This is a genomic window from Mesorhizobium sp. WSM4989 (assembly GCF_029625795.1).
Taxonomy (GTDB): domain Bacteria; phylum Pseudomonadota; class Alphaproteobacteria; order Rhizobiales; family Rhizobiaceae; genus Mesorhizobium.
Window position 1 is genome coordinate 452,021 of record NZ_JARTVN010000001.1, and the last position, 57,671, is coordinate 509,691.

Genomic DNA, 57,671 nt, shown 5'->3' on the forward strand with positions numbered 1-57,671 from the left:
GTCGAGCCGGTTGCGCCCGTTGCTCCGGTATCGCCGGTGGCGCCAGTCGCACCCGTGGCTCCGGTCGCACCTGTGGCGCCGGTTGCTCCGGTTGCGCCCGTTGCTCCGGTATCGCCCGTGGCGCCGGTCGCACCTGTGGCGCCGGTTGCTCCGGTCGAGCCGGTTGCGCCCGTTGCTCCGGTATCGCCGGTGGCGCCAGTCGCACCCGTGGCTCCGGTCGCACCTGTGGCACCGGTTGCTCCGGTCGCGCCGGTCGAGCCGGTGGCGCCTGTAGCTCCGGTCGCGCCCGTCGAGCCCGTTGCTCCGGTATCGCCCGTTGCGCCTGTTGCTCCAGTCGAGCCTGTATCACCCGTGGCGCCGGTCGCACCAGTAGCGCCGGTCGCACCTGTGGCGCCGGTTGCTCCAGTCGAGCCCGTTGCTCCGGTATCACCCGTGGCGCCAGTCGCGCCTGTCGCGCCGGTTGCTCCGGTTGCGCCAGTCGAGCCCGTTGCTCCGGTATCACCCGTGGCGCCAGTCGCGCCTGTCGCGCCGGTTGCTCCGGTCGCGCCTGTCGAGCCCGTTGCTCCGGTATCGCCCGTTGCGCCGGTTGCTCCGGTCGCGCCAGTCGCACCGGTCGAACCCGTTGCTCCGGTATCACCCGTTGCTCCAGTCGAGCCGGTCGCGCCAGTGGCGCCGGTTGCTCCAGTATCGCCGGTCGCGCCGGTCGCACCTGTGGCGCCGGTTGCTCCGGTCGCGCCCGTCGCGCCGGTGGCGCCCGTCGCGCCGGTGGCGCCCGTTGCTCCGGTATCGCCGGTGGCGCCGGTCGCACCTGTGGCACCTGTGGCACCGGTTGCTCCGGTCGCACCCGTCGAGCCGGTTGCTCCGGTATCACCCGTGGCGCCAGTCGCACCTGTGGCGCCGGTTGCTCCGGTCGCACCTGTCGAGCCGGTCGCGCCTGTTGCTCCGGTATCGCCGGTAGCGCCTGTCGCTCCAGTTGCACCTGTCGAGCCGGTGGCGCCCGTTGCTCCGGTATCACCCGTGGCGCCAGTCGCGCCTGTGGCGCCTGTAGCTCCGGTCGCGCCGGTCGCGCCCGTCGAGCCCGTTGCTCCGGTATCGCCGGTGGCGCCGGTCGCACCTGTGGCGCCGGTTGCTCCGGTATCGCCGGTGGCGCCCGTAGCGCCAGTCGCACCCGTACCGCCTGTAGCGCCAGTGGCGCCGGTATCACCGGTGGCGCCAGTCGCGCCTGTGGCGCCGGTTGCACCTGTATCGCCGGTGGAGCCGGTAGCGCCTGTTGCTCCGGTCGCGCCAGTCGAGCCCGTGGCTCCAGTATCACCCGTAGCGCCAGTCGCACCTGTAGCACCGGTCGCGCCAGTTGCTCCGGTGGCGCCCGTTCCACCCGTGGCGCCCGTCGCACCCGCGCCGGTTGCGCCCGTGGCGCCCGTTGCTCCGGTGGCGCCCGTCGCGCCTGTTGCACCCGCGCCGGTTGCGCCCGTGGCGCCTGTTGCTCCGGTGGCGCCGGTCGCGCCCGTTGCACCCGCGCCCGTGGCGCCGGTCGCACCCGTGGGGCCGGTCGCGCCAGCCGGGCCGGTCGGGCCTACTTGACTCGTGACGGCGAGACTGCCCCCATTGAATGTATCGCCATTGTCACCATTGTTACCAGCGTCGGTCGCAAAATTGTAAGTATTACCGGCGGCAGGCGTTAGCGTACCGTATAGCTCGAAGCCGCTGGTGTAAATTTGATAAGTATGGGTTGTATCAGGTACTGTAATAGTTATTGCAAAATTGAACGCCACTCCATTGTTCGACTGAGGAAGAACGAAACTTCCAACAATGGTATCTGGATTGGCAGTAGTATCAATAAGATAAAACGTATTTATGCTTTTACTGTTGCCATCGGCTACAGTGCCGGTAAGCGTCAGATTACCCGCCACCAGGAGCCCGATGTAACTTGCTACGCCAACTGGGGTCAGCGGCGGCAGGGGCGCCGACGCGCCCGCACGTGCGGGTAGTTCCCACGCACCGCCCAGGACTGCCGCACCGACAAGCGAACTGGACGCGCAGACATCCACGCCGACGGCCGCTTCCAAAGCGTCGACGAACGCATCGCCCGCCTTTCCCAGCGCCGTCTCGCAGCTCCATAGCCGCAGTTCACCGTCCGCAGCGAGCGCCCTGCCGATTGCGGCGAATTCCTCAGCCGCCCCCTTCAACGTCCCGACCGACCATTCTCCTGAAGCGAAAACAACCCGACCAGGTGCGCCGTGCGCGATGATGTGGACCGCGCGGAGCTCTTCGTGCCCTCTCAGCGCCGCAGCCATCTGCGCCGCCGGCGCTTGACGGCCATCGAGCAGGATAGCCTGGACCCCCGGCCGGACGTTGCTCAGAACAGTCTCGAGATCGGAGATCGAAGGATCCACAAAGAGAATTTCAGAGGCACGGGCCATGACTGGCTCCTGTTCGCTTCCAATTCATTTCAAAAGGGAAACCGCCCACCGGCTTAGTCGGCGAGCGGCGCGGAAACGGCGCTTGGCCGCGGTCATCTTCCGGACGGCCCGACGGCGCCGCTTGGGCGGCCAACGAGGGGGGCCTCCACGCGGAGGAAACCGGAGGCTTGGAAATTCCCGCCATCGTCAAATGTCCCGATCGCGAGAGAGCCGGCGGTGCTCGGAACCTTCACGGTTATTGCGACAGCGTGGCTTCGCTTGACGGCGGCGGGAAGAATGACCTGGCCGACGATCGCGTTCTTGGCGGCATCCAGAATGAAATAGGTTATATGCTCGGTCGCGTCGCCGATGGGCAAAACGCCCCTAACGGTCACGTCCATTGCAGTAGACGAAGTTGCGTAGGTCATCATGCACTCCCCGATTAGCGGCGGCTGATGCCGCGGCTTCTCCTGCTTGACACTTGATTTTCAATCACCGCAGTGCTGCCCCCGACCCGACGGGCTTGGCCGCAAGGCCGCACGAAAGCTCGCGCGCGAAGACGTGATGGGCTGCAGCCTTTGCTCCAGACGACTCCTGGTCCGATCGGCCGGCAACAAGTCGCAGACGGCGCCGTTCGCCGACGGCACTCGGTTTGAACAGCTCTGTTGAGATTTGGTTTGGATGCGGGGCACGGGAGCCAATCCGCCGCACCTTGCAGCAACAAATTTCCCGCCGGCGCATAGATGGGCACGGGCTGCGCCGCTCAGTTGCGGATAGGTTTGAAGTTTGTCGAAGCGGCGGGCTTCAAACTCCCTGGGAAACGCACGTGACATCACGTGATACACGATCCACTCCCGTCACAGCCGACGCCGATCTCTTGGCGAAAACTCGCGAGAGAGCTCCGGAGTGGAAAAACCCGTTCGACCCGAACAAAAAAGACAAACGCTCACTCGGCCGCGCGCTCACCAACGCACGTGCCTTAGTCGTCCGCGACTTTGGCCTTGCTACTCCGGAACCCTCTGGCTTGACTCCCCTACGACTTCCGCAGAATGCCAGCTACCCACGACCTGTGGGCCCCCCCTCACAGCAGCAAATTAGTAAATTTGAAAATTAGCGATCTGTAAACTATGGAAGCGACTAAACCGGCCTACCTCTAAAGTATTAGGTCGGGAAATATTACAAACCGCAACTCTAGAAAATATTTTTGAAATCCATACCTTAACCCTCACCCGGGAACTTGCGTCAAACCCAGAAACGTGATCGGGATCGAGCTCCCGCTATCCCATTTCGGGGTGGCGATGGGGTCGACGCCAAGCACCGCTTCGTCGATCTTGACGTCGCTCGGCAAATGGCGGTGAAGTGAGCGGAGATCGTCTGAGGACCTTGGCCGCTCCGGTGGCGGGACAAGTAGACAATAGGAGCTTCGAGACGGCTCCGCGAATTCATCCGCGGCACGCAGAGAATGGCATTGCTTGAACGTCGCGCAACGTCAGAGCGAGAGATGGCAATTTCACGGATGACCACTGGCAAGCGACTTTGCCTGAACATGATCGTCAAGAACGAGATGGCGAACCTGCAGCGCTGTCTGGGGGCGGTTGTCGACCACATCGACTGCTGGGTCATCGGCGACACCGGGTCGACCGACGGGACCCAGGATTACATCAGGGCTTTCTTCGCCGATCGCGACCTGCCCGGCGAGTTGCATCAGTTCCCTTTCGAAAATTTCGAGCAGGCCCGCAACGCCGCGCTCGATCATGCGTATGCTTCGCCGCTCGTCTATGATTATCTGCTTTTTGACGACGCCGACATGGAGTTGGTCGTCGAGGACGCGGGCTTCCGAGCGCAGCTCGACTGTCCCGGCTATCGGCTGCTCCAGCGATCCGGTTCCGACCTCGCCTATTGGAACACCCGCATCGTCAGGCGCGATGCCGGCGCCCGCTACCGTGGCGTGACGCATGAATATCTCGACGTTCCCGGCGACGTGAAGGAACTGCAGGGCGTTTGGTACAAGGACCACGCCACCGGATCGAACCGCGTCGACAAGTTCGAGCGCGACATCAAGCTCCTGCTGGAGGCGCTGGAGAAAGACCCGGAGAACCACCGATACTGGTTTTACCTGGCGCAGTCCTACCGCGACGCCGGACGCACGGCCGAGGCGGCGGTGGCCTACGCCAAACGCGCGGCGATGGGCGGCTGGGACGAGGAAGCATGGAACGCCCGGCTGCAGGAGGCGCGCTGCCTAAGAAAGCTCGGGGACGACGCAGGCTTCATTCGCCAGGCGCTTGCTGCCTTCAATCAGCGCCCGCAACGTACCGAACCCCTCTACGACCTCGCGCGGTTCCATCGCGAGAAGGGGATGAATGACGCCAGCGTGCTGTTTTCGGAAGCCGGTCTGGCGATCAGGAAACCGGAGCAAGACATCCTGTTTCTCGAGGATTTCATCTACACGACGGGCCTTCGCGAGGAATACGCGATCGCGGCAAACTACGCCAGCGATCCATTGCGCAAGGACCGCGGGTTCGCAGTGTGCAATTGGCTGGCGCTGAGCCGCAGCATCGCCGACGGTTCCCGCGATCTGGCGCGCTCCAACCTGTTCTTCTACATCGAGCCCGCCAAGACGATGATGCCATCGTTCACTGCTCAACCGGTCGGCTTCGTGCCGCCCGACGGCTATCGGCTCTCAAACCCCTCCGTGGCTCGCTGGGACAACCAGATCGTAGTGCTGCAGGGGGCCATCACCTTGGCGGAGGCGGAAGAGAACCTCCGGGCTCGAGCGCCGGATCGAGCGGCGGTGCACACACGCAATTTCTTGCTGCGCATCGACAGCGAATTCGGGATCGCGTCGGCCGACGAGATTTCACAGCCGACCGACTTGCCGCGACCTGCTTACGGCTGCGGCCTCGAGGCCATGCGTCCGTTTGCCTGGGAGGGGCAATTGTGGAGCAGCGCCTATATGCGCGCGTCGGCCGCAGAAGGCGAACCAGTCATCGCGCGCATCGACCATGGCGGGCCTGCACCATACCGGATGACCGACTGGCGCGTGCTCCGGCCGATCGGTGCGAAGGTGAACGGCAACAACTGGCTCCCCCTCGTCAAGCCGGCTGGCATCGGCACCGACCGGGAGCGGCTGCAGTTCGTTTCTGTGGGTGATTCCATCCGCATTGTCGGCGATCAAGGGCAGACGATATCGGAAAAGCCGTCTTCCGTCGCTGCCGACCAGCTCAAGGGAGGCACCCAGGCGATTGCCTTCGAAGGCGGATGGCTGACACTCGCGCACGAGACGCGGGCAAGGCCGGACGGGGCTCAGCCATACTGCCAGCACCGCTTCGTCTGGTTGGACGAAACAGGCTGCTTGGCAAAGATCAGCCGGCCGTTCTTCTTCAATGAAAAGGGGGTTGAATTTGCCGCCGGCCTAGCCTGGCACCCAAAAGACGAGCGCCTGCTGATTTCGTACGGCGTCGCCGAGAGCGAAGCGTGGATCGCCGCGGTCGATGCCTCGGAGGTAAGCGCGCAGCTGGAAAGGACCGACTCTTTGTCTGCAAGCGAGGCATTCTGGAGCTCACTTGCGGCGTCGCCGGACGGTGCGACCATACAAATTGCGGCGGCTCAGCAGCGCAAAGAACCCGGCGACCTCCATCAACAAACCCGGCCTGACAGCGGACTCCCGAAGGAGGCGAGCAGGATTGTCCTCTCCGGCAATGCGAAAGGCACAGAGGAGGTCCTGCTCGAGCTGGCGCCGTTCCTTCGCTTCGCAGACTCGCCGCATGAGCGTCGCGATCAATCCTGGGCGTTCGATAGCCGGATAGCCCCCTTCCTGGACAGGGGAGATGCCGCGCTGCCTCAGATCCACTGCTTTTACGAGGTGCTTTCCGACACTGCGAAGCATCTGACCTTGATTGCCGCCACCACGTCGATGCGCGCGGCAGGCCATCCCGTGAGGGTCTGGAGCTACTCGCCGAACAAGCTTGAATTCCTCGTGCCGCTCGGCGTCGAGGTCCGCGCCGCGGATGACGTGATGCCGCGCAGCTTGTTCGAGCGAATGGTCGCCGGCTCCGAGATCCGCTATTTCAGCGACGCCTTTCGCTACGCCGTGCTTTACGAACATGGCGGGTTGTGGATGGATTGCGACGTGGTCATGCTGCGACCGTTTCCGTTCCGCGGCGATTACTTTTTCAATCTGCAATGGCGCGGCGGGCACCAAGGCCACTTCGTCTGCGGCAACGTCATCTATGCCGAAGCCTTCAGCCCCCATTTGAGAGCGCTCTACGAGATGTCAATCGAGCGCTTCTTCGGTGCAAGCGGCAAGGGGTTCGGCGAGATCGGCCCGAAACTGCTCTCCGACTACATCGCTTCGGATCAAGGCGCCGAGCTGCGCGATTGGGTCTTCGGGCCAATGTTCTTTAACGCGATCGATTGGACCGAGATAGGCGAGTTCGAAAAGCCGCTCGCCGATGTGGCTGTCTACCTGAATGATGAGCGTGTCTTCGGAACACACCTGTGGACGGCACGAAATGAGGCTCGCTCGGGCGGGGAAGGAGCGCCGCTCATCTCCTTGCTGGTCGAGCCGCTGCGGAGCTTTCCCACACTCATCGATCTTGCTGATCGCTTCAACACCGACAAGAACCGCCATACCGGCAACCGGCATGCTTACGCACGCGTCTACGAGCGGCTGCTGTCGAGCCGGAGACTTTCCATGCGGAGGCTATTAGAGATCGGCCTCTGTCGCATCGCGGCGGAAGGCGACCAGTCCGAGACGCCCTCGGTCGCGCTCTGGCAGTCCTATTTTCCTTACGCCGAGGTGATCGGTGTCGACCTGACGGATTTTTCTCAGTTCAACAATGAGAGGTTCAAGTCTTTCGTTTGCGATCAATCCAAGCTGGAGGATCTGCGCTCCGTCGCGGCGAAGCTGGAACCGGGCTCGCTTGACGTGATTATCGACGACGGCAGCCACGCCTCGTTCGACGAGCAACTGACGCTGCGCGAATTCTTCCCGCTGCTCGCAGAGGGTGGATGGTATTTCATCGAAGACCTCGACTGGCAGCCAACAGGCGAAAATCCCGGTGAAATCACACTCACCAAGCATCTCTTGCGAGAAATCCAACAGCACGGCACGGCCCGATCAATCGACCCGGTCGGTATCAGCGACCTTGCCGATCAGTTTGCCGAAATCCGGTTCTTCGACAGCCACTTCGAGCTTAGCCAGGCAAAATTGCTCGGAGGGCTAGTGGCGATCCGCAAGCGCGGAGGCGTCGGCCTTGTTCGATGAGCGTCACAGGGCGGTGCGGTCGGGTTCGGGCGAGTCCAGCCGTTCAGCGGGAGGTCGCTTAGCGACTGCGTCCAATCGCGGACCCCTTCCTTGAAGATCGCGGTCTACACCATCGCGTTGAACGAAGCCGCACATGTCGAGAGGTGGGCAAATTCGGCCGTCGGCGCCGACTATCGGATAGTCGCCGACACCGGCAGCACCGACGACACGGTATCCCGACTGATCAACGCCGGCGTTACCGTGCACCGGATCGCGGTCCGCCCATGGCGCTTCGATGACGCCCGAAATGCCGCCCTGGCACTCATCCCCGCCGACGTCGACGTGTGCTGCACGATGGACATGGACCGTTTCCTCGAGCCCGGCTGGCGCCCCAAGCTGGAGGCGGCCTGGAGACCCGAAACGACAGCCCTCTATTGCCAGACGATCTATAGAGCGAGTGTCGACGACCCCAGACCGTTGCGGCAATGGGCCACCAAGAATTTTCACCATCGCTGGGGATATCGCTTCAAGCGCCCCGTCCATGAGGCCCTCGTCTTCACCGGAGAAAGGGAGGTGGTCACGACCAGCAACGACCTGGTCATGTTCGAGGTGCAGGACCTGGCCAAGCCAACCAGGAGCAGCTACCTGCCTCTGATGGAGGTTGCCTACAAGGAAGATCCCGACGACGCACAGATGTGTTTCTGGCTCGGGCGGGACCTGATGTGGGCCAACCGGCCCGACGAGGCCGTTCAATTGCTTGAGCGCTACCTTGGCTTGCCGACAAGCACCTGGGGCGAGGAACGGTCAGAAGCGATGCGCTACATCGCACGCATGATGCCGGACCAGAGATTGGTGTGGTTGGACAAAGCGCGAATGGAAGCGCCGCATCGGCGCGAGATCTGGGCCGACCTTGCGGAGGAACTCCACGGCAGGGCCGACTGGTTGAATCTGTTCTGGGCGTGCAGCAACGGAATCGAAAACACCCGTCGCACCGGAAGCTATCTCGATGACCCGAACTGCTGGGGCTTTCGGCTGTTTGATCTGGGCGCCATCGCCTCATGGCACCTGAATGCGATGGACCGTGCTGTGGAATGGGGGCAGATGGCGCTCGAGCTTGACCCGGGCAATGAGCGTCTCAGGAACAACCTCGATTTCTTCATTCGGCGCCGGCACGAAGATCGAGCAGCGCCGCTCGGCGAAGAAGGTGTTCGGTGAAGGCTATCGGTTGCCTGATGGGACGGACTGGCCGACTGCGGTCAACGCCAGCCTGTCGCTCACGTATTGATCCGTACCGATTCCTCCGGCCGTTCGTCACTGATGACAAGCGGTGGCAAGCACACATAGGCTTTGAGCGAGGGCATCACGCCCGCCATGATGCAATCGATGCCTGCATTGTTCAGCCTTAGGCCGAAGCCTGCAAAATCCACGATCATCGGCCGTATCGGAAGGCACCACTCCAACAGCGCGCGCGCGCCACGTGGCGAGACGGAGTAACAAACCGTGCCGAGCAGATAGCGCGCTCGAAGCAGAGCAGGTTCGATTTCCGCCTCCTGGAAGTCAGCAATATGCGTCATGACTTCGCCCGGAAAGAACTCCAGCCTGGCACCGGTTCCGCCAGGAAGGGCATCTAGCCAGGCATAGCATCGCAGACTTGCACTCCACAGGATGAAATCCCAATCGGCCGGGATGTTCGCCAAGAGCGCGTTCGTATGTCGTTCGAACTCGCGAGAGAAGATCGCATCATCTTCGGCAACCGTTATCACCTTGTGCCGACCGACGGCCTCTCTCCAAAGCGTCACGTGCGAGATGGCGCAGCCCAGACTCCCAGGCGCATACTCCAAATCCGAACTGATAACCCTACGCTCTATCAGCTTGTCGCGGTCGATGGATTTTCCGTCAAATCCGGAGAACCTCCGGACTTCCGGCAGGTGCGAGTTCAACTTGCGAAATTTATCCAGCCGCCCGACACTTCGATCGAGATTGATTACATAAATCTCCGACATGACGCTTTTAGCCCCATTTTGGCGATGGTTCGTCCATTCACTCACTTTGCATCGAGCGAACCAGCTTGCGCCCCGGCCTCCACTTGAGAGAACTTCAAGTCTAGCCGGATCGGTGGTAGCTGGCGAGACGGCTTGGACCAGGCATTCGAACTTTTGGAGGATTTGCGTCCGCCAACTGGAGAGGCTATGAGGCGCCGAGATTTGGCGGTTGGCATCATCGTTGCGGCAGCATCGGCTACCGCAATGGCAAAGTTTTCGGCCATCCTGGACCCGGGCTATGCAGCTATGCCATCCCCCCGGAATAAGACACCCGCGACGCTTCTATCCGCCCCACTCGAACTCGCGGGCAATTGGGGCCGCATGCTCCCGCAAGCGGCAGAACAGGTCGTTGAAAAGGCGCGGCGCGCCTGCCTAGACGGCATCCGACTGCTGTCTGATCGCCAGCCGGCAAGGCTCCGCGTCGACCGCCATGGCACCGGACAGCCGGCGATCTGGCTGCATCCCGACGGCAGCAGTATGGCCTGGATCATTGTCGACATCGGCGAACGGGACTGGTCGAAGCTTGCCTACCAGTTCGGCCATGAACTCGGCCATGTGCTTGCCAACAGCTGGCAGGCCGATGCGAAGCCGGCACCGCCTTGCCAATGGCTGGAGGAAGCCATGGTGGAGGCCTTCTCGCTGCGAGGCCTGGGACGCCTAGCGAAAGACTGGAAACAGGACCCGCCTTTCGCAGGTGACAACGCTTTCGGCGATGCCATTGCCGAATATCGCGAGAACGTCATCAAACGCTATACCGCGCTCGCCGACAGCCAGGGGCTAACCCGAAATGCTGCGACGTGGTTCGCCGACCACCGAAACGAGATCGAAATTCCAGGTCTCAATCCGTTCGCGCAAGCAATGTGCCCGACTATTCTCGCAGAATACGAACAGGTTCCCGATTGCGTTGAGGCGCTGGGCGCGCTCAACCGCTGGCCTGGCCGCAGCGGGGTTCCAATCGCCGAATATCTCCGCCGATGGAAAAAGAGCTGTACCGAATTGCACGCCTCGCCGCACCTGCCGGTCCGACTCCAGCAATTGTTGCATGTTACCCGGGAGCGACGCTAACCAAAGCTCGGCAATGTGGCGGGAATCTTGTGATCGGACACATACGGGGGCCTGCGCGGACGCTACGGGTTTCCAACAAAACAGGGTCCAGAACGCCCAAGCCGGCAGTTGGTCAGCGGCCGTCCGTATGTCGTGGCTGATGTGGAAGGGATTGTTGCTTGGCAGCGTCCGGATCGGTCTCCTTCGCCTTCGGCTCGGAGTGTCGCCGACCATATACAAGCCTGAACACAATCGCGAGATAGCCGACCTGCAACAGAAGCGCGGCTAGGAGGCTCCAGGCAATGCTCATCCAGACGGACCCCGTGGCCTCATAGGCCCAGGTTCCGACTACGCTCGACGTGATCAGCATTCCGACCAGAAACTGAGGAAAGTACATCTCCCCAATCCTGCTTCCAGGCACTCGAGGCGAAAATTTCACTATTTTAGCAATCGAGCAAGTACCGCCATCTGTACCAATTTCGACGCAGCACCGAGTTTCTCATTCGAGCAGCTCGGTAACGGAAGACGCTGGAACGTCAGGTCGAAAGCTTGGAGGATGACGTGTTCCTAGGAGAATTCCGAGTTGGAAGGCGAGCGGATGTCCGGCGGGGTGGCGATATCAAACAAGGTCGCCAGCGCGTACACACCCGCCGGGGAGTGAGCGACTGACGAAGTTGTGGGGACTTTGCGTGGGCCTTTCTGCACCGATTCCTGCCGCAGTACGCCGTTCGTTTCGCTTTTCCATTTTCTCCCCCGAAACGAAGACGTAAGGCTTACCCGCGAACCCGCCATTAGAAGGACGCAAAAAGGCGGACCAGGGAATATCGGGTTCGACAAACTATCCGAGGCAATCTCGGCTGGCGTTTATGCTGAGGCTCGGCAAACAGAACAGTGCGCTTTTTTCGCCGCTCGCTCAATTAGCTCAATGGGCTTTAGCTCGATCAGATTACCATGTCGCCTCCCCAAAGTGCAGTGGGTTGGGCGAAGGACATGCACCAAAAGAAGGACTTGATGCATGTCGCGCAAACTTGTGCAGCGGTTTTTCGGAAAAGACATGCACAAAACAAAGACTTAAAAGCGTAATTCTCGATCCATTTCGCCGCGATGCGCTCTAGCCGGCAGCAGCCTATGTTGTTTTTTTCACAGTCAGCGACACGTTTTTGTTACATTAAGATGCAACCTTAATCTCTGGGTGGCCAAGGTAATCGGAGATGACATACAAGTCGGTTCAGGAAACCCTCCGTGCAGCTCGAATCGTCATAAGCAAGAAAGGCGATGCCCACCGCATAAACTTCTTCGGCGGCCTGGAGGACACCGCGCACTATACCACGAGCCTCAAGGAGGCGCTGGAACGGGGCCTTGCGATGGCCAGACCGCAGCGTTCGTAGCCAGCGCCGTCGATTGGTAGCTGTGTTCCGTTGCGGCGAGCGGCTTGATCGCCTGGTCAATTCAGGCGAGATGCGCAGCGAACCGACTCTACGAGGCTAAGAAGTTCATCCCAGTAGGGCGAAATGTCGAGGCCGAGACCAGCGCCGTAGGACAGCAGAGAGAACTGTTGCGCCAGTTCATCCTGCAGACGCCGGGCTTCATCCGGATCAGAGATGGAAATGGTAGCCATAGCGGCCAGATCGCGGCACCTGGCATCGGTTTCCAAACCGGGACCGCCAACAATCACGCCGAGTTCGAACATCATCGATATGAGTCGCACAAGCCCCCTCCGGCGATCTGCGCAACACAAGTGGCCGAGAATCAATCACGATTGATCAGAAATGGGAAGCCCATTTCGGGGAATCCCACACCGCAAATCAACTCCCGTGGAAACGACGTTTTTCCTGAGGAGTACTGTACCAGAAAGTCGTGATCGCAATAGAAGGCGGCCGGGCAAGGTAGGCCTGCGACGTCACGGATCGCTCTGCTTTGCCGGAAGGCGCTTTTCAGCGCTGTTGCGCTGGAGGCTCGCCGCTGGAAGTTCCTCCAGGCACGGACAGAATGGACCGAGGCTCGATGTCGCCGCGTCCCGGGCAGATCGACGGGCGAATGGGCTGAAGTGGATGGGCGCCCGGGCGGACGCCCATCCAACCTCGTCATGACATGAACGCGGGCGTAACTTAGCCGCCACCACCGGAGCTGCCCGATCCGCCACTGCCGCCGGAACCACCCGAGCCGCCGGAACCGCCCGAGCCCCCGCTACCGCCGGAACCGCCGGAACCGCCCGAGCCGCCGCTGCCGCCGGAACCACCGGAGCCGCCGCCAGAGCCACTGCCACCGCCGGAACCGCCTGATCCGCCGCCGCCACCGGATCCGCCACTGCCGCCGGAGCCACCGCTCCCGCCGCCATCGCCACCACCGGAGTCACCGCCACCATCACCGCCGCCGGAACCACCATCACCGCCGCCGGAACCACCATTGCCGCCGCCGGAACCCCCATTGCCGCCGCCGGAACCCCCATTGCCGCCGCCGGAACCGCCGCCCTCGCCGTCGCTGGCAAGGACGGAAGCGATGAGAGCCGTCGTGATTGGCGGGCACATTGCGATTTGTGCGCGCGTGAGGATGCTTGCGCGGTTGCTGGCGATGCAGCAAAGCGCGTAGTTGGATTCCGTCAGCGGCTGGCATTGGGCGGCCGTCATGCGCGGTCGAACATTGCTCTGTGCCGATGCCGGAAGCGTCGAATTCACCGCCATAAGGGCGGATGAGACAAGCAGAATTGCGCGAGCGCTGCTCGCGCACCTTGGGTACAGGTGCATTTCTTCCTCCTAAGAAGGGAAAAAAGGCGCTCCCGTCCCCAAACTGGGCGCTATGTCAAAGTTTCCGACCATCGGAAACAATTTGTTAAGCATACATTGTTTTAGAATCTGTGCAAACTTCTAATAGCGAGTCTTGATTTACCAAACGGCGAAGATGATCTCGGTCTATCGATCCGAGGGGATGGAACGTGATTCGTTTGGCAGCGCTCGTTGCCGCAGCCATGGCTATGGCTGGCTGCAGCGAAACCATGCAGACTTCCGGCACTGCGTCCATGATGGTCACCAAGGGTTACGCTTTCGCCCCGCCGGCCGCCCGCGGCTTCTGCGCTAGGCAGCCAAGGCTCTGCAGCCCAGGCGGACACGTCAAGCAGGTGAAGCTCACCGAAAGGCGCATGGCCGAGTTGAAGGCGGTCAACAGTTCCGTCAATGCCAGGATCATCGAACGTGACGACCCTTCCGCCGGCCTCGGCGACGATTGGCGGATACCGACAAACGCCGGCGATTGCGAGGATTTCGCGATCCTGAAGAAGAGCGAGTTCATGAAGCGCGGCTGGCCGGCTTCAGCCCTGCTGCTGACGGTCGTTACATCGGGCGGCGCGGGCCACACCGTGCTTACCGTTCGCACCGACAAGGGCGACCTGATCCTCGACAACCGAACCGACGCCGTCAGGAACTGGGCGCAGACTTCCTATCGCTATTTTGCGCGGCAATCCCAGTCCGAAAACGGCAAGTGGCTGCGGATCGATTCCTGATCGATTGTCCCCGTCGGCGCAGTGCCGCGCCTTGACCGCCGGCGCAATTTCGCGCCGCGCAGAGATCCGTCAATCCTTTGATCGGCTTGCACGGCCGGTTCCGTCATGGAACCATCATCGGGGGCATTCCTTGGCTTTGGTCCAAGGATTGGGGAATGGCCGATACAAGGACCATCGACTATTGCCGACGCTCCACGAGCAAAGGGCAACGCCATGCGTGTGGATGTCATCGACAGTTTCGATGCTCTCGTTGAGCTGAGGGACAACTGGGATGCGGTCTACGCTGCTGACCCGGAGGCTCACTACTTCATGTCGTGGCCATGGATGGCGGGCTGGTTCAAGCGGCTTCGCTACCAATGGCTCGTCCTGGCCGCCAAGGAAGACGATTCAGCCGGCTATGTCGGTTTCTTCCCGCTTCAGCTCCGAACGGAACGAGCCAGGGACGGTGCGTTCCAAAACGAATTGCGGACGGGCGGCGGCTACTTCGCCGGATATGCCGGCTTCCTTTGCAAACCGGACGTTCAGGATGCCGTTGTCCGGGCCTTCGCCGAGCATACGAAGCGGTTGAACTGGGCCAAGCTGCATCTTGAGAACATCTTTGCATCGCCGCGGCGGCTGAATACGTTCCTCGAGCAATTTTCCGCGCCGGAATTCCTGACCGGCAAGATGAGGCGTCCCGACGACGGCGACGGCATCGACCACGACATCTATGTCTATGTGAACCTGCCGGACGACTGGGAAGACTTTCTCAATGACCGGCTTGGCGCGGCGACCCGCAAGACCGCGCGGCGGACGCTAAGGGCAATCGACGACGCATCCGAGTATCGCGTCACCAACGTGACCGCCGCAACGCTGGAGCGCGATCTGCAGACGCTACTCCGGTTCTGGGAAAGCCAGTGGGGCGCGAAACTGGCGGCGCGATATCACCCTGGCCTGCCGCAGGCGATGATCAACAACTTCCGTAACATGCTGCGCTGTGCCTTCGAGGACGATGCTCTCTATCTTCCAGTCCTATGGCGGGACGACAACCCGATCGGCGTGCAGGCCACCTTGATCGACCGGAAGAACGGGGCACTGATCGGGATGCTCAACGGGCGCGATCTCGCGGTCAAGAAGCCCGCGCCCGGCTTCGCGCTTCATCTCTACAGCATACGCTGGGCCATTCAGAACGGCTTTGCCGTCTATGATCTGCAGACCGGGGATTTCTCTTACAAATATGATTTCGGCGGGCTCGAGCGCCGAGTCGAATGCCTTCTCGTCAGCACGGCCAGCCGCCGCAATCTGCGCGACCGCCTGGAGAGCCGGAGCCTGCCGGTCGTGCTCGCGCGCGCCAAAGCGCTTCATCAGGCCGGCGATCTTGAAGCGGCTCTGCGTGGTTGCCGGCAGATCCTGGCTGCCGATCCGGCCCATGCCGAGGCGCTATCGCTGCTTCGACAACTGGATGCCGCGCGACAGGCTCTTCTGCCGCAAAAGCTCAGCGTTGCCGCCCGTTTGCACCAGGCCGGAAACCTGGCCGCGGCGGAAAAGATCTATCGCGAGATCTTGGACGTCGAACCCGGGCGCTTTGATGTGCGCTACCTCCTTGGCGTGATTTGCCTGCAGCAGCACCGTTATGGCGACGCGGAGCGGCAGGTCGGCCAGGCGATCGAGATCAATCCGAACATCGCTGCCGCGCACTACAATCGCGGCCTGGCGCTGATGAAGCTCGACCGAATAAAGGACGCGCTCACAAGCCTTGACGAATGCATCGCGCTGGAGCCGGGCCACAGCCAGGCCCTGGCGCTTCGAACCGAGGCGCTGAAAGCCATCGGGCGGATCCCTGCCTCGGTTGCTTGAAGCGCGTCGCGCTGAAATGGATTCCGGCGACTGCTTCAAAGTCTTTGTTTTGATGCATGACCGTCCTAGAACTGCGCACATTTCTGGGCGACATGCATTAGCAGGGAGCAACCAATCCGGACGAGATCCGCGGCCGCGGCTTATCTCGGGAACGAATTGTCGATAACGATCGACCAGATATCCTTGTTTATTTCTCTGATGTCCTCGATGGAACCGTGGATTCTTCTCATCTCCTCGTCATCGAGCGCTTCGATCTTTCCGTATTTGACCTCGTCCTTGCCGTCCACGATGCGCATCAGCTGCGTGCTTCCGTGGGTTCCGGCCTCGTCGAACGAATAGATGCAGTGGCTGTATTTGTTTCGCAACTTCGCCTGGCGGGTGAGCTTGCCGGTGACTGTCAGCACCGCCCGACGGCAGGCGGCCGGCGTCTTCGGGATTTTCGCCAGCCGCTCTACCAGCTCGATGCGCGCGCGGGTCGTGTTCAGCGTCAGGAAGATGATGATCGCCGTTTCCTTGTCGACCTTCGCAAGACCGGCAATCAGATAGATCAGCAGACTCTCGGTGTTGGTCCATGTGTAATTCAGTTGGCCAACGAGGAGCAGTATCTCCTGAAACCGAGGCATCATCGGCTCACGGCGAAGATTGGACGGACTGTGGCGAACCGGATCGTTCCAAGCCGCCGTGAAAGCTATCCTTGCGCGCATGAAACACCGCGGCCGCCTCGGTCCGGTTGTGAGCCCCAAGCTTGGTTATGATGTTGTGCAGATGGATCTTGACCGTGTGCTCCGACAAGCGAAGGGTCGCGGCTATGATCTTGTTCTGCAATCCGCGAGCGACCATTTCCAGGATCTGGAACTCACGGTCGGTCAGTTCGCCCATCTCCTCGAAACCCGACCGGTCCGGCCTTGGTTGTTCGGCAGGCGTCGAATGATCCGACGCCTTTTGCGAGAGGCTGCGTGCGTATGACTGGAACATCGCCAAGGGGAAATATTCGCCGCCGCGAAGCATAAGCCGGATGACCGAAAGCCAGACGTCCAGCTTCAAATCCATGGGCAGGACGCTGCGCACGATCTTTAGATCGAGAACGTCGTGCATTGAGACGGAAGCTCGGCTGTCGTGCTGCACCAGGACGATCGGCGCCGCCGGATGATGCCGCATCAGTTCGGCGGCATAGCCGTCGATCTTATGCAGGAGCTCGGTGTCGATAAGGACCAGACAGACGGGATGCTCGAACGGCGCGCAGGCCGCTTCGATGCTTGTAGCCTGCTCGACGACTATCGAGGGAAATTCCCTCTCGATGGCGTATACTAGACATTCTGGAAAGCTATCAGTAGAGGAAACAGTCAGGATAATTCTACGCGCCGCCCAACTCTCTCCGGCACCGCTACCTACGGTGCTGCGCACGTTAACTCTGGACATGGTTGCCACCCCACCCTAGACGAATACTGTCGGTTTAATTATTTCCCTTCTTCAAATTTTCGGGGGCCGCCACCCCGCAAACAGCTAGCCTTAACGACTTATACACCAAATTAGACCGGACTGATATAGTTCGGATGAGCTATAGCTAATTTCTCCGTCATCGCTGCCGACCGGAGACGTTCGACAGAGTCGCCTTCACCTGATCCGGGCAGGAATATCGGCATTCGCGCGGCCGGAGCACGTCTGGGCAGCGGTCCAGCCGAACGGGCTAGCCCGAACTGTCAGCTTACAATCACCGCCCTCTGGTTCCAGACTTTCCCGGGTTCCATGTGGGATTGGGGCATATCCAGGACTCTCCCGTTTGAACGACCGGATCCTTGGTGATCCGGCGCTCCCCCGGGTTTTGCCTTGGGACGGCCGCCTCTCCCGAAGTCAAAGGGAGGTACTCAAGCAAGTCATGACGAAATTCGGATTGCGGACCTCAGTCCCCTCGGTCCGGCAGTCCATTCACCGCATTAAACGCAACGTCCGCGTACAGCCCATAGCCGCGTAAGAGAAGAATGCGGTTCGGCAGTCGCGGCCTTCAAACAGAGGACACGACCATGTCTCTCGACCTCGACAAGAACAACATCAACGCATTCGGTTTGCAGATCGTCGACAGCGAATTCGATATCGGTGACGGCGGTGGCGAAAACGAAAACAAGAACTACAATACCAACGACGCCAAGAACGAGAACGAAAACGAGAACAAGGCCTCGAACGAGAACGAAAACAAGAGCGACAACGACAACTCGAACGAGAACAAGTCCTCGAACGAGAACGAAAACGAGAACAAGGCCTCGAACGAGAACAAGAACGAAAACTCGAACGAGTCCAAGAACGAAAACTCGAACGAGAACAAGAACGTCAACGAGACCAAGGTCGACGTCGACGTCGACGTTGGCGTCAAGCTCGAAGGTGAGCTCGGCAATTCCGACGATGATTTCGCCGATATCTATGCCAACGACGACATGAAGATCGACACCATGATCAACAATAAGGACGGCAACGTCACTTATGATCCTGGCGACGACGTCACCTTCAAGGACATCCTGAACAATTCGATGACCGGCGCCGGCACCAACACCGCGTCGATCATCAACCAGACCCTGAATATGTATGACAACGACAAGCTCGACAACGCGACCGTCAAGAACGACGCCGATTTCAAGCTTGATCTGAACGCCAAGGGCGGCCACTCCGAAGCCGGTGACGGCATCTCGGCAGGCGGTGGGACCGCGGACGGCGGCAGCGACGCCAAGGCCAATGGCGGCGAAGGCGGCAATGGCGGCGACGCCAAGTCCGACGACGTCGAAGCCGGCGACGGCAAGGGCGGCCTGGCTCTCAGCGCGGCTATCGGCGGCGACTCCAAGAGCGACAACAAGGCCGACGCGGGCGACGCCAAGGCCGGCGACGGCGATAGCGGCGACGCCAAGGGCGGCGAAGTCGACACAGGCGACGCCAAGGGCGGCTACGGCGACGGCGGCAACGCCAACGGTGGCGATGGCCTCGGCCTCGGTTTCGGCCTCGGACTGGGCCTCGGTGTCGGCGCTGCGGAAGCCGGCGATGCCAAGTCTGACGACGGCGGCGACGCCAAGTCGGATGCTGGCGACGCCAAGGCGGATGCTGGCGATGCCAAGGCCGATGGCGGCAATGGCGGCAATGGCGGTGATGGCGGCGACGTGACCGGCGGCGATGCCAAGTCGGACGGCGGCGATGGCCTCGATGTCGACGGAAAGCTGTCGCTGCTGAACTACGGTGAAGGCGGCGACGCCAAGAGCCTCGCCGGCGACGCCACCGGTGGTGGTGGCGGCGGCGGTGGCGGCGGTGGCGGCGGCGGCGCCGACGCTGATGGCGGCAATGCCAATTCGGATGGCGGCAACGCCAATTCGAACGGCGGCGACTCCGAATCGTACGGCGGTGACGCCCTCGGCGCAGGCTGGGGCGCTGGTACGGGCTCGGGCTCGGGCTCCGGCACCGGCGGCGCCGGCGGCACGGGCGGTGCTGGCACGGGCGGTGACGGATCCAGCGGTGACGGAACCGGCGGCGCGGCCACCAGTGGCGACGCTTACGGCGGCGACAGCCTCGGCGGCTTCGCAGCGGCCTTTGGTGGTGACGGTGGCCATGCGCTGAGCGGCGCCTGGGCTGACGGTACCGGCGGCGACGCCACCGGTGGATACACCGCTTCCGGCTACGGTGGTGCCGGCGGCGCTGGCGGCCAAGCCTTCAACGGTGACGGCGGCACCGGCGGCGACGCTGGGATGTGGGGCTCGCAGAATGGCGATGACGGCTACGTGACCGGCACGAGCCACTCTTCGGCCGACGGCCTGATCGACGTCAGCGCCTTCAATCAGCAGATCGTGATGGGCGCCAACCTTCAGGAAAACCTGGTCGACCAGACCGTGGTTGGCGGCGACTACCACAACACGCTGACTGGCGAGGACGCCGGCGACCATACCGGTACTTGATCGATGTCACACGACTGATTTCGTCACGAAATCAGACAGCTTGGGACTGCGCGGAGTTTCCGCGCAGTCCTTCCATCCGGGAGACATGCCGCCCCGACCGAGCGCGAATGATCTCAAGATACGGAGGCTACCGTGTACACGATGCAGCTGGACAACATGACCGAGGTCATCTCGCATTTCATCGGCATGTTCGAGATCTCGGTCGAGGAGGCACGGCAGCTAAAGACCTACGACGAGTTCAAAATTGCTGCGGCCACCAAGGAAGAAACTCCCGACCTTCCAAACACGAATGTCAACGTCAAGGCGCCTTATACCCTCGACGACTTCGATCCACACGTTCCGTATATGGGGGTCAAGCCGGACCTGGTGCTGAACACGGTCAGTTCGAGCTTCTGGTACACGCCGCCCGAAATCGTTCAGCACGGCCATCTGAGCCCCGGCCATCATCACTTCCATCTGCCGCATCTGCCGGCTTTCGGTGGCGGCATGGTCCTGCCAAACATCGAACCTCCAGGCGCGATCGCAGCCTACATCAACCAGGAAATCCGCCTGTCCGACAACGACTATGTCGGCGCCGGCGGACATGGGCTGATCTTCACGCCCGCGGCGGTCGACGACAGCAGCCATCTGGCCTCGCTGATGAACGCGGCGGCGGACGTGTCGCCGATCGACGATGTGACGTTGCTGGGCACTCCCGACGACATGGCGGCCGCGGTGGTGACCATGGGCGAACGCATCGCGGCCTACACCGAGGACCCGAGCGGCGAAGCGAACGTCTTCGTCCTGCACCCAGACGCGACTTCAGGCCCGATCTTGGGAACCTATGTCAACGGCCAGCTGGTCGACGATGCCGACGCGCCGAAGGCGGAGGACTACATCAATCTCCTCAAGGAACAGCACCAGGATGACGAGGTTGCCAGCGCTGGACCCGACAAGGACGACTACAACACGCCGCCGGATTCCTCCGACTTCATGTCGGGCTGGGGCAACGGCCTGCTCAGCCCATGCGTTGAATTGGACACCGGCACTAACACGCTGATCAATTCGGCCGTGCTGACCAACAACTGGACGACGACATCGGTCGTCGCCACTGTCGGCAACAGCTATGAAATCAATGCCATCATCCAGATCAACGCACGCTGCGACACGGATATCGTAAGCTCCTCCCTGAATGGGTGGAAGCTGGGCAACGCCCCCGACGAGGCCTTCAACATCGCCGCGTTCAAGCACATCGACCCGTCGTCCGGCAGCGTGGCACCAACCGCAGCGGACGGTTTCCCCGCCGCCTGGGTGGTGACGCAGGTCACCGGCGACCTCATCATCACGAACTGGATCCAGCAGTACTGCTTCATGACCGACAACGACACCACGGTTATGTCCTCGTCGGGTGTCAGGACCAGCGTGAGCACCGGCGACAACACGGCGATCAACGACGTGTCGCTGAACGAGCTCGGTCACTACTACGACCTGATCATCATCGGCGGAAACATCTACGACGCCAACATCATCCAGCAGATGAATTTCCTGATCGACAACGATCTCATCGGCGCGGTCGATGGTTTCCAGACTTCCGGAGAAGGCTCCTACTCGACCGCCGGCAACCTGCTCTGGAACGATGCGACGATCATCAATGTCGGCGGCCAGAACCACTATGAGGCCTTGCCGACGTCCTATCTTCAAGCGGCCCAGGACTTCGCGGCCGGCAAGGACGCCGGCCCTGGCGACATACTGAACGACCCAGCCTTCGCCGGTATCGGCGCCTTGCGGGTTCTCTACATCTCCGGCGACCTGCTCAACGTGCAGTATGTGTCGCAAACGAACGTGCTGGGCGACAGCGATCAGGTTGCCTTGGCGATGAACCAGTTCGTCGCCCATCCCGAGGCGGAATGGACTGTCACCACCGGCGGTAATCAGGTGGCGAACTTCGCGGGGATCATCGACGTCGACGGAACCGACAAGACCTATGTCGGCGGCGAGCACTATTCGCAGGAGATCCTGATCCAGGCCGACATCATCTCGAGCGATCCTGAACTCGGCGGACAGAATCCGGACGCGCTGGTCAACGAAGCGATCGCGTTCCTGGCCGACGATGCGGGCGCCGACGACACGCAGATGGACCATTTGATAGTCCCGACGCCGGATCATGTTCAGGCGGACGGCGTGCAAACAATATTGGGCTGATCCGGGAACCGGGGGATACAATGACCGATGATCGCGACCTGCCTTGGGACACGTTTGCCGAAGACCTAGAGGCGGCGATGCAGGAGGACGACCAGGGATCGTCGAGTTCCGCGGTGCCTCGCAAGACGCTTTCGAACGCCCTGCGGCAGCATGAGCAGGCGATCGACCGGACCATCAAGACAATCGACAATGCCGTCGGCCAGTTTTACGATGCAGTCCCCCATCGCGAGGTAAAGGCCGGTCAGGACCGACCTTTGCCGCAGGTCGACGGCCGGAGCGCAGTAACCAGTCAGCCGAAACCAGAGCAGGCCACAGCGCCCCTGCCTGCGCACCAGCCAGCGAGAACCCCTGCATCGACCAGCCCGGCTGGGCAGGCGGACGGGGGCGGCGTGGTCAGGCAAATCGTCACGCCTCCCACAACGACGAATCCACAGGTCAGCGAAGCGAAGGCGGCCGCGGCCGGCCCCATCAAAATCGCACCCGCCTTGCAGGAGGGGCGAACCGAGGAAAGAGCAAATCCAGTTCTGCAAACGACAGGCGGGCCACCGAACCTGCCCAACGAGATGCGCGCCAATGCAGTGCATCCTCCGGCTTCTTCCCCAGCACCCGTAGCCGCCGTTGACATACCGAACTTCATGGCGCAGCGACAACTGTGCAAGCCGGAGCCGGCTCCGCAGCCAAGTCAAAGTTCCATCCCCGGCACCACACGGGCGCGTTCGACTGTCGCACCTGAGCCGCTGCCGCCAACGCCAACATTCCAGACGCGACCGGCCGAGTGGCAGGGGCCAGCTTTGACGGCCAAGAAACCTGCTGCTCCGCCTTCAGCCGCCGTTGCAAAAGGTGAGCCGGTGGCCACCGAGCCTCCCGCGACGACAGCGCCGACGATCGACAAACTGAATGTCCCGGCGGACGCGGCGTCGCCGAGGCCACAGCCTGTGCCCCAACGGCCAGCCGAACCCACGCCCAAGCCGATGCCAGCGGCCGAAAGGCAGAATATCCAGGCCAATGCAGCGCCGCCGAGGCCACAGCCAGCGGCCCAACGGCCGGCCGAACCCACGCTCAAGCCAATGCCAGCGACCGAAAGGCAGAATATCCAGGCCAATGCAGCGCCGCCGAGGCCACAGCCTGCGGCCCAGCGGCCGGCCGAACCGCAGGCCAAGGTCGCGCCCGACGAACCAGCCAAGCCGTCGGTAACCGAGATGAAAGACGCGGCAAAGTCGCCCGGCATGATCACCATCGAAGGCGACACTGGTCCCATCAAGACGCAGCAAGGCGGATCTCCCCCAGGAGGTGTGGACGACAAGGGCCGGCGCGGCGGTGGTGGCGGCGGGGGTGGCGGCGCTTTCCACAAGCGCCTCGGCCCGGTCGATTTCGGCGCTTCGCTCAGGGCCGGATTGAGCGCGGTCAGGAAAAACCTGCTGATCGTCATGCTGTTCACGGTCGCCTGCAACATACTGGTCCTGGCGATCCCGATCTATCTGTTCCAGATCTCGGATCGCGTTCTCACCAGCCGTTCCCCCGACACGCTGGTGATGCTGACGGTGGTGATCGTCGGCGCGGTGATGCTGCAGGCGATGTTCGATGCGCTTCGCCGCTTCATCCTGATGCGCACGGCCGTCGAGATGGCGGCCCAATTGGGTGCGCCGATCCTCAGCGCGGCTGCCAGAGCCTCGCTTCACAGCAACGGCAAGGAGTACCAGGTCCTGGGCGACCTGCAGCAACTGAGGACCTTCCTGACCTCCGGCACGCTGCTGTCGTTCCTCGATGCGCCGATGGCTCCATTGATGGTGCTGGTGGTGTTTCTGATCCACCCGCATCAGGGCTTCATCGTCATGACCTCGGCGGTGCTGCTGTTGATCATCACGCTTCTCAACCAGCGCGCGACGGCCGCGACCTTCGGCGAGGCGAACGCGCACCAGAGCAAGGCCAACATCCATCTCGATTCGATGTCGCGCAACTCGCAGATCATCAACGCGCTGGCCATGATCCCCGAGGCCGTGAAGATCTGGGGCAAGGACACCGCAAACTCGCTCAGGGCGCAGGTGATCGCGCAAGACCGCAACATCGTCTTTGCCTCCATGTCGAAGGCCGTTCGGCTGCTGACCCAGGTGACGATGCTTGGCTGGGGCGCTCATTTGGCGATCGAAGGGCATCTCACCGGCGGCATGGTCATCGCCGCATCGATCATCGCCGGCCGGGCGCTCGGCCCGATCGAAGGCGCCATCGAGGGCTGGAACCACGTCGTGCATGCCCGCGCCGCCTATGGCCGGATCGCATCGCTGCTGCAATCGTCGCCGCTCAATTTCGAGCGGCTGAACCTGCCGCGTCCAGAGGGCCGCCTCGACGTCGAACGGCTCCTGTTCGTGCCCCAGGGAACGAAGCGGGTTGTGCTGAACGGCATCTCGTTCGCGCTCTCGCCGGGCGATTCGCTGGCCATCATCGGCAATTCGGGCGCCGGCAAGACGACCTTGGGCAAGATGCTGGTCGGGTCGATCCTGCCGACGTCAGGCAACGTACGGCTGGATCTGATGGATCTTCGCAACTGGGATCCACGCCAATTCGGCGAGAATATCGGCTATCTGCCCCAGGATGTTCAGCTGTTCCCGGCGTCGATCAAGGCCAACATCGCCCGTATGCGTGACGATGCGACCGACGCCGAGATCTACCAAGCGGCGGCGCTGGCCGACGTTCATGAGATGATCTCGACCTTGCCCCACGGCTACGAGACCTTCGTCGCCGCCGACGGAGCGCCGCTTTCCGGCGGGCAGAAGCAGCGCGTCGCGCTTGCGCGCGCGTTCTTCGGCAATCCCCGCCTGGTGGTGCTCGATGAGCCGAATTCGAATCTGGATTCGGCCGGAGACGCGGCACTGGAACGAGCCCTCCAGCACGCCAAGGAAAACAAGATAACGGTGATCACCATCACCCAGCGGCCATCGCTGCTGAAGAGCGTCGACAAGATACTGCTGCTCGTCAACGGCACCGTCGCCCTGTTCGGCATGCGACAGGAAGTGCTGCAGGCCCTTGCAAACCGGGGCTTGAGCATCGAAGGCGGCTCGTTCGGCCATCAGATCCAGTAGCGGGGCCGCAAAGATGACGACCGACATCGCAAAAGTTCACGACATAGAGTGGTATTCCGAGGTGCCGCGCTCGATCTGGAAGCAGACCGCATTTGGCGCGCTGTTGATCACGGTGGCCTTCGGCGGCTTCGGCACCTGGGCTTTCACGGCGCCGCTCGCGTCCGCCATCATCGCCCAGGGCAGCTTTGTCGCAACCGGGCAAAACAAGATCGTCCAGCATCTCGAAGGCGGCATCATCAAGGAAATCCTGGTCAATGAAGGCGACCATGTCAGCCTCGACCAGCCGTTGATAAAGCTCGACGAGACCGCCGCGCAGACCAACGAACGGCAATTGTTCCTGCGCAAGGCGCGGCTCGAAGCGATCGCGGCCCGGCTGAATGCCGAGGTGCAGGGCAGCGGCAAGATCCGATTTCCCGCGATCATCCTCGACAACCGGTTCGATCCAGAGGTCTCCCCGATCATGGAAAGCCAGCAGGCCAACTTCGAGGCCGCGGAACGAAAGCGCGACAGCGACATAGCGCTGTTCGACCAGAACAAGAAGGCCATGGAATTCCGCAACGAAGGCATCGAGGAGCAGATCTCGTCGGTGCGCCGGCAACTGCAATTCCTCAAGGAGGAATATCAGGGCAAGCAAAGGCTCCTCGAGCAGGGCCTGATCCGCGGCACCGAGGTAAAGGCGATCCAGCGCGCGATGGCCGACGCCGATGGCCAGATCGGCAAGATGGTGGCGGAAGTCGCCGAGAACCGCGAACAGATCGTCAGGTTCGAGCAGCAGATCACGCAGACCAAGGATACCTATCGCCAGGCGGCGCTCCAGGAACTGCAAAGCCTGGAGGCCGAACTGGACGCCGTGCGAGAAAAGTCGCGCGAGGCGGAGAACGTGCTTCGCCGCGTGACCATCAAGGCTCCCGAGCCCGGCACCATCATACGCATGTACTATCACACCGCCGGCGGCGTTATCGAGAGCGGCAAGGCGATCCTCGAGATCCTGCCCTCGGATGTGCCTCTCGTCATCGAGGCCCAGGTGCCCCGCACCGACATCGACAACATCAAGGTCGGGCAGAAAGCCTCGATCCGGCTGATCGCTCTCAATCGCCGCACGACGCCGGTTCTGGAGGGCGAAGTCTACTATGTCTCGGCAGATGCGTTGCCGGAGATGAGCGGCCCCACGCCCAAGGAGGTATATCTGGCGCGCGTGCGCGTGCCGGCGAGCGAACTGGCAAAGGTGCACGGTTTTACGCCGACCCCGGGTATGCCCGCCGAGATCCTCGTCGCGACGGAGTCGCGCACATTCTTCAGCTATCTGACGAAGCCGATCGCCGACAGCATGGCGAGAGCCTTCATGGAACAGTGAGACCTACGAACAGGCAACGATTTCGGGGGAACCATGCAGATCGACGTCATCACGAAACGGGAGGAGCTGAACCGGCTCAGGGAGAACTGGGATGATCTCTACCAAAAGGATCCCGAAGCGCAGTTCTTCCTCTCCTGGACGTTCCTGTCGTCATACATGCGACGCTATGAAGACGCCTGGTCCGTCCTGGCGGCACGCTCGGGGCCGCCAGGATCTTCCTATATCGCCCTTTTGCCTCTGCGGCTGCGCACCAGGCTGAACAAGAAGACCGGTATCTGCCACAACGAGATCAACATGGCCGGGAACTACGCGGCCGACTATGCCGGTATCCTGTGCGCACCGGGCTTTGCCGAGCGCGCGATCCCGGCTCTTGCCAGGCATCTTCTGAAGATGAACTGGGCCAAGCTGCATCTCGAAAATCTGCGCATGTCGGAGAAGCGACGGCGCCTGCTCATCGACAACCTTGCCGACAAGCGACTAACGGCCCACAAGATGCCGCGCATCAACAAAACCGACAATGTCGACAATTGCATCTGCCCGGCCGCCGCATTGCCAGGCGATTGGGACAGCTATCTCGAACAAAAGACCAGCTCGAACACGCGCCAGAAGATCAGACGCTTCCTGCGCAAGCTCGATGGATCCGGCGAGTTCCGCATCACCCATGCCGACGCCACCACGATAGACCGCGACATCGGCATCATCCTCGAAATGTGGCGGATCAAATGGGCGCCGCGGAAGGGCAACCTCCTGCCCGGCCTAGTCAGGTCCAACCGGATCCTGTTCAAGGACGCCTTCGAAAGCGGGACGCTGTTCCTGCCGATCCTTTGGCAGGGCGACAAGCCGCTCGGGGGCCTGGCATTCCTGGTCGACCGGGTCAAAAAAACGATGCTGTTCCATCTCGCGGGACGCGACGAGACCGCGAACGACATCCCGTCCGGGCTCGTGCTGCATGGCTATTGCATTCGTCATGCGATCGAACAGGGCTTCCGCAGCTACGACTTCCTGCGCGGCAACGAGCCGTACAAGTACTCCTACGGCGTGGAGGAGACCACCATCCATTGCGTCCTGGTAAAGACCAGGACCGGTCGCAATCTCGGCGACCGGATCGACGAGAGGTCCGTCGGGAGCGTGCTGGAGCAGGCGACCAAATTCCACGAGGCAGGCAACCTTGCCAACGCCGAAAATGGCTACCGCCAGATCTTGGAGGTCAACCCTCGCCATCCTCGCACGCTTTACGGATTGGGCCAGCTGCTGGCCGCCAAAGGCGACCACTGGTCGGCGGCCGATACTTTCGGATCGCTCGTGGAGATCGCACCGAAATCAGTCAAGGCTTGGTCAAGGCTTGCCGTCGAACTTCAGCTGCTCAGCCGGCACGCGGACGCCGCCGACGCCTTCCGCAAATTGCTTGAGCTCAATCCAGACCTGTCGGGGGCGCGATATGGTCTTGGCCGCAGCCTCGCGCAGCTTAGCCAGTTGGATGAGGCCACCAGGGTGCTGAGCGCCGTCGAGGACAAAGCCGACCCAATGCTTCGCGCCAAAATCCGTCTACAGCTGCGAAAGCTGAAGGAGGACGTAAGTCCGTGCTACATAAAACTGGAGCCGGCAAACGCAGGCGTCTCGAAGCTGGAGCGGATGGACGCCTAGCCATAGCGACGCAACCCGGAGATTCGCTTCTGGTGCGTGCACATGCTGCTATCGGATTTGAAACAAAGGGTTGGATCTGATCGGTGTTGGGGGCGAACGGCGCGAGTCTATCCAGGTCCGCCGTTCCGTGAACGACGTCGCTGGCCCTCGACACGAGCAGCAGGAAGGGGCGGAAGGGATTTCGCGCCACACGTGAAGCTGCGTTTGCTGTTCTTGCGCCTTCGGATTGTATCTTCGCGCGCACGCGCAACGGAAAAATTGACCCTAGCGTCCCTTGCGTCCTAACTTGCTGTTTGTCTGTGGCTTTCAGTCAGCATCCTCCGGCCTCTACCGTCCCTTGCGCTTCGAGGCTCAACGGCGGGCGCGGTCGATAGAGATGTTGCTGGGCGCGCATCCGCACGGTTGCCACGCTCCCGGCCCTCTCGCGTTCTCACTGCAACATAGGTGAATACAGCTTCGGCCTGATGACCCCTCAGGCGCCATAGAAGCTCTCGGGCCTCCTCCGTTAGCGGGATGGTTCGGCTCTTACCGCGTTTTCCAGTAACAGTTACTTGGTTGTTGAAGAAATTCACTCGCGACCATGTCAACCCCACGATCTCAGCGCGTCGGCAGCCGGTGAGCAAGGCAAATCGCAGAGCTGGGACATAGTCGGAGCGCATCGCTTCCAGCAGGACGGCCTCTTCATCCGGCGTCGCCTCGCGAACACGTTCCTGAGTCTCTTCCAGGACATGGTCCTTCCATTTGACTCGATTGACAGGCTGGCACCAAACCTCGCTTGCCCGACGGAGGATCGCTCGCAACGGCTCAATAACGCTGGCATTCACTCTACGGTTGGAGATACCGTCTCCTCGGCGCTTTGCGATCAACCGCGCGACTTTGGCGGAATCAATCGCTGAAATCAGCGTTCCTTTGCCAATCTCGCCTTGCAACCAGGCGAGTCCGTCTGCCTCAAGGCATGCGGGAGCGGATCGCGATCGAGGCTCAGCGAAACGGCCGTTCAATGAATGCCGAGATCGTCAGCGTGCTTGAGGACCATTTTCCCCCTGCCCCATCGCTTCCCGAGATTTTTGAACAGCTGAATTTCCTCATCCGAATGCACGAAAGGCATGATGAAACCATAACGCGTCGCGAGATCATGTCTGCGCTGAACGTGCTCAAGATCAAGCTCGACGAGTTGCAGAAGGGGCAGATTTCGGCGGCCTCAGAGAAGACTAAAGGCTCAGCGCGCCACCCTCGAGGTTAGTCAGCTACTTGCCCAGGGGCACACAAGAATAGCCCTCCCTCTGCAACCGCTTACGCCATCGGCCACACCTTGTCATCGCGCGTACCGAAATGCGGCCGCCGTTCGAACGATATGCGAAGACCTTGTTCGCGGAGGAACTGACGAGTCCGCTCGGTGTCGCGCCTGCCGACCCGCGACGCCCATTCCGAAAACAGCCGCACCGCGCGCCGGTTCATGTGCCGCGACGGACAGACCAGCCAGTATCCGGGGAACTCTATGACGTCGAACTCGGTCGAGACGGGCACCAAAGCGCCCGAAACAAGATCCTCGAATGCAATTGACGTGCTTTCCAGAACCACGCCCGCTCCATCCTTCGCCAGCTGAACGGACATCGAGGAGCGGTCGAAACGATAGGGATAGGTCATGCGCGCGCCCTGGACCCCGTTACGCGGCAGCCAGTAATCCCAGCGGAAATAGGCCTTCACGCTGTCGATCAGTCTTGCCTGGCGCAACTGCTCGCGCGGATCGGATGAAAGCCTCTGCAGCTCGGTGAGATACGAATGCGAGCACATCGGCAAGATCAGGTCGTTGACCACGCAATCCGAATAGAGGCCGGCCCAGCCCCCGTCGCCGTAGCGAAGATCGAGATCGATGACCTCGGTTTCGAAATCCGAGAAATTGGGTGTCGCGTCGACGCGCAGATTCCAAGTCGGATAGTCCTTGCTGAATTCAGCCAAACGTGGCGCCAGCCATTTCTCGCCAAAGGAGGGGCTGACCCGAAGGCTGAGCTGAAAGCTCTCGCGCTGCCGCACGATGGCGTTTCGCACCTCGCGTATGGATTCGAAGGCTTGCGTGGTGGTCTGGTAGAGCCGCTCCCCGTCGATCGTCAGGGAAAGGTGACGCTTTTCGCGCTGGAACAGCCGCACGCCCAGCTGATGCTCAAGCAAGCGCAGTTGCTGGCTGACGGCCGAAGGCGTCACCTGCAATTCCTGCGCCGCTTTTGCCACGCCGCCGAGGCGCGCAACGGCTTCGAAATGCGCCATCGACTTAAACTTGATGTCCGACATATCGTCATCGTCAGTTAAGTTCAGCTACACAGAATGTTAAGAAACGAGAATTGAGCCGAATGTCAATCGGTCGCATCTTCCTTCGATCTCGGGAGGAGATGCAGGATGGAAACGGCCCAGGGCCTGGGCGTGGCCGACAATGGGAGCGCGGCCGCACAGGCATCGAACAGGACGCCTCTGATCGGCGCTGCCAATGTCGAGAAGAGCTACGGCGCAACCCGCGTGCTGCGAGGTGTGAGCTTTCAGGTCCGGGCCGGCGAAATCCATGCGCTGCTGGGCGGCAACGGTGCCGGCAAAAGCACGCTGATCCGCATCATCACAGGCCTCACCCCTCGTGACGCCGGCGACATTGGCTTCGCATCGGCGAAGGTCGGCCCAAGCGGCCCGATCATAGCGGTGGTGCATCAGGAACTGGCGCTGCTGCCCGAACTGTCGGTCGCGGAAAACATCGGCATTGTGCATGCGAAGTCCGGCCTGTCGCAGAGCAGCCACCGGCGCATGCGCGACATCGCACTCAACGCCCTGCGCCTGATCGATGCGGCGATCGGCGACGAGATCGTGGACCTGCCTGCGGGCAAATTGTCCTTGCATGAAAGGCAGATCGTGGAGATCGCCCGCGCGCTTTCAACGGGCGCCGAAGTGCTGCTTCTCGACGAGCCCACCGCCAACCTGACCGCGGGCGAGACGGCCAAGCTTTTCTCCGTGCTGAAGCGTTTGGCGCGCGACGAGGGCATCGGCATCGTATTCGTCTCGCATAGGATGCGCGAAATCCGCGAGCTATGCGACGTCTGCACCGTCCTGCGGGACGGCGTCACCGTGGCGAATGCGACGCCGCTTGCCTCGCTGAGCGATGCCGAGATCGTCCAGCAGATGGGGCAATCGACCCACCGTTCCGGACCACAGCTCAAGCGGCGGCAACGCAGCCGAGAGGGCGCGCCGCTTGTACTGCTCGGACCGGACGGCGCCAGGTTAGAAACCTGGCCAGGCACCATTCTCGGCCTGGCCGGCGCGCCGGCGGGTCCGACGGGCCTGATCGATACCCTCGTCGGCGCGGGAAAGGGCGCCGGCTGGCGCCTCTCCGGCGCCGGCCTCGGAGACGGCTTCCCCTCCCCGGCCGCGGCGGCGCGCGCGGGTATCGGCTTCGTCTCGGGCGACCGTGCGGCGAAGGGCATCCTTTCGCAGCTTCCGATCGTCGACAACGTGCTTGCCGCGCGCAGGGTACGCGACAAGCGGCGGATCGTCGACGCCACCGAACGGCAGGAATGCTCCGATCTGGTTTCGGCGCTGAAGTTGAAGGCGGGTTCGATCTGGGACCTGCCGGTGTCGCTGTCCGGCGGCAACCAGCAGAAGCTCATCGTTGCGCGCTGGCTCGGATTGCCGCTGCGCATGGTGGTGCTGGAAGAGCCGACGCGCGGCGTCGACATCGCCACCAAGCACGACATCTACGCGCTGGTCCGCGAGATGGCGGACGCCGGAGCAATCATTGTCTGGTGGTCGACCGAGAACGTCGAACTGCTCGAGCTGTGCGATGTGATCTTCGCCTTCGACACCGAGGGGCGCCCGAAGGGGTTTCTATCGGACGAGCGATTCACCGAAGACGGGCTCGCCGAGCTGACGGGGATGGCAGCATGACCGACGCAACGAACGGCGCCGCGACGGCCAAGAAGGCCCGGACCACCAGGAGCCGCTCCCCCGGGATTCTTCTGTCCTACCGCACCGAAGCCGCGATTGCCGGCGCGATTGTCGTCCTGTTGCTGGCGGTCGGCATGTTCGTGCCCGCGGCGCTCAGCATGGCCAACGTCCAAAACATCATCCAGGCCGCGGCGCCGCTCATCATCATGTCGCTGGGCGTTTTCCTGGTCGTGGTCACCGGCGGCATTGATCTTTCGGTCGGCTCGGTGTTCTCGCTGACCGGAATGGTCACGGCGCTGGCAATGGCCAATGGAGCGGACGATCTTACCGCCAGCCTGGCAGGCTTGGCCGTGGGGCTGGTATTCGGAGCGATCAACGGGTTTCTCGTCACTGTCGTCAGGCTGGCCCCTTTCGTCGTCACCCTCATCACCTACGCGGTGGCGGGCAGTCTGGCCTTCATCGTCACCAATGGTCGCTCGATGCCGATCGGTGCGCCGGATTTCTGGCTGCTGAATTCCGGCGAGATCGTCCCCGGCATCCCCAATCATCTTCTGTTCTGCATCGTCCTGATGGTGGCGCTGGAATATGTGCTGCGCAGGGTCGTGCTGGGCCGCTGGTTCTATGCCGTCGGGTCGTCGGCGACTGCAGCCCGGCTGCTCGGCATTCCCGTGCTTCGCATCAAATTCGCGGCCTATGTCACTTCCGGCCTGCTCGCCTCGTTCGCCGGGCTGCTGACGGCGAGCTACATCCTCAATGCCGAGGCAACGGCCGGCGCCAGCCTGATGCTGCAGGCGATCGCCGCGGTCGTCATCGGCGGAGCCAGCCTCTTTGGCGGAACCGGCAGCGCGATCGGCGCGGTGCTCGGCGCGCTGATGATCACCTGCATCCAGAACGGCGTGAACCTCATCGGCGTCAACAGCTTCTGGCAAGGCTCCGTCACCGGCGCCGCGATCCTGCTTGCGGTCCTGATCGACCGATTCAGCAACAAGAACCGACTCTAGATCATCAACGGGAGGAACCAAGATGAAGTTGAAGAGCATCCTGATTGCAGCACTGGCGGCGTCCGCCTTGTCCAGCCCATCATATGCCGAGGACAAGAAGACCGTCGCCTATATCGCGCCCTCGCTGGACATCTCCTACTGGCAATGGGTCGGCTACGGCGTGAAGGAGAAGGCGAAGGAGCTCGGCATGGACTATGTCGAGTACACCTCTGAGAACTCACCCGCCAAGCAGATGGACAATGCGCGGACAGCCGTGACAAAGGGGGTCGCGGCAATCGTGATCGGTCCGGTCAGCTCGACATCGACGCCGCCGCTACTCGATTATCTGGAAAAGCAAAAGGTGCCGATCGCCTTCGCCGGCATCGGTCCGCAGCCGGGACTGACCAACTACACATCCTCTGTCACCGCGAACAATTATGAGACCGGCAAGGCGCAAGGGAAATTCACCTGTGACCTCGCCAAGGAGCGTGGCGGCAACAAGGTAGGCATGTTGTCCTTGCCGCAGGACCGGGAAAATGCGCAGAAGTATCTCAGGGGCGCCAAGGAGGCGTTCGCGGCGGACGGCTGCGACCTGGTCCAGATGCTTGAAACCCGGGGCCTCACCATCAATGAGGCTGTCACCCAGGCAAACGACCTGCTGACTGCACATCCCGACGTCAAGGCAATCTACGGCATGTATGATGAGGCCGGGAGCGGTGCCGCAAAGGTGGTCGAGACCCGAGGCCTCACCGGCAAAGTTGGCATCACCGTCGCCGATGGCTCGCCCACCACCATTGCGCTGCTGAAGAAGGGGGCGATCCAGGGCATCTTCTTCCAGGAAGCGGTCGGCCAAGGAATCGACGGCACCCAGCAAGTCTACAACGCCCTGACGGGAGGCAAGGTGACCCAGGATCTGGCCCTGGTGATGCCATTGGTCACCGCCGACAAGGTCGACAGTCCCGAGGCGAAGAAGGTTATCGCCCGCGTTTTCCCCCCGAGCAACTGACCGCCTTCGAACGGACCCGCCGGCGAGGCCGGCGGGTCCAGCAGCAAGCGAGGGACCCCGACCGTGGCCGAACTGCCTTTCATCGATCCGCATCATCACCTTTGGGATCTGGAAACCCACTATTATCCATGGCTGACCGATGGCGTTAAGCCGGCCGCCTTCGGCGACTATGAGGCGATCCGCAAGAGCTATCTGATCGACGATTATCTGGAAGACGCCAGGAACCAGAACCTGGTGAAATCGGTGCACCTGGACGTTGGATTCAATCCCGCCGATCCGGTCGGGGAGACGCGCTGGCTGCAAGGCATCGCCGACAAGTGGGGCTTTCCCCATGGCATCGTCGGCTATGCCGACCTGACCAAGCCCGATGTCGGCGACCTTCTCGACCGGAACTTGGAATATCCGAACTTCCGCGGCATCCGGCAATCGATGAACTATCATACCGACCCCGCGAAGACCTATCTGGCGCGGCCGGAGGTCAGCCGGACACCCGAATGGCGGCGCGGATTCCGAGAGCTGGCGAAGCGCGGGCTGAGCTTCGACCTGCAGCTCTACTATCCGCAGATGGGCGAGTTTCTTGAATTGGCGCGAGCCTTTCCCGACGTGCAAATCATCCTCAACCACACCGGCATGCAGGTCGACGGACCCGAGCATTTCGACGCCTGGAAAAAGGGCATGCGCCAGCTGGCGCAGGCGCCGAACGTCGCCTGCAAGATCTCGGGTCTCGGCATGGGCGACTGGACATGGACGACGGCGTCGATCCGTCCCTACGTGGAGGAGGCGATCGCCGCCTTCGGGATCAACCGCTCAATGTTTGCGACGAACTTCCCGGTCGACAAGCTGTTCTCGAGCTTCGACGCCATCGTGAACGCCTTCAAGGAGATCACGCGACATTATCCGCGTGAAGAGCGGCTCGCGCTGTTCCACGACAACGCCGCCCGGCTCTACCGGCTCTAGATCATCCGCCAAGAGATTGGAAATAGCAGGAGAGTTCGACATGTTGCTGAAGGGCAAGGCTGTGGTCATTTCAGGCGCCGCGAGCCCACGCGGGATCGGCCGCTCCACGGCAACGCTGATGGCCGAGCATGGGGCGCGCGTCGCGATTCTTGACCTCGATGAGGGGCAAGCGCGTGACGCCGCCGCTTCGCTCGGAGGCGACCATATCGGCCTTGCCTGCAATGTCGCCGACCGCGACGCCTGCAAGAGGGCGGCTGTGCAAGTCACCGAAGCCTTGGGCAAGGTCGATGTGCTTTGCAACAATGCGGGCATCACGCAGCCGGTCAAGACACTGGAGATCAGTCCGGCCGACTGGGACCGCATCCTCGACGTTAATCTGCGCGGCGTGCTCTATCTCAGCCAGACCTTCATTCCACACATGCGCGAAAATGGCGGCGGCTCGATCATCTGCATGTCATCGGTTTCCGCTCAACGCGGCGGCGGCATCTTCGGCGGCCCGCATTACTCCGCCGCCAAGGCGGGCGTGCTCGGCCTGGCAAAGGCGATGGCGCGCGAATTCGGACCCGACCGCATCCGCGTAAACTGCGTCACGCCAGGCCTGATCCAGACCGACATCACCGGCGGCAAGCTGACCGAGGACATGCGCGCCGACATCATCAAGGGGATTCCGCTCAGCCGCCTCGGCGAGGCGCGCGACGTGGCTGGCGCTTATCTCTTCCTCGCGTCGGATCTGGCCAGCTACATCACCGGCGCGGTGATCGACGTGAATGGCGGGATGCTGATCCATGGCTGACGGAGCGGCCGAATTGGAGATGCCACGCTCCGGCAGCAATGTCAGTCTTGTCGAACGGGCCTATCGCATCCGCCGGCATGCCGTGCGCATGGGCGAAGTCCAGGGCCAAGGCTATGTCGGGCAGGCGCTCGGCATCGCCGACGTGCTCGCGGTCGCTTACTTCCATGCACTTCGATACCGGCCGGATGACACGCAATGGGAGGGGCGCGACCGCTTCCTATTGTCGATAGGGCATTATGCGATCGCGCTCTATGCGGCGTTGATCGAAGCTGGCGTGCTGCCGGAGGACGAACTCGAAACCTATGGCACCGACGACAGCCGCATGCCGATGTCCGGCATGGCTGCCTACACGCCTGGAATGGAGATCACCGGCGGATCGCTCGGCCATGGGCTCGGTATCGCCGTTGGCATGTGCCTGGGGCTGAAACGCAAGCAGAGCGACAGTTTCGTCTACAATCTCTTGTCGGACGGCGAGCTCGGCGAGGGCTCGACCTGGGAAGCGGCGATGTCGGCCGCTCACCATAAGCTCGAGAACCTCATCGCCATCGTCGACTTCAACAATCAGCAGGCCGATGGCCCGTCGACGGCAACGCTGTCTTCCGAGCCGGTGACGGACAAGTTCGAGGCGTTCGGCTGGCACGCGCAGCGTGTCGACGGCAACGACATCGAGGCGGTCCGCGCGGCATTCGACATTGCCCGGGGCCTCAAGGAGCCGCGCCCACGCATCATCGTTTGCGACACCCGCATGGCCAAGGGCGTGCCGTTTCTGGAGGCCCGCGACATCACGCATTTCATCCGCGTCGAGCCGCATGAATGGACGCTGGCGCTCGAGGCACTGGAAAAGGCACGTCCGCAGTGAGGCTGTCAAAGTTCGAACCGCGCCTCCCCGTCAACGCAGACGAGCGCAAGACCACATCGGCGATGATCGCCTCGATCGCCCCGGACGGCGTTCCGACGCGCAGCGCGCCGTTCGGCCACGCGCTGGCCAAGCTTGCGCATCAGCGGCGCGAAATCGTCGGGCTCACCGCCGATCTTGCGAAATACACTGACCTTCATGTCTTTGCGCAGGAGCATCCGGACCGCTTCTACCAGATGGGGATGGCCGAGCAGGTGTTGATGAGCGCTGCCGCCGGCCTGGCGCGTGAAGGCTTCACGCCTTTTGCCACGACCTATGCCGTCTTCGCCTCGCGACGGGCCTATGACTTCATCTGCATGGCAATTGCGGAGGAAAGGCTGGACGTCAAGATTGTTTGCGCCCTCCCGGGACTGACGACCGGCTACGGCCCGAGCCACCAAGCAACGGAAGACATCGCCATCTTCCGCGGCATGCCGAACCTGACCATCATCGACCCGTGCGACGCGATCGATATCGAGCAGGCTACCGAGGCAATCGCGGGTCACAGAGGACCGGTCTATATGCGGCTCCTGCGCGGCAAGGTGCCGGCCGTGCTCGACCAGTACGATTACAGGTTCGAGATAGGCAAAGCACGGCTGCTGCGTGAAGGCACGGACGTGCTGTTCATTTCGAGCGGCCTGATGACCATGCGTGTGCTTGAGGCGGCAACGGCTCTCGAAGCGGACCGCATAAGTAGCGCAGTGCTACATGTGCCGACGATCAAGCCGCTGGACAATGAGAGAATTCTTGCGGCCGCGCGCCAAGCTGGCCGGCTGGTGGTGGTGGCGGAAAACCACACCGTCATAGGCGGACTGGGTGAAAGTGTCGCCGCATTGCTTATGCGCGAGGGCGTGACACCCACCTTTCGGCAGATCGCCCTTCCCGACGAGTTTCTGGACGCCGGTGCTCTGCCGACACTTCACGATCGGTACGGCATCTCGACAACTGAGGTCGTGCGCCGTATTCGCGAATGGACGGGTAAGTGAGGCACGATCTCGGCTCTGCTCTTGATGACGGTGATCGGCAGCCGTAACGCCACCAGGAGCGATTTCGATCAGGTCGCCGCATCGATCCGGGACGGCGAAATACCGATTACCAGGCTCGTGACCCACCGGACCACTCTGGCCAAGAGCCCTCACGACATTGCGCGCTGGTCACGCGAGAAGGCTGGGCTGATCAAGGCTGTCATCGCCGTCCACGACAGGTCCTAACCAGCTGACGTAAGGGCCAGCAGTCTCTTGCGATCGGCGCCTTACCCATTTGGCGCTGTGCGAACGGCATCCGCTGCGCCAAGCCCGACGACCGGGATGTCCCGGTCATCACTTCCGAGACAGTCTTCCAATCTTCAAGCCGGGGAGGCGTCGGGGAGACCAGCGAACTCAGCGCTGTTGCCAAAAATATGCTCAACCTGGTCGGGAAGCAGAACCCCCGCTTCTTCAACGACTTGGCGTAAGGTCCTCTTCCCTGCCAAAGCGCGCTTGGACAATTCGGCTGCTTTGCCGTAGCCGATCAGTTTTGCTAAGGGCGTTGCCAGAACGAGGGATTGATCAAGCAGCGCTCTGCAACGATCAACATCGACTTCGATCCCGTCCACGCAGCGCTCTTTGAAAATCCGCATTCCTCTCGTCAACAACCGCATGGATTGCAGGATGTTCAAGACGATCACCGGCTCCATTGCATTCAACTGAAGCTGGCCCGCGCTTGCGGCCAGTGTCACGGTAAGATCGTTGCCAATCACCTGGAAGCTGAGTTGGTTCACCATCTCAGGAATGACGGGATTGATTTTACCCGGCATGATCGAAGAGCCGGCCTGCACGGGTGGCAATCGAATCTCGCCCAGTCCGCCAAGCGGCCCACTGCTAAGCAGGCGCAAATCGTTGCAGATCTTGGTGAGCTTGACCGCAATGCGCTTCAGCATGCCCGAAAAGGAAACGAAGCCGCCGGTGTCCGACGTTGCCTCGATGAAATTACGGGCAGCAACAAGCTGAATGCCTGATATTCGCGACAGATGACCGCAAACGATGCCTGGGAACTCGCGGGGCACGTTAATCGAGGTGCCGATCGCCGAGCCCCCAAGGTTGATTTCCAACAACAATCTCGCGACCGACTGAAGTTGGACGATATCTTCGTCGATGAATTCAGCAAAGGCTCCGAACTCCTGCCCAACTGTCATGGGCACCGCGTCCTGAAGCTGAGTTCGGCCAACCTTGAGCTCATTCGCGTGCTGGAGCGCCTTGGCGCGAAACACATCACGCAAATTGACTTGTGCCGATACGAGCCCGTCGCAGGCCCGCAAAACCGTCAGACGGATTGCGGTAGGATACACGTCGTTTGTCGACTGGGAGAGGTTTACGTCGTCGTTGGGGTGCAGCCTTGCGTAATCGCCAATTTTGGCGCCGAGTTTGATCAGAGCCAGGTTGGTCACAACCTCGTTGACGTTCATGTTTGTCGACGTACCGGCCCCTCCCTGCATCATGTCAACCGGGAAGTTTTCTTCGATCCCCTTCAGTTCGATGATATCGTCGCACGCATCTGAGATAGCCTGGGCCTTTTCGGGCGAGAGCAGTCCGAGTTCCATGTTTGCAAGACAAGCAGCCTTTTTCACCATCGCCATCGACTGGATGAACTCGGGAAAATCCTTCAGCCGCAGCCCGGACACATCGAAGTTCTGTTCTGCTCGACGGGTGTGCACGCCATAGAGCACGTGGCCCGGTACAGCGAGCGGTCCGATCAGATCCGTTTCGATACGGTCGGCAATCATGGTTGCTAACTCCGCTCAGCCAAGACCTCGGGCGTCACCCACGCAGGTGCAAGATTCACAAGTCTGGATACTAAGATGAGGTCCTCACGACCGGCTGATGACGGCGCCAGCCTTGATGGCGAGCGCCGCGATAGTCAGTGCCGGGTTGACGGCCGCGGATGTCGGAAGCACAGAAGCGTCGGTTACATAGAGGTTTGCAATTTCGTGGGAACGGCAATCAGGCGACACAACCGACGTGTCCGGATCGCTTCCAAGCCTGGCAGTGCCACACTGGTGCGAAGTCGTCTTTCTGCCGAAGGTTCGAGTAAGAACGATGGGGAAGCCCGCCCTTCGCATCACACCTCGCGTCCTGCGGATCAGCAGCTCGTGCGCTCGCATGTTGCTGCGAACCCAATGCATGACGATGCGGCCATTCTGAACCGTGACCCGGCTCTCTGGATTGGGCAGGTCCTCGCTGGTCAAGAACCAGCCATAGCAATTGCGGGCTATCAGCCCCGCCAGCCACCGTGGAAGCAAGGGCGCGTTGGCCTTGAGGATGTTACCGGTGATATGTCCAAGCAATTGCACGTTGCCAAGCGGGAAACCTGTTTCCGGATCGGCGTTATAGAAGTCGTTGAATGCCAGGGTCTTCTGGTAGACCGACGTATTGGCCGACCGCGGATCGATCGCCAGCATGGCGGTGGTATTGTGGTTCATGAAGTTGCGGCCGAGTTGGTCGGAGCCGTTGGCCAGCCCGCGCGGATGTGCGGCATTCGCCGAGCGCAGCAAGAGCGCCGCGCTCTGGACCGCGCCGGCCGCAACGGCGAAGATACCAGCGCTGATCCGCCGCTCAACACCATCCTTTAGAAACACTGCGGCAGTCACCTTGCGACCCATCGGGTCGGTTTCCAGCCGCACGACATTGGCCCCGGTCACGAGACTGACGTTGCTGCTGTTCAACGCGGCAGTCAGCGGTCCAACTTCGGCGTCGATCTTGCCGGAACCCGTGTTGGGAAACGCATCCCAACCGGTCTTTGCGCGGCGAAGCCACTCATTGATGTCGATAGCCAGGGGAAGGCTGGCTGGATGGATCCCCGCCTCTTTCAAGCGAGCGCGCACGGCCGCTATGGCCGGCTCGTCGGGTACCGACGGAAAACGGTAAGGACCGGTGCGCGGCGGCTCGGTGGGATCCTGCGTGGGGTCACCCCGCACCTTGAAAATCGCCTCGGCTCGCTCGTACCAGGGCTCGAGCTCCTCGTAGGTGATCGGCCATCCAGGCGAGGCGCCGTCCATGTGCGGGCGGGGCGAGAAATCCTCAAGCCTGTAGCGGTACATCACCGCGCCGAAGAATTTGGAATTGCCTCCAACATAGTAATAGTTGCCGGGCAGGAAAGCCTGCCCATCGTCGCCGAGCCACTCTTCGGTCGAACGGTAGAAGCCCTCGAGAAATATTGCCCGGTCGTCGCGCGCCTGGGGCGCGTCGCGCAGGTGCTCGCCACGTTCCAGAATCACGATGCGCCTGCCGGTGCCGGCCAGGCTATGGGCCAGGGAAGCGCCTCCTATGCCTGACCCGATAATGACGATATCAGCTGTTTGATCCACGTCGATGCCTCAGTCTATGCGTTGCTCATTGTCGGCATCGAACAGCACGATCTTGCCAGTATCGACCGCGAGGGTCGCCGAAGTGCGGGCTGCCACGGCCCTTGGCGGCACACGAGCTGTGACTTCGACCCCGCCTGCCTGGAAAAGAGCAAGCGTATCGGGGCCCGTAGGCTCGACAACGTCGATGTTTACCGTGACCGCTTGCGCGGCTTGCTCGCCGGCGACGCTGAACAACTCCGGACGAACGCCCAGCAGAATACTGCGCCCAGCGTATTTGGCTGCCGCTTGTGAAGACAAAGGGATGCCTGAGAGGCGGGCAGCCGCCCCACCTGGGACGTCGATCACCGCGACTGGCCGACCGTCTTCCACGTCAAGTCTCGCCGGAACGATGTTCATGGAGGGCGAGCCCACGAACTTGGCCACGTATACGTTCGCCGGCCGGTCGTAGACCGACTGCGGATCGTCAAGGTGCTGGACCACGCCGTCCTTCATCACGGCAACGCGCGTGGCGAGCGTCATCGCTTCGATCTGGTCATGCGTGACGTATACGATTGTGGTTCCCAATCGTGCATGAAGACGCTTGATCTCGGTTCGCATGTCGACGCGCAACTTGGCGTCCAGGTTGGATAAAGGTTCGTCGAACAGGAACAGCTTGGGTTGGCGCACGATCGCGCGCCCCATTGCCACGCGCTGGCGCTGGCCTCCCGAGAGTTGCGAGGGCTTCCTGTCCAGAAGATGCGTCATCTGGAGCAGGTCGGCCGCCGTCTTGACCGCCTTGTCCCGCTCGGCTTGCGGCGCGCCGCGGATCTTCATGCCGAACTCGATGTTCTGGCGCACGGTCATCGTGGGATAGAGGGCGTAGGACTGGAACACCATGGCGATATCCCTGTCTTTCGGCGACAGGTCGTTGACAACCCTGCCGGCGATGCGGATTTCGCCACCTGAGATGTTCTCGAGGCCGGCGATCATGTTGAGCAGTGTGGACTTGCCACAACCCGAAGGGCCGAGCAGCACCAGGAAGTCGCCGGTGCCGATGGAGATACTGACCTCCTTCAGGACTTCGAGGTCACCGTAGAGCTTGCGGGCCCGATCGATTTCAAGCGTTGACATAGCACTAGCCTTTCACGGCGCCGGCGGTCAGACCGCGCACGAAGTAGCGTCCCGCGACGACGTAAACGAGAAGGGTGGGGATGGCGGCAATCATGGCGGCCGCCATGTCGACATTGTATTGCTTGCGCCCCATCGTCACGTTGACGATGTTGTTCAGCGCCACGGTGATCGGCGATGATTGCCCTGCGGTGAACGACACGCCGAAAAGAAAGTCGTTCCAGATCTGCGTGAATTGCCAGATGCAAGAGACCACGATGATGGGAAGCGCGGTCGGCAACATCACTGAAAAGAAGATCCGAAAGAACCCAGCTCCGTCGATTTGAGCCGCGCGGGTCAGTTCGTCCGGGATCGTGATGAAATAGTTCCGGAAGAACAGGGTCGTGAAGCTGATGCCGTATACGGTGTGAACCAGCACGAGACCCGGAATGGTGCCGGAAAGGTGGAGGCGACCAAGCAGCTGCGCCATGGGCAGGATAACGGCCTGGAACGGCAGGAAGCAGCCGAACAGCAACAATCCGAATGTCGCGTTCGCGCCGGCGAAACGCCACTTCGTGAGGATATAGCCGTTTATCGCGCCTATCCCCGTGGACAGGATGACGGCGGGCACGACCATCAGGATGGAATTGATGAAGTATGGCCGCAGTCCCGTGCAGGCCGTGCCAATGCAGGCCTCCTGCCATGCCTTGTTCCAAGCTTCGAAGGTGATCGCCTGAGGCACCCCGATGAAGGAGCCGCCATAGATTTCATCCAGCGACTTGAGCGAGGTGACGATCATCACCCAAAGCGGCATCAGGTAGAAGGCGGCGAGCGCGATCAGCGAGCCATAGATGAACAGGCGACCGATCTGGTGTGAACGACGCGCCGAGCGTGCTTCAGTGCGCATTGCGGTCCTCCCTCAATTCCGAATAGAGGTAGGGAACGATGATGGCTGCGACCGTCATCAGCATCATGATGGCGCTGGCGGCACCTACGCCCATCTGGTTGCGCCTGAACGTCGCGGCGAACATGAAGGTCGAGGGCATTTCGGTGGCGCTGCCAGGCCCGGCATTTGTGAGGGCCAGAACCAGGTCGAAGCTCTTGATCGAGATATAGCTCAGGAGGACGATGACGCTCAGGAATGCCGGGCGCAGCATCGGCACGATGACGCTGAGGTAGATTCGCGGCAGGCTGGCTCCCTCGATCTGCGCGGCCTTGATGATGGAAGTATCGATCGCTCGCAGCCCGGCCAGGAAAATGGCCATCGCGAACCCCGTCGATTGCCAGACCGCTGCGATCACCACGCAGTAGATTGCAAAGCTTGGTTGTGTGATCCAGTCGAAGACAAAACCGGTCCAGCCGAGCTCGTTGACGACCTTCTGCAGGCCGAGGTCCGGGTTCAGGATCCATTTCCAGGCTGTGCCCGTGACAATGAATGACAAGGCCATGGGATAGAGGTAGACGGCTCGCAGGAAGCCCTCCGCCCTCACCTTCTGGTCGAGCAGAATCGCGAGGAACAAGCCCAGTGCGATGGTGATCGCCAGGAACAACGCCGTAAAGATGAAGAGATTGGCGACTGCAGTGTGCCAGCGCGGGGTCGACCACAAACGGACATATTGCTCGAGCCCGACGAAGTCGAACTTCGGGACCATCTGGGACGAAGATAGCGAGATCCAGGCCGTCCAGACTATGAAGAGATAGACGGCAATCAGAACGGCCAGCAGGCTGGGCGACAGGACGAGCCGCGGCAGCCATAGGTCCAATTTGTTTTTGAACGACATGGGACTGACCAACCTCGCTATTGCCGAGCATTGTTGCGGACGGTGTCCCCGCCGGCACGATTGCCGGCAGGGCTTTGGTGGCCTGGACTAGCGGGCGTTGTTGATCCCATCGACCAGGGCCTGAACAGCATCCTTGGACGACATGTCGGTGACGAAGAATTTGCCGACGACGTCGGTGAAGACGCCGGCGAATTGAGGCTGGGCAGCAAAGCCTTCCGTGAGGCCGCCGAGCATCGTGCCGTTCTTCACCGCCGCCTCGCGGTCAGCATAGCTACGCTTCGCGCAGTCATCGAAACTGTCGACCGGAACGTCGGAGCGAGCCGGGATCGAACCCTTGATCAGGTTGAACTGCTTCTGCACCTCGGGATCCATGATCGATTCCGCCCAGGCGTCCTGGCCTGCTGTGGTCACGGCATCATCGACCTTGAACATGCCAAATGCGTCGATCACGAACTTGAAGTTGGGCTTGTCGGTCGGCGTTGGGAAGCAGAGGAAATCGACGCCGGGCTTGAGGCCCTTGGCAAGGAACTCGCCTTTGGCCCAGTCGCCCATGACCTGCATGGCGGCCTTGCCATCCGCGACCATGCCCGTTGCGACGGCCCAATCACGCCCGGTGAAGCCGTCATCGACAAGTCCGCGGACCTTCCTAAGCTTGTCGAACGTCGCGATCATTTCGGGGCTCGAAAGAGCGCCCTCGTCCAGGTCGATGACTGCCTTCTTGTAGAATTCGGGCCCGTTCACGTCGACAAGGATTGCCTCGAAGACCTCGAGGATCTGCCAGCTCTCGTCACCCATGGCGAGCGGGACCACACCGGCGGCCCGGAGCTTGTCTCCGTCGGCGATCAGCTCATCCCAAGACTTCGGTTCCTTGACGCCGGCCTTGTCGAAAACGGCCTTGTTCGCCCAAAGCCAGTTCTGCCTGTGCATGTTGATCGGCACGGAAATGAAGTCGTCTCCGTTTTTGACGAATGCAAGCAGCTGCGGGGCGAGCGCCTTGTCCCAGCCGTTCTTGGTGTAGAGATCGTTGAGAGAGCGCAGGACGCCCTGCTTGCCCCAGTCGAGCCCTTCATAGCCAAGGAACTGCATCGTTGCCGGGGGGTTCCCGGCTGCAAGACGCGTGCGCAATGCCTGCAGCGCGTTGGCGCCGCTGAGACCGCCGACCGCGCTATCTTCCCAGGTGTAACCCTTGGAGGCCAGCTTATCGGTGATGACCTTGAGCGCTTTGACCTCGCTTTCGGACACCCAGTGATGAATGCCTTCGACCTTGCCCTTGCTTTCGGCCATTGCCGCAACCGGCATGAAGGCGATCGAGGCGGCTAGGATGGTGGTGAGCTTCATTGTAGTTCCCCTTGTTGCTTGCGTTGGTGGCTTGATGATCCGGCTCGATCCTGTGGGGCGCGTGCCGGGGCGTGTTGCGCATCAGAGCGGTTCGGCTGCCGATGCGTATGGAACGTTGCGCCGGCCATAGCGGCGGACGCGGATGTTGGACTGCTCGGCATGGCCGGCGAAACCTTCCATGATGCAGAGGCGCGAGCTGTACTGGCCGACCAAGGCGGACGCCTCATCGGTCTCGATCCGCTGGTAGGTGCAGGTTTTAAGGAACTTGCCGACCCACAGACCGCCTGTGTATCGGGCTGCCTTGTTCGTAGGCAGCGTGTGGTTGGTTCCGATCACCTTGTCGCCGAAAGAGACGTTGGTGCGAGCGCCCAGAAACAGAGCGCCATAGTTCTTCATCCTCTCAAGGAAATAGTCCGGATCACGTGTCATGACCTGCACGTGCTCGGAGGCAATGCGATCCGCTTCCGCCACCATCTCATCCAGCGTGTCGCACAGGATGATCTCGCCGTAGTCTTCCCAGGCTTTCCCGGCGACAGCCGCAGTCGGCAGGATTTTGAGCAAACGCTCGATCTCATCGAGGGTATCGCGGGCAAGTTTCTCAGAATTGGTGATCAGAACGGCGGGAGAGTTGACGCCGTGCTCCGCCTGGCCAAGCAGGTCGGTCGCCACGATCTCACCGTCGACACTGTCGTCAGCAATCACCAAGGTCTCGGTCGGACCGGCGAACAGATCGATGCCAACTTCGCCGAACAGCAGCCGTTTCGCTTCGGCGACGTAGGCATTGCCGGGGCCGGCCAGGATATCCACGGGAGCGATCGTCTCAGTGCCATAGGCCATGGCCGCGATCGCCTGGACACCACCAAGGCAATAGATTTCGTCCGCGCCCGCAAGGGCCTGGGCGGCGACGATCTTGTCGGCGATCTTGCCTCGAAACGGCGGAGCGCAAGTGATGACGCGTTCGCAGCCTGCCACGCGAGCGGTCAAGACCGTCATGTGAGCAGAGGCAAGCAGCGGATATTTGCCGCCCGGTACATAACATCCGACATTCTGGATCGGTATGTTCTTATGCCCCAAAATAACGCCTGGTAGCGTCTCGATCTCCAGATCGCGAAGTGTGGCCCGCTGGGCTTCGGCGAATTTGCGTATCTGGTCCTGGGCGAAATCGAGATCCTCGCGCTCGCGTTTGCTCAACGCGTTGATGCATCCGTCAATCTCAGCCTTGGTCAGGCGATAGCTGTCGCGGTCGAACTTGTCGAAGCGAATGGACAAATCGCGCACTGCCGCGTCGCCCCCTTTCTCGACTTGCGCCAGCAATGCCTGGACTGTCGCGGTTACTGCGGGCTGGCCATCGTCTGCGACACTGCCTTTGGCGGGCTTGACCGTGCGTATCATGGCAACAACTCTTGGTTTGCGGGCGCTTGCGCGCCGCATCATCAATGTGGTGGATGGCGAAATGCGAGGGCGGCGCATGACCAACCCTCGCGTCAATTTTGCTAGAGGTGCTGTTCGCGTGCACGCATCTGGGCGTAAGCAGCCTGCTCTTTTTCGTAGTAGGCTGGCGACGGGAAATCCCACCAGCCGGTGGCGAACGGCCCCGCAGCGTCACGCGACACGATGACTTCGACGAGAGCGGGCCCGCCGCATTCCAAGGCTGCCTTCAGGCTGCTTTCGAGATCTTCATCCTTCTCGACTTTCCAGGCCTCGAGCCCGAAGGCGCGCGCCGAAGCCGTGATATCGGCCGAATAAGGCTGACCATTGCCCGAGTGATGGTTGAATTCGGAAGCAATGTGACGGCCCATGAACTTGCGCTGACCGCCTCGGATCGACATATATCCCGAATTGTTCAGCACGAGGAAGACCACATTGATGCCGTTCATCGCGGCAGTACCCATTTCGGGCAGCGACATCATGAAGTCACCGTCGCCAACGATCGCCACGACTTGGCGGTCCGGGCATGCGAGCTTTGCCCCCAACGCCGCCGGCACCGCCCAGCCCATTGGCGAATAGGAGCCCGAGGTCAGGTGGGTGCGAGGCTCGTAGACAGGGAAGCTTTGCTTCACCGAGCCCTGGGTATTGCCCGAACCGACAACCACAATACCGTTGCGATCGAGTACCTTGCGCAAAGCGACCAGCGGGCGCTGGGAGGTGAAAGGCGTTTCGCGGCTGTTTTCGCGCGGCGACACCTGAGCGATCCAGTCCGCCTTGGCCTTCTGAACGTCGGCCAGGAACTGCTCGCGTTTGCCCAGAGCCTTCTTAGCATCGCCCTCCGAGATGAGGGCCAGGATCGCCTCCAAGGCCACCTTTGCGTCTGATACGATCCCCACCTCGGTCGGATAGGTCTTGCCGATCTCGCGCGGGTCGAGGTCAATATGGATCAGCTTACCTGGAGGGATCGAGAACGAGACGCCCTTGGCGAAGGAAGATGCCGACCAGTCGGTGAAGCGGCAGCCGACCGAAACGACCACATCTGCGGAAGCAGTGATCTTGTTGCCGCAGGTCGTGCCGGTCTGGCCGACTGCTCCAATGAAGAGCTCGTGATCTTCCGAGATGGCGCCCTTGCCGTTCCAGGTGATCGAAACGGCGGCGCCGACGCGCTCGGCCAGACGCGTCAGTTCGCTCGACGCGTTGGCCGTGATCGCACCGCCACCGGCGACGATGACCGGGCGTTCGGCACTCAACAGGACCTTGACCGCGGCCTCGATCGCGCTCGGATCGGGATAGGCCACGCCAATGGGAAGGCGCTTTTCCAGCGGATGAATGGTGACATCGGCCGCTTCGACCTGAACGTCCATCGGCACCTCGACATGCACGGGACCCGGGCGGCCGGTGAGCATGGCGTTGAAGGCGCGATGCATAATGCTCGGCAGGACCTGCACGGACTGGGCTTGCCATGCCCGTTTTGTCACCTGCTCGGTGATGCGCGGGAAAGCATTGTCCTGTTGGCGCTCGATCTCCTGCATGGTGCCATGGCCGTGCATGTAGGTCTGTGGCGAGCCGGAGACGTAGAACAGCGAGGTGGAATCGCAATAGGCTGTGGCGAGGCCAATAATTGTGTTGGTCGCACCTGGCCCGACCGATGTCGAACATGCCATTGGCCGGCCGCTTGCACGGAAATAACCGTCCGCCATGTGAACGGCGCTTTGTTCGTGCATGACCTGGATGAAGGGCAATTGCGAGCCTTCCTCCAGGAAGGCATCGAACAGAGACCAGATGCCATGGCCGGGAACACCAGCCACGTATTCGACGCCATATTCCTTGAGCGCTTTCGCGACGATCTGCCCGCCGGTCAGTTTCATTGTTCGACCCTCTTGTCTTTGTTGGCGAGACGATTGTGGATATGCTCCTCGTCCATGCGCCTAGTAAGCAGTCATCTGTGGCTGCGCGACAAGTTCGCAGGGTAGCTTTAATAGACGCGATGTGACGCGCTGAGAAAGAAGCATTGCGACATATGGGATCGGTCAGTTCCCGTGGGCTGCGAACTCAGCCGCATAGCGGGCTCGTTTTTAATCGGAAGCCATTTTGCCCCCTTAGCAGCGAATTTGCGCAATGTGACGCGACCGGAACCTTAGGTCGCGCACGAATTCGGGCTGCCGCGCAGTTTCCCCTCGGCATGCGATATGTCTTGATTGCGCGGGTAATCGGCTCGCGATGGTGAAAGCCATGAGCAACCAGAGTGGTTATCGGCCTGGCGCCGCAGAGCCAGCGAGGCTCTATGCCACCGTCGTGATCCAGCAGGGACCTGGCATTGGACATAATCCGGTAGTCAAGCGACGGGCACAGCAATGACGACGAAGCGCAACCAGCTAATTCTGCATGCTCTCGTGGCGCGACACGGCACGCTGGCCCTAGACGTGGATATTGCGCGCGAGCTCGGCTTCGACGGACTGGAAGCCTCTGGGGCCAAGATCCGCGCTTTTCTGGATGCCGGGTTCACTTTCCAGGAGCTGCGCCGCTTGATCGATGACATGTTCATTCCAGGCATCGGATTTCTTCTCGATGTGGAGCGCCACGGCAATGCCCGCAAAGCATTGCTGAAGGACGCGGAAGAGTTGATAGAACTCGCCGTCTCGGTTGGAGCGAAGGGCATTCAGGTCATCACCGGTCCAATCAGTCTCGCGGCTCTCGATCCCGAGGCCAGCAAGAGGCACCCGGATCTTTACCGAGGCGTCGTCGGGCTGCCGATCGAGGAGCAGATCGACATCACGGCGTCCGGGCTGGCAGCCGTCGCCGACCTCGCTGCTCAACGCAACCTGGTCATCTACCATGAGGCGCTGTCCTGGACCCCACTCAATACAATTGACAGGCAGCTTCGGACCATAAGGAAAGCGGCACGCGACAACATACGCGTCGTCGTCGATTTCTGGCACTGTTACACCTCCGGCGACGGCCCGGAACGCATTTCGCAATTGGACAAAGACCTCATCTACGGAGTTCACATTTGTGACTCTCTTGCGTTCAGCGGTGGCATCCCTAACGAGCCTGTTCTTCGCGACGTCGAAACCGGCAAGGGCGTATTGAACCTGAGAGAGTGGGTGGCTGCAGTGAAATCCACCGGCTACGACAGCTGGTGGAGTTGCGAGTTGTTCTGCAAAAAGCAGCACCAGATGGACAGCTACGATGTGGCGCGCGAGTTGAAAATCCTGATGCAGGATCTTGTCGGCTCCTAGTCTTGAGCGATCCATCATCCGGCAACATCGGACCGACGGCTTGCGAAAGATTTTGTCGCAGTCCTCAGGCTATTCGGTGGATAACTGTGCCTTGGCGGCGAAACGGTTCGAGGGTCTCGGCATCAAGCTGGCGCCCAGCGAGCATATGGTCGATCGCGTCAGGTCCCGAAACCTGAAAAGGGGCGGTTTTCGCGATGCTCTCGGCCGTAGCGACAACTACTCTCGCGGCGCTTCGGCGGCACATAACGCGCTCGATTTCGGCGTCGGGAAGGTCAAAGGCGGTCAATCCGACGGAAGCATGGACCGCGCAATCGGCGACAAAGAAGAGGTCGGCGTTGAACTGCTCCAATTGCGAAAGGGCGACAGTTCCAAGAGAGCATCCTCTGCCATGGTCGAACAAGCCGCCCAGAAGAATGGCGCTCGCTTGACGATGCCCTTCCAGTGCAGTGGTGACGCGTGGGGAATTTGTGACAATCGTCAAAGAGATGTCGCGGGGCAAGGCGGCGGCGAAGGCAACGCAGAGGGCTGCATGGTCCATCATAGTCGTTGCGCTGGGTTGTACGAGCTTCGCTGCGGCAGCAGCCAGCGGCGCGAGATCCGTGGCCGAGATTTTCAACCGCTCGGGCCCGGCTTGAGCTCGCGACGCCCTTGCCAGCGCTCCGCCATAGACCCTGCGGCAAAGTCCGGCTCTGGCAAGATCGCGTAGATCGCGGCGCACAGTGTCTTCAGAGACACGAAATTCAAGAGCCAGCGCGTTGGCCAGGACCTTGCCATGCTCCGACAGTCTGTCGCGAATGATCGCTTGGCGTTCTTCAGCAAGCATTTCCAAACATCCTTAGGACCCGGGCAACTTTCAATTCGGTTCCAGCCCAGCGGATATAAATCCCAAGCGCCTCATGCCGCAATGTCGTCGTGAACAGACATCACGCTTGGCCTACGACAGGGGCGCGCGCTGCGGGCGACGACGCCAGTCGATCCTGCCGGCGAGCTTTGGAAATGCACTTCAGGATCGGTAGAACCGGCTCGCGACCAATCCGCAGCTCATCGTGCCTGACGCCCCCGCTGCATGCAGGAGATGCTGCGCTTTTGGCGTGGCGCCGGCGCGTCTTGTGGAGCGACTATGATGTCGGTGCGGCTATCGCGATAGAGCGCTCGGCTCTCATTCCGATCGAACGGCATCAACGGTCGCATCACTGTGCGTCACTGATTGGAGCCGTGCGAAATTGTCGCTCGATTGAGCGAGTGGGAGGATGCCTTCAATCGTGACGCGGGCGCTGCCGGATTGAGCGACGCGCGACGCCTGTCTTTCCAGACCCGATGAGAGCCGGGCCAAATGCGCAAGAGTACCCCATGAACCTCCTGACAGATGACATCCCCCGCAAACGTCGCCTTCGCGCGGGTATGGTTGGAGGAGGACGAGGTTCCTTTTTTGCAAGCCGGCATCGAACTGCCATGCGGCTAACCAATCGTTTCGAACTGGTGGCAGGCGCGTTCTCGTCTGACCGTCACGCCTGCATTGAAGCCGGCCAGGCCCTAGGAGTGGCTTGGGACCGCACCTACTTCAGCTTCGGCGACATGGCAGCGGCGGAAGCGGCGCGCGATGATGCCATCGAAGTCGCGATTATCGTTACGCCCAACCATCTCCATTTCGAGCCATGCAAATTGTTTCTCGAAGCGGGGATTCCCGTCATCTGCGAAAAGCCACTGGTCCACTCATCTGAAGAGGCACGCGAGCTCCAGCGGATCGCTGCCGCAAACGAGACGTTCTTCGCTGTAACATACACCTATACAGGGTATCCAATGGTCCGAGACGCCCGCGCTCGCATCCGCGCGGGCGAAATCGGGCAGGTACGCTTCATGCATGTAGAGTACTTGCTGGAATGGTTGGTCAACGACCCCTCGAAGTTGGGCAAGGGCGGGGTATGGCGCGGCGACCCGGCAAAGGCGGGACCGACGGGCGCGCTGGGGGATATCGGAACCCACGCCTTCAACATCCTCGAATTTGTTTCCGGACTCCGGTGCACCGCACTCAACGCCAATTTGATGCGAACCGTCGACTCCTTCGGGCTAGACGACACTGACGTGATCCAGTTGGAGTTCGAGGGCGGCGCCAACGGCCTCTTGTGGTCCTCTCTTGCCGCTCCGGGCCACCGCAACGGCCTGCGTTTCTAGATCGTCGGCTCGAAGGCCACCCTCGAGTGGCGGCAGGAGGCCCCGGAGACACTCACTGTGTCCCGCCTCGGCGAAGGCGACCTCACCTATCGTCGCGGCCACGGCGACACGTCCTCGGACGCGCAACTCGCGACAAGTCTGCCGGCGGGCTCTCCTGAAGGTTACCTCGAGGCTCTCGCGGTTCTATACAGCGATTATGCGACTGCGCTTGAAGCCGGCCGAAACTGGCGAGGTGCGCTCCCGGTGCCGCTCGCAGACGTTTACGAAGGGCTGCGGGGCGTTCTGCTTTCCGAGATCAGCGTCAGTTCTTCAGCTTCCAAATCGTGGGTTGCCTTCCCCGGCTCCGAGCAGACGAGCCAATGATCTTCTATCGATCTTTGCCAAGGTGACACATGTCAAAGCTACCGGACTCATCATTCTTGCACCGTCTCGCTGATTTGGCGGATGCCGAGACGCTGCCCCGCTATATGGTCGACCTTGCCGTCGATACCAAGCCGAAGCCCGGATATAGATTCGATCCGGTGACCGAGGCTGATCGAGAAGCAGAAATCGCGTTGCGTGCCGCCATAATGGCGGAGTTCCCGGATCACGCTGTACTTGGCGAGGAATTCGGCGAGACGGGCGGCGGCGACTGGCGTTGGGTGCTTGATCCCGTGGACGGAACCCGACCTTTTATCTGCGGCATCCCCGTTTGGGGAACGCTCATCGGTCTGACGGTTCGCGGGCGCGCCGAGATGGGGATGCTCAGCCAGCCCTATATCGGCGAACGGTTCTGGGCGGACGCGACAGGCTCATGGCGCCAGCGCGCCGGTGAGCCCCAGCCACTCAGGACGCGTGGCATCGACACCCTCTCCGACGCCATTCTCCACACCAACTCCCCCGAACATTTTCACGGCGATCTCAAAGCTGGCTTCGAGCGGCTGAACAGCGCGGTCAAGATGACCCGGTACGGTGGGGAATGTTATGCCTTCGCCATGCTAGCGGCGGGCCGGATCGATCTGGCGGTTGAACCTTCCCTGCAGCCCTACGACATCGTCGCGCTGATCCCGATCATTGAGAAGGCAGGTGGTGTGATCACTCGTCTCGACGGCGGCCGAGCTGAGGAAGGAGGCCCCGTCCTTGCCGCCGCGACGCCGTCGCTGCATCGGTTGGCACTGAATGAACTCGTCCTGAACACCTAAACTGCAAGACATTCAAGCGATTGAACGGATAGCGTGAAAGTCGGGTTCGTCAAAGCCGAATATAGGGCCGACGAGTAGTGCTCTTAGTCGGTTCGCATTTCACATCTGGATCATGTCCGAACCGTCGCCCAGATATTGCAGCACTTCCCTCGGGATGCCTGGGTCGCTCCTGTCAATCACGGTAAGCTCCTTGAGGTGACTGCGTTGGAGCAAGCCCGGCCCCTTGTAGTGCAAGGCGACCTTCGTCGAATAGGGCTGTCGGAAGGCGTTGGCGGCAATGCCGCTGGCGATGCCGAACATGAAACGCTTCGCATTTCGTTTGACCTGGGCATAGACACCGAAGGTGAGCTCATTGCTCTGGATGCCTTCGAAATCAGCCGTAAACAGCCGGTCCGCAACTGGGAAGCTGAACCCGTAGTACTTGAAGACGTATTCCGTTCTTCCCGGCCTGTCGAAGCTGGGGAATCGCTCGATATAGTAATGCTGGAGAAAATTGTTATTCCGATAAAGGCAAAATGCCGATTTTAGAATGAAACCTTTATAGATCGACGAAAACTGATACCGGTCATAGACACCCAGGATCTCCGAATCCTGCACGCTTCCGTCGAAGACAATATTCGACAGGAAGTTGACAAACTCCGGTAGATGGCGCGCAGTTGACATCGCATGAAAAAAGTTGCCGTCAATGAGCGTCCTGAACTCCTCAGGGTTGGAGAAAAGGATCGGTACGCTCAGCCCGAAGAAATTCGCGATCGTGCGCAGATTGGCGCTGGACGGCACATGGGCGCCTGACAGATATTTGTTAAATTGTTGCCGGTTGACGTTTAATTTGCGACAAACAGCGGCGACAGACCCGTGGCGATCGCACAAGGTCCTCAAATTTGCCGCGAGCGCCGCGGTATCCCCTGCGATGTGGTTCACCTCGATCGCCTCCCCTATGACGCGAACAGACGCTATCTGTACGTCACTTTAATGCAGACTTCAACGAGATGCGAAGTTGGCTGCCAGAGGCGAATGCGCCCATACTTGGGGCCAGATCAGGAGCGCCCGGCATGGCAATTCACGGCAAGACTGGGTGGTCAGTTATGGGGACCGGCACCATTGCCACGGAGCAGATGGTCGCGGGCATCAGAGCGCAGGGGCATACTCCGTTGTGGGTGGTCAGCCGCCGAAAGATGGATGCAGCTCATTTCGCTCAGGATCTCGACATTCCGCAATGGACGACCAACCTGTCGGAGGCTCTCGGCGATCCTAAGGTCGAGTTCACCTATGTCAGTGCACGTCTGAGGCGGCGGGCCCATTACATCACCGCCGCGGCCAAAGCTCGCAAGAACGTCCTTTGTGACGGACCGATCTCCGAAAACAGCAAAGTGGCCGCTGAGCTTGCGCGTCTGTGCGACGCCGCCGGGATCGTGCTTGCGGTACATCAACCGTTCCGTGCGTCGGCCATACACCAGACCATGCGCAGACTGATCCTGGATGGTGACATCGGGAAGGTGCAATCGATCCTTCTTACCCGCGAGGGACCGTACAAGCCCGCAGCCAAGCGCAGAAAGGACGATCTCGACAACGAGGGCGACATCTATCTCGACATGTCCGTCGACGACATCGACCTTGCCAGGTTCCTGACGGGTGGAGAACCGCGCGAAGTCTCGGCCATTTGCACTGTTGCCGATGGCAGACCCAACCAGATTTCCTATTCCTTCCAACTCGACGATGGCAGTCTGTTTCATGCATTCGAAAGTTTTGCGATCGCCGACCTGGAAAGCACGGTTGTGGTGGCTGGAGATCGCGGCACGCTGATCGCCCACGGTACGCTGAATGGCAAGGCCTCGGGTACGCTCATGCGTCGGCACGCAGCCAAGAACGAGCTCGTGCCGGTTCGCGACGGGGATTCGCATGTTGCTGCAGTCGAGGACTTTGTCAGCGCCGGGGAGCGCAGGCTGACTTGGCTGGCACGGGGGTCAGATAATGTCGCCGCCCTGCGCGCCGCGGAGGCTTTGGCTAAGGCCGCCTCGAAGCGCCGCACCGCCACAGTTCAAGGAGGTCAGCCAACGAGGGGCCTCCTTAAGCGGGATCAATCTGCACAGGATGCTGCGGGCCAGTGACCCGCACCAGAAAGCGAGGACCAAGAGCGGCCTAGACGTGCCTGGTGTCACGGGATGGCTTCCCCGAATACCCCATTGCACGGGAGATCTGCCCTGCGATCTCGGCAATTCGCCCTCCGGTCGAGGGGACATTCTCGTCGGTAACACGCGCGATTGGTCCACTGATGCTGATGGCGCCGAGCGGGCGCCCCGATTGATCGAAGACGGGTGCACCGATGCAGCGTCCTCCTATGGCGGACTCCTCGTTGTCGATCGCATAGCCTCGCTCCCGGATAAGTGGAAATTCGGCACGCAATTGGTCGACTGTGGTGAGGGTGTTATAGGTGTAACGGGGCAGCCCCGGCTGCTTCAGCAGCACGTCCACTTCATGCGGATCAAGCCAGGCGAGAATCGACTTTCCGAGGGAAGTGGCGTGCCATGGGTTGACTACTCCCACGGATGCTCCCTGACGCAACGTCTGCATGGCCTCGATACAATCCACGACAACAACCTCGTGGCGCAGCCAAAGTGCGAAGCTTACCGTCTCGTTGAACTGTTCATGCAAGGTTTCCAGATAGGGGTGGGCTACCGTCCGAACGTCCCTGCGGTGGAGTGATTTCTGCCCAAGAATATAAAGCCCAATGCCCAGGACATAGCGATTTCCATTCACCTTTTCGATCAGCCCATGCCCGACGAGACTGGCCACATAACGTGACGTGGTTGGCAGTCCCAGCCCGACCTCGCGCGCGATCATCGACAGCGACATGGGCTGATCAGAGCGCTCAAGAACGCGCAAGACTGCAACCGCCCGATCGACAGCGTCGAAGCGGGCACTTTTTTCCTCGTCGGTGAACAGGTCGTTTGGCAAGATCGTTCCAGCGAATCCCGTGGCAATCGCCCCCTTGGTGCTCCAAGTCGAACCGGTCGTCAATTAAGTCGCGGCGCGGCGTCCAACAGCATTCTTGTGTAAGAGTGCTTTGGCGAACGCAGGACGTCATTCGTTCGTCCCGCCTCAACGATGCTCCCATCCTTCATGATTATGATGGATTGTGCAATTTCGGAGACCAGCGGCAGGTTGTGGGTTATGAAAAGCATCGCAAGGCCGTCCTTCTTCAGATCGAGCAGAAGCTCGACCACGGCCGCCTGAACAGACACGTCGAGAGCCGAAGTGATTTCGTCGCACACCAGAAGCTTCGGTTTGACCGCGAGCGCGCGGGCCACGGCCACGCGTTGACGCTCACCTCCCGATAGATCGCCCGGGTAAAGATTGACAACCCGTTGCGGTAATCGAACCCGGTCAAGAAGCGACCGCACTTCGGCACCGACCCTTGCTTTGTCAGCCAGCCCCGTCAGGCGAACGGCGCGGGCGATGCTTTGCGCGATCGATTCCTTTGGGTTGAGCGAGCGGTCAGGATTTTGGAAGACGATCTGCATGGCGCTCAAATCTGCCTTGGAGCGACTTGAGACGGCGAACGGCATCAAATGCCCCTCGAACAACAAGCCGCCCGAAGCGTTGCTGTGCAAACCGGTCACGCATCGGCCCGTAGTGGTTTTGCCGCTGCCGCTGCCGCCGACAAGGCCGACGCACTCGCCTTTGCCGACCGAGAATGAAACGCCGTGCACGACCTCGACGTGGCCATGAGCCGCGCGCAGGTTCTTCACCTCGAGGACGCTCTGGATTTTGGCACCGTCGGCCTCGGACGCCGCCGCAGGACCATCGGTTACCAGTCGTGGAATAGCGTCGAGCAGCATGCGCGTATAGTCGTCGCTCGGTGCTGCGAAGACCTGCCTGCGGCTCCCCTGCTCGACGATCCTTCCAGAAAGCATGACGGCCACCCTGTCGGCCACGACGTTCACAACCGCAAGGTCATGGGTGACGTAGACCACGCTGGCGCTGCTGGACTTGACCAGTCTCGCTATCAGCTCAAGGATCGTTTGCTGGGTGGATACGTCCAGGCCCGTGGTGGGCTCATCCATCACGATGACCTGCGGAGCCGTGACGAAGGCCATGGCAATTGCGATGCGTTGCAGTTGACCGCCGCTGAGCTCGAAGGGATAGCGTCTCAAAAACTTTTCATCGTCGGGGAGATCGACGCTCCGCAACGCGTCACGCATCAGTTGCTTCATGCCGGTGCCCGAATGGCCGTGCGCCGCAAGAAGCTCGGCCATTTGCTTGCCGACTGACATGCGGGGGCTGAAGCTCGTGGTCGGATTCTGTGGA

The 57,671-nt window shown here is 61.3% G+C and carries 46 protein-coding genes and 1 pseudogene (1 of these 47 cut by a window edge); 25 read left to right on the forward strand and 22 right to left on the reverse strand.

Annotated features, from left to right (window positions below):
- The 3 genes from P9217_RS02370 to P9217_RS02380 all read right to left on the reverse strand — a co-directional run.
- Window positions 1-2,420 (reverse strand): DUF4347 domain-containing protein (locus P9217_RS02370; RefSeq protein WP_278088285.1); only part of this gene is annotated, 2,420 nt, incomplete at its 3' end.
- A gap of 92 nt (window positions 2,421-2,512) precedes the next feature.
- On the reverse strand, window positions 2,513-2,830 hold the full coding sequence (locus P9217_RS02375) for a hypothetical protein (RefSeq protein WP_095826372.1): 318 nt from the start codon (window positions 2,828-2,830) through the stop codon (window positions 2,513-2,515).
- Window positions 2,831-3,909: 1,079 nt separating this feature from the next.
- Window positions 3,910-4,356 (reverse strand): hypothetical protein, encoded by a 447-nt coding sequence (locus P9217_RS02380; protein ID WP_278086736.1) that lies wholly within the window; start codon window positions 4,354-4,356, stop codon window positions 3,910-3,912.
- A 24-nt stretch (window positions 4,357-4,380) separates the two neighbouring features.
- Here P9217_RS02380 and P9217_RS02385 point away from each other — a divergent pair, with 24 nt between their 5' ends.
- Together P9217_RS02385 and P9217_RS02390 are read left to right on the forward strand one after the other, a co-directional pair.
- Window positions 4,381-7,665 (forward strand): glycosyltransferase, encoded by a 3,285-nt coding sequence (locus P9217_RS02385; RefSeq protein ID WP_278086735.1) that lies wholly within the window; start codon window positions 4,381-4,383, stop codon window positions 7,663-7,665.
- A 90-nt stretch (window positions 7,666-7,755) separates the two neighbouring features.
- Window positions 7,756-8,859 (forward strand): glycosyltransferase, encoded by a 1,104-nt coding sequence (locus P9217_RS02390; protein WP_067330623.1) that lies wholly within the window; start codon window positions 7,756-7,758, stop codon window positions 8,857-8,859.
- 59 nt (window positions 8,860-8,918) lie between these two features.
- On the opposite strand, the gene P9217_RS02395 is transcribed toward P9217_RS02390, so the two are convergent.
- Complete coding sequence (locus tag P9217_RS02395; protein ID WP_095802874.1) at window positions 8,919-9,647, reverse strand: glycosyltransferase family 25 protein; 729 nt, start codon at window positions 9,645-9,647, stop codon at window positions 8,919-8,921.
- Between the two features lie 132 nt (window positions 9,648-9,779).
- Here P9217_RS02395 and P9217_RS02400 point away from each other — a divergent pair, with 132 nt between their 5' ends.
- Window positions 9,780-10,751, forward strand: a complete 972-nt coding sequence (locus P9217_RS02400) for a hypothetical protein (protein ID WP_278086734.1) — start codon at window positions 9,780-9,782, stop codon at window positions 10,749-10,751.
- A gap of 112 nt (window positions 10,752-10,863) precedes the next feature.
- Here P9217_RS02400 and P9217_RS02405 read toward each other — a convergent pair whose 3' ends face one another.
- Complete coding sequence (locus P9217_RS02405; RefSeq protein ID WP_095802875.1) at window positions 10,864-11,127, reverse strand: hypothetical protein; 264 nt, start codon at window positions 11,125-11,127, stop codon at window positions 10,864-10,866.
- 814 nt (window positions 11,128-11,941) lie between these two features.
- On the opposite strand from P9217_RS02405, the gene P9217_RS02410 reads away from it, so the two are divergent.
- A complete protein-coding gene (locus P9217_RS02410) occupies window positions 11,942-12,118 on the forward strand; it encodes a hypothetical protein (protein ID WP_278086733.1) in 177 nt (58 codons plus the stop codon).
- Between the two features lie 56 nt (window positions 12,119-12,174).
- Here P9217_RS02410 and P9217_RS02415 read toward each other — a convergent pair whose 3' ends face one another.
- Both P9217_RS02415 and P9217_RS02420 read right to left on the reverse strand, forming a co-directional pair.
- Entirely contained in the window at window positions 12,175-12,423 is a 249-nt protein-coding gene (locus tag P9217_RS02415; RefSeq protein ID WP_278086732.1) for a hypothetical protein, read from the reverse strand.
- Between the two features lie 415 nt (window positions 12,424-12,838).
- Window positions 12,839-13,357 carry a hypothetical protein gene (locus tag P9217_RS02420; RefSeq protein WP_278086731.1) on the reverse strand — a complete coding sequence of 173 codons (519 nt, stop codon included), beginning with the start codon at window positions 13,355-13,357 and terminating at the stop codon, window positions 12,839-12,841.
- A 365-nt stretch (window positions 13,358-13,722) separates the two neighbouring features.
- Here P9217_RS02420 and P9217_RS02425 point away from each other — a divergent pair, with 365 nt between their 5' ends.
- Both P9217_RS02425 and P9217_RS02430 read left to right on the forward strand, forming a co-directional pair.
- Window positions 13,723-14,226, forward strand: a complete 504-nt coding sequence (locus P9217_RS02425) for a transglutaminase-like cysteine peptidase (RefSeq protein ID WP_278086964.1) — start codon at window positions 13,723-13,725, stop codon at window positions 14,224-14,226.
- 213 nt (window positions 14,227-14,439) lie between these two features.
- A complete protein-coding gene (locus tag P9217_RS02430; RefSeq protein ID WP_278086963.1) occupies window positions 14,440-16,062 on the forward strand; it encodes a GNAT family N-acetyltransferase in 1,623 nt (540 codons plus the stop codon).
- Window positions 16,063-16,202: 140 nt separating this feature from the next.
- Here P9217_RS02430 and P9217_RS02435 read toward each other — a convergent pair whose 3' ends face one another.
- On the reverse strand, window positions 16,203-16,685 hold the full coding sequence (locus P9217_RS02435; RefSeq protein ID WP_067001392.1) for a hypothetical protein: 483 nt from the start codon (window positions 16,683-16,685) through the stop codon (window positions 16,203-16,205).
- Between the two features lie 7 nt (window positions 16,686-16,692).
- Window positions 16,693-17,481: a response regulator transcription factor gene (locus tag P9217_RS02440; RefSeq protein ID WP_245433401.1), complete on the reverse strand. Its 789-nt coding sequence runs from the start codon at window positions 17,479-17,481 to the stop codon at window positions 16,693-16,695.
- A 602-nt stretch (window positions 17,482-18,083) separates the two neighbouring features.
- Between P9217_RS02440 and P9217_RS02445 the strand changes: the two genes are divergently transcribed.
- The 6 genes from P9217_RS02445 (at window position 18,084) to P9217_RS02470 (ending at window position 29,487) form a co-directional block, all read left to right on the forward strand.
- Entirely contained in the window at window positions 18,084-19,988 is a 1,905-nt protein-coding gene (locus P9217_RS02445) for a hypothetical protein (protein ID WP_095784224.1), read from the forward strand.
- A 132-nt stretch (window positions 19,989-20,120) separates the two neighbouring features.
- On the forward strand, window positions 20,121-22,169 hold the full coding sequence (locus P9217_RS02450) for a type I secretion protein (protein ID WP_278086729.1): 2,049 nt from the start codon (window positions 20,121-20,123) through the stop codon (window positions 22,167-22,169).
- 848 nt (window positions 22,170-23,017) lie between these two features.
- The gene (locus P9217_RS02455) at window positions 23,018-25,246 is read left to right on the forward strand and encodes a type I secretion system permease/ATPase (RefSeq protein WP_278086728.1); all 2,229 of its coding nucleotides are present in this window, start codon (window positions 23,018-23,020) and stop codon (window positions 25,244-25,246) included.
- 13 nt (window positions 25,247-25,259) lie between these two features.
- Complete coding sequence (locus tag P9217_RS02460) at window positions 25,260-26,600, forward strand: HlyD family type I secretion periplasmic adaptor subunit (protein ID WP_095802881.1); 1,341 nt, start codon at window positions 25,260-25,262, stop codon at window positions 26,598-26,600.
- A 33-nt stretch (window positions 26,601-26,633) separates the two neighbouring features.
- A complete protein-coding gene (locus P9217_RS02465) occupies window positions 26,634-28,244 on the forward strand; it encodes a GNAT family N-acetyltransferase (RefSeq protein WP_278056509.1) in 1,611 nt (536 codons plus the stop codon).
- An 856-nt stretch (window positions 28,245-29,100) separates the two neighbouring features.
- A complete protein-coding gene (locus P9217_RS02470; protein WP_278086727.1) occupies window positions 29,101-29,487 on the forward strand; it encodes an Arc family DNA-binding protein in 387 nt (128 codons plus the stop codon).
- Window positions 29,488-29,537: 50 nt separating this feature from the next.
- On the opposite strand, the gene P9217_RS02475 is transcribed toward P9217_RS02470, so the two are convergent.
- Window positions 29,538-30,533: a LysR substrate-binding domain-containing protein gene (locus tag P9217_RS02475; RefSeq protein ID WP_278086726.1), complete on the reverse strand. Its 996-nt coding sequence runs from the start codon at window positions 30,531-30,533 to the stop codon at window positions 29,538-29,540.
- Between the two features lie 105 nt (window positions 30,534-30,638).
- On the opposite strand from P9217_RS02475, the gene P9217_RS02480 reads away from it, so the two are divergent.
- The 8 genes and pseudogenes from P9217_RS02480 to P9217_RS02515 all read left to right on the forward strand — a co-directional run.
- Window positions 30,639-32,165 carry a sugar ABC transporter ATP-binding protein gene (locus tag P9217_RS02480; protein ID WP_278086725.1) on the forward strand — a complete coding sequence of 509 codons (1,527 nt, stop codon included), beginning with the start codon at window positions 30,639-30,641 and terminating at the stop codon, window positions 32,163-32,165.
- The gene (locus P9217_RS02485) at window positions 32,162-33,166 is read left to right on the forward strand and encodes an ABC transporter permease (protein ID WP_278086724.1); all 1,005 of its coding nucleotides are present in this window, start codon (window positions 32,162-32,164) and stop codon (window positions 33,164-33,166) included. The genes P9217_RS02480 and P9217_RS02485 overlap by 4 nt, the downstream gene beginning before the upstream one ends.
- A gap of 22 nt (window positions 33,167-33,188) precedes the next feature.
- Window positions 33,189-34,151: a substrate-binding domain-containing protein gene (locus tag P9217_RS02490; protein WP_095802995.1), complete on the forward strand. Its 963-nt coding sequence runs from the start codon at window positions 33,189-33,191 to the stop codon at window positions 34,149-34,151.
- Between the two features lie 63 nt (window positions 34,152-34,214).
- Entirely contained in the window at window positions 34,215-35,108 is an 894-nt protein-coding gene (locus P9217_RS02495) for an amidohydrolase (protein ID WP_278086723.1), read from the forward strand.
- A 40-nt stretch (window positions 35,109-35,148) separates the two neighbouring features.
- The gene (locus tag P9217_RS02500; protein ID WP_278056336.1) at window positions 35,149-35,901 is read left to right on the forward strand and encodes an SDR family NAD(P)-dependent oxidoreductase; all 753 of its coding nucleotides are present in this window, start codon (window positions 35,149-35,151) and stop codon (window positions 35,899-35,901) included.
- Between the two features lie 19 nt (window positions 35,902-35,920).
- Entirely contained in the window at window positions 35,921-36,760 is an 840-nt protein-coding gene (locus P9217_RS02505; protein WP_278086962.1) for a transketolase, read from the forward strand.
- A 62-nt stretch (window positions 36,761-36,822) separates the two neighbouring features.
- Entirely contained in the window at window positions 36,823-37,782 is a 960-nt protein-coding gene (locus P9217_RS02510; protein ID WP_278086961.1) for a transketolase family protein, read from the forward strand.
- A 24-nt stretch (window positions 37,783-37,806) separates the two neighbouring features.
- Window positions 37,807-38,007, forward strand: a pseudogene (locus tag P9217_RS02515) (dehydrogenase); the annotation flags it as partial.
- 134 nt (window positions 38,008-38,141) lie between these two features.
- On the opposite strand, the gene P9217_RS02520 reads toward P9217_RS02515, so the two are convergent.
- From P9217_RS02520 to P9217_RS02555, 8 genes are all read right to left on the reverse strand, one after another.
- On the reverse strand, window positions 38,142-39,557 hold the full coding sequence (locus tag P9217_RS02520) for an aspartate ammonia-lyase (RefSeq protein ID WP_278086722.1): 1,416 nt from the start codon (window positions 39,555-39,557) through the stop codon (window positions 38,142-38,144).
- A gap of 84 nt (window positions 39,558-39,641) precedes the next feature.
- Window positions 39,642-41,138 carry a GMC family oxidoreductase gene (locus P9217_RS02525; RefSeq protein WP_278086721.1) on the reverse strand — a complete coding sequence of 499 codons (1,497 nt, stop codon included), beginning with the start codon at window positions 41,136-41,138 and terminating at the stop codon, window positions 39,642-39,644.
- A gap of 9 nt (window positions 41,139-41,147) precedes the next feature.
- The gene (ugpC, locus tag P9217_RS02530; RefSeq protein ID WP_278086720.1) at window positions 41,148-42,248 is read right to left on the reverse strand and encodes a sn-glycerol-3-phosphate ABC transporter ATP-binding protein UgpC; all 1,101 of its coding nucleotides are present in this window, start codon (window positions 42,246-42,248) and stop codon (window positions 41,148-41,150) included.
- Between the two features lie 4 nt (window positions 42,249-42,252).
- The gene (locus P9217_RS02535; protein WP_278086719.1) at window positions 42,253-43,131 is read right to left on the reverse strand and encodes a carbohydrate ABC transporter permease; all 879 of its coding nucleotides are present in this window, start codon (window positions 43,129-43,131) and stop codon (window positions 42,253-42,255) included.
- Window positions 43,121-44,005, reverse strand: a complete 885-nt coding sequence (locus P9217_RS02540; RefSeq protein ID WP_164746647.1) for a sugar ABC transporter permease — start codon at window positions 44,003-44,005, stop codon at window positions 43,121-43,123. The genes P9217_RS02535 and P9217_RS02540 overlap by 11 nt, the downstream gene beginning before the upstream one ends.
- An 87-nt stretch (window positions 44,006-44,092) precedes the next feature.
- Window positions 44,093-45,343: an ABC transporter substrate-binding protein gene (locus tag P9217_RS02545; protein ID WP_095826379.1), complete on the reverse strand. Its 1,251-nt coding sequence runs from the start codon at window positions 45,341-45,343 to the stop codon at window positions 44,093-44,095.
- 81 nt (window positions 45,344-45,424) lie between these two features.
- Window positions 45,425-46,735, reverse strand: coding sequence for a histidinol dehydrogenase (gene hisD, locus P9217_RS02550; protein WP_095800310.1), 1,311 nt, complete (start codon window positions 46,733-46,735; stop codon window positions 45,425-45,427).
- Between the two features lie 101 nt (window positions 46,736-46,836).
- Window positions 46,837-48,639 (reverse strand): thiamine pyrophosphate-binding protein, encoded by a 1,803-nt coding sequence (locus P9217_RS02555; RefSeq protein WP_095832826.1) that lies wholly within the window; start codon window positions 48,637-48,639, stop codon window positions 46,837-46,839.
- Between the two features lie 486 nt (window positions 48,640-49,125).
- On the opposite strand from P9217_RS02555, the gene P9217_RS02560 reads away from it, so the two are divergent.
- Window positions 49,126-50,010 carry a sugar phosphate isomerase/epimerase family protein gene (locus P9217_RS02560; RefSeq protein WP_127213910.1) on the forward strand — a complete coding sequence of 295 codons (885 nt, stop codon included), beginning with the start codon at window positions 49,126-49,128 and terminating at the stop codon, window positions 50,008-50,010.
- Window positions 50,011-50,074: 64 nt separating this feature from the next.
- On the opposite strand, the gene P9217_RS02565 is transcribed toward P9217_RS02560, so the two are convergent.
- Window positions 50,075-50,833, reverse strand: a complete 759-nt coding sequence (locus P9217_RS02565) for a DeoR/GlpR family DNA-binding transcription regulator (RefSeq protein ID WP_278086718.1) — start codon at window positions 50,831-50,833, stop codon at window positions 50,075-50,077.
- Window positions 50,834-51,360: 527 nt separating this feature from the next.
- On the opposite strand from P9217_RS02565, the gene P9217_RS02570 reads away from it, so the two are divergent.
- From P9217_RS02570 to hisN, 3 genes are read left to right on the forward strand one after another with little or no spacing between them, the layout of a single operon-like run.
- Window positions 51,361-52,182 (forward strand): Gfo/Idh/MocA family oxidoreductase, encoded by an 822-nt coding sequence (locus tag P9217_RS02570; protein ID WP_278086717.1) that lies wholly within the window; start codon window positions 51,361-51,363, stop codon window positions 52,180-52,182.
- A 57-nt stretch (window positions 52,183-52,239) separates the two neighbouring features.
- Complete coding sequence (locus P9217_RS02575; protein ID WP_278086716.1) at window positions 52,240-52,545, forward strand: hypothetical protein; 306 nt, start codon at window positions 52,240-52,242, stop codon at window positions 52,543-52,545.
- A gap of 29 nt (window positions 52,546-52,574) precedes the next feature.
- The gene (gene hisN / locus P9217_RS02580) at window positions 52,575-53,363 is read left to right on the forward strand and encodes a histidinol-phosphatase (RefSeq protein ID WP_067330584.1); all 789 of its coding nucleotides are present in this window, start codon (window positions 52,575-52,577) and stop codon (window positions 53,361-53,363) included.
- A 99-nt stretch (window positions 53,364-53,462) separates the two neighbouring features.
- Here hisN and P9217_RS02585 read toward each other — a convergent pair whose 3' ends face one another.
- On the reverse strand, window positions 53,463-54,284 hold the full coding sequence (locus P9217_RS02585; protein WP_127227974.1) for a helix-turn-helix transcriptional regulator: 822 nt from the start codon (window positions 54,282-54,284) through the stop codon (window positions 53,463-53,465).
- A 131-nt stretch (window positions 54,285-54,415) separates the two neighbouring features.
- Between P9217_RS02585 and P9217_RS02590 the strand changes: the two genes are divergently transcribed.
- Window positions 54,416-55,471: a Gfo/Idh/MocA family oxidoreductase gene (locus tag P9217_RS02590; RefSeq protein WP_278086715.1), complete on the forward strand. Its 1,056-nt coding sequence runs from the start codon at window positions 54,416-54,418 to the stop codon at window positions 55,469-55,471.
- A 31-nt stretch (window positions 55,472-55,502) separates the two neighbouring features.
- On the opposite strand, the gene P9217_RS02595 is transcribed toward P9217_RS02590, so the two are convergent.
- Together P9217_RS02595 and P9217_RS02600 are read right to left on the reverse strand one after the other, a co-directional pair.
- Complete coding sequence (locus P9217_RS02595; protein WP_278086714.1) at window positions 55,503-56,318, reverse strand: IclR family transcriptional regulator; 816 nt, start codon at window positions 56,316-56,318, stop codon at window positions 55,503-55,505.
- 59 nt (window positions 56,319-56,377) lie between these two features.
- Window positions 56,378-57,671 carry the 3' portion of an ABC transporter ATP-binding protein gene (locus P9217_RS02600; RefSeq protein ID WP_245460562.1) on the reverse strand. The gene runs 281 nt beyond the window's last position, so only the last 1,294 of its 1,575 coding nucleotides appear in the window; its start codon lies beyond the right edge, outside the window; the stop codon is at window positions 56,378-56,380.

What these genes read in the sequence shown, in the direction of transcription:
- P9217_RS02375 (WP_095826372.1), bottom strand. Translation starts at nt 2,830, where the DNA reads ATGATGACCTACGCAACTTCGTCTACTGCAATGGACGTGACCGTTAGG.
- P9217_RS02380 (WP_278086736.1), bottom strand. Translation starts at nt 4,356, where the DNA reads ATGCGTCACGCCACGGTAGCGGGCGCCGGCATCGCGCCTGACGATGCG.
- P9217_RS02395 (WP_095802874.1), bottom strand. Translation starts at nt 9,647, where the DNA reads ATGTCGGAGATTTATGTAATCAATCTCGATCGAAGTGTCGGGCGGCTG.
- P9217_RS02405 (WP_095802875.1), bottom strand. Translation starts at nt 11,127, where the DNA reads ATGTACTTTCCTCAGTTTCTGGTCGGAATGCTGATCACGTCGAGCGTA.
- P9217_RS02410 (WP_278086733.1), top strand. Translation starts at nt 11,942, where the DNA reads ATGACATACAAGTCGGTTCAGGAAACCCTCCGTGCAGCTCGAATCGTC.
- P9217_RS02415 (WP_278086732.1), bottom strand. Translation starts at nt 12,423, where the DNA reads ATGATGTTCGAACTCGGCGTGATTGTTGGCGGTCCCGGTTTGGAAACC.
- P9217_RS02420 (WP_278086731.1), bottom strand. Translation starts at nt 13,357, where the DNA reads ATGACGGCCGCCCAATGCCAGCCGCTGACGGAATCCAACTACGCGCTT.
- P9217_RS02425 (WP_278086964.1), top strand. Translation starts at nt 13,723, where the DNA reads ATGCAGACTTCCGGCACTGCGTCCATGATGGTCACCAAGGGTTACGCT.
- P9217_RS02430 (WP_278086963.1), top strand. Translation starts at nt 14,440, where the DNA reads ATGCGTGTGGATGTCATCGACAGTTTCGATGCTCTCGTTGAGCTGAGG.
- P9217_RS02435 (WP_067001392.1), bottom strand. Translation starts at nt 16,685, where the DNA reads ATGCCTCGGTTTCAGGAGATACTGCTCCTCGTTGGCCAACTGAATTAC.
- P9217_RS02440 (WP_245433401.1), bottom strand. Translation starts at nt 17,481, where the DNA reads ATGTCCAGAGTTAACGTGCGCAGCACCGTAGGTAGCGGTGCCGGAGAG.
- P9217_RS02445 (WP_095784224.1), top strand. Translation starts at nt 18,084, where the DNA reads ATGTCTCTCGACCTCGACAAGAACAACATCAACGCATTCGGTTTGCAG.
- P9217_RS02460 (WP_095802881.1), top strand. Translation starts at nt 25,260, where the DNA reads ATGACGACCGACATCGCAAAAGTTCACGACATAGAGTGGTATTCCGAG.
- P9217_RS02465 (WP_278056509.1), top strand. Translation starts at nt 26,634, where the DNA reads ATGCAGATCGACGTCATCACGAAACGGGAGGAGCTGAACCGGCTCAGG.
- P9217_RS02475 (WP_278086726.1), bottom strand. Translation starts at nt 30,533, where the DNA reads ATGTCGGACATCAAGTTTAAGTCGATGGCGCATTTCGAAGCCGTTGCG.
- P9217_RS02480 (WP_278086725.1), top strand. Translation starts at nt 30,639, where the DNA reads ATGGAAACGGCCCAGGGCCTGGGCGTGGCCGACAATGGGAGCGCGGCC.
- P9217_RS02485 (WP_278086724.1), top strand. Translation starts at nt 32,162, where the DNA reads ATGACCGACGCAACGAACGGCGCCGCGACGGCCAAGAAGGCCCGGACC.
- P9217_RS02490 (WP_095802995.1), top strand. Translation starts at nt 33,189, where the DNA reads ATGAAGTTGAAGAGCATCCTGATTGCAGCACTGGCGGCGTCCGCCTTG.
- P9217_RS02500 (WP_278056336.1), top strand. Translation starts at nt 35,149, where the DNA reads ATGTTGCTGAAGGGCAAGGCTGTGGTCATTTCAGGCGCCGCGAGCCCA.
- P9217_RS02505 (WP_278086962.1), top strand. Translation starts at nt 35,921, where the DNA reads ATGCCACGCTCCGGCAGCAATGTCAGTCTTGTCGAACGGGCCTATCGC.
- P9217_RS02510 (WP_278086961.1), top strand. Translation starts at nt 36,823, where the DNA reads ATGATCGCCTCGATCGCCCCGGACGGCGTTCCGACGCGCAGCGCGCCG.
- P9217_RS02520 (WP_278086722.1), bottom strand. Translation starts at nt 39,557, where the DNA reads ATGATTGCCGACCGTATCGAAACGGATCTGATCGGACCGCTCGCTGTA.
- ugpC (WP_278086720.1), bottom strand. Translation starts at nt 42,248, where the DNA reads ATGTCAACGCTTGAAATCGATCGGGCCCGCAAGCTCTACGGTGACCTC.
- P9217_RS02535 (WP_278086719.1), bottom strand. Translation starts at nt 43,131, where the DNA reads ATGCGCACTGAAGCACGCTCGGCGCGTCGTTCACACCAGATCGGTCGC.
- P9217_RS02540 (WP_164746647.1), bottom strand. Translation starts at nt 44,005, where the DNA reads ATGTCGTTCAAAAACAAATTGGACCTATGGCTGCCGCGGCTCGTCCTG.
- P9217_RS02545 (WP_095826379.1), bottom strand. Translation starts at nt 45,343, where the DNA reads ATGAAGCTCACCACCATCCTAGCCGCCTCGATCGCCTTCATGCCGGTT.
- hisD (WP_095800310.1), bottom strand. Translation starts at nt 46,735, where the DNA reads ATGATACGCACGGTCAAGCCCGCCAAAGGCAGTGTCGCAGACGATGGC.
- P9217_RS02555 (WP_095832826.1), bottom strand. Translation starts at nt 48,639, where the DNA reads ATGAAACTGACCGGCGGGCAGATCGTCGCGAAAGCGCTCAAGGAATAT.
- P9217_RS02560 (WP_127213910.1), top strand. Translation starts at nt 49,126, where the DNA reads ATGACGACGAAGCGCAACCAGCTAATTCTGCATGCTCTCGTGGCGCGA.
- P9217_RS02565 (WP_278086718.1), bottom strand. Translation starts at nt 50,833, where the DNA reads ATGCTTGCTGAAGAACGCCAAGCGATCATTCGCGACAGACTGTCGGAG.
- P9217_RS02570 (WP_278086717.1), top strand. Translation starts at nt 51,361, where the DNA reads ATGAACCTCCTGACAGATGACATCCCCCGCAAACGTCGCCTTCGCGCG.
- hisN (WP_067330584.1), top strand. Translation starts at nt 52,575, where the DNA reads ATGTCAAAGCTACCGGACTCATCATTCTTGCACCGTCTCGCTGATTTG.
- P9217_RS02590 (WP_278086715.1), top strand. Translation starts at nt 54,416, where the DNA reads ATGGCAATTCACGGCAAGACTGGGTGGTCAGTTATGGGGACCGGCACC.